This is a genomic window from Scandinavium sp. NPDC088450 (genome assembly GCF_044900545.1).
Classification (GTDB): Bacteria; Pseudomonadota; Gammaproteobacteria; order Enterobacterales; family Enterobacteriaceae; genus Scandinavium.
The window spans coordinates 1-57671 of sequence record NZ_JBJDNI010000032.1 but is presented as its reverse complement, the minus strand read 5'-3'; the positions used below and the strand labels follow the sequence as shown (position 1 = coordinate 57671).

The 57671-nt window shown below is 53.1% G+C and carries 54 protein-coding genes, 3 tRNA genes, 1 rRNA gene and 1 pseudogene (1 of these 59 running past the window's edge); 23 read left to right on the top strand and 36 right to left on the bottom strand.

Annotated features, from left to right (window positions below):
* The 3 genes in view from ACI2I2_RS21800 to ACI2I2_RS21790 are tightly spaced (at most 1 nt apart) and all read left to right on the top strand, a layout consistent with a single transcriptional unit that may run on beyond the window.
* Positions 1–652, top strand: partial view of an ATP-dependent nuclease gene (locus tag ACI2I2_RS21800; protein ID WP_404659860.1) — the final stretch only. The gene continues 953 nt to the left of window position 1, outside the view; only the last 652 of its 1605 coding nucleotides appear in the window; the start codon falls outside the window, past its left edge; its stop codon occupies positions 650–652.
* Positions 642–1712: a UvrD-helicase domain-containing protein gene (locus ACI2I2_RS21795; protein WP_047738122.1), complete on the top strand. Its 1071-nt coding sequence runs from the start codon at positions 642–644 to the stop codon at positions 1710–1712. The genes ACI2I2_RS21800 and ACI2I2_RS21795 overlap by 11 nt, the downstream gene beginning before the upstream one ends.
* Before the next feature lies 1 nt (position 1713).
* Positions 1714–2640 (top strand): hypothetical protein, encoded by a 927-nt coding sequence (locus ACI2I2_RS21790; RefSeq protein WP_404659859.1) that lies wholly within the window; start codon positions 1714–1716, stop codon positions 2638–2640.
* Positions 2641–2713: 73 nt separating this feature from the next.
* Here ACI2I2_RS21790 and ACI2I2_RS21785 read toward each other — a convergent pair whose 3' ends face one another.
* The 6 genes from ACI2I2_RS21785 to proB form a co-directional block, all read right to left on the bottom strand.
* On the bottom strand, positions 2714–3244 hold the full coding sequence (locus tag ACI2I2_RS21785) for a hypothetical protein (RefSeq protein WP_052951379.1): 531 nt from the start codon (positions 3242–3244) through the stop codon (positions 2714–2716).
* 180 nt (positions 3245–3424) lie between these two features.
* On the bottom strand, positions 3425–4441 hold the full coding sequence (locus tag ACI2I2_RS21780; RefSeq protein ID WP_224394541.1) for a glycosaminoglycan attachment site: 1017 nt from the start codon (positions 4439–4441) through the stop codon (positions 3425–3427).
* Between the two features lie 340 nt (positions 4442–4781).
* Positions 4782–5993, bottom strand: a complete 1212-nt coding sequence (locus ACI2I2_RS21775) for a phage integrase central domain-containing protein (RefSeq protein WP_047738129.1) — start codon at positions 5991–5993, stop codon at positions 4782–4784.
* A 163-nt stretch (positions 5994–6156) separates the two neighbouring features.
* Positions 6157–6232 (bottom strand) — tRNA-Thr (locus ACI2I2_RS21770).
* Positions 6233–6335: 103 nt separating this feature from the next.
* Positions 6336–7589, bottom strand: a complete 1254-nt coding sequence (gene proA, locus ACI2I2_RS21765; RefSeq protein WP_404659858.1) for a glutamate-5-semialdehyde dehydrogenase — start codon at positions 7587–7589, stop codon at positions 6336–6338.
* 10 nt (positions 7590–7599) lie between these two features.
* Positions 7600–8703, bottom strand: coding sequence for a glutamate 5-kinase (proB, locus tag ACI2I2_RS21760; RefSeq protein ID WP_330985849.1), 1104 nt, complete (start codon positions 8701–8703; stop codon positions 7600–7602).
* 275 nt (positions 8704–8978) lie between these two features.
* Between proB and ACI2I2_RS21755 the strand changes: the two genes are divergently transcribed.
* On the top strand, positions 8979–10076 hold the full coding sequence (locus tag ACI2I2_RS21755) for a porin (protein ID WP_404659857.1): 1098 nt from the start codon (positions 8979–8981) through the stop codon (positions 10074–10076).
* Between the two features lie 49 nt (positions 10077–10125).
* On the opposite strand, the gene crl is transcribed toward ACI2I2_RS21755, so the two are convergent.
* The 3 genes from crl to gpt form a co-directional block, all read right to left on the bottom strand.
* Positions 10126–10524: a sigma factor-binding protein Crl gene (gene crl / locus ACI2I2_RS21750; protein ID WP_404659856.1), complete on the bottom strand. Its 399-nt coding sequence runs from the start codon at positions 10522–10524 to the stop codon at positions 10126–10128.
* Between the two features lie 57 nt (positions 10525–10581).
* Positions 10582–11826 carry an esterase FrsA gene (gene frsA, locus ACI2I2_RS21745; RefSeq protein WP_404659855.1) on the bottom strand — a complete coding sequence of 415 codons (1245 nt, stop codon included), beginning with the start codon at positions 11824–11826 and terminating at the stop codon, positions 10582–10584.
* Between the two features lie 99 nt (positions 11827–11925).
* On the bottom strand, positions 11926–12384 hold the full coding sequence (gene gpt / locus ACI2I2_RS21740) for a xanthine phosphoribosyltransferase (protein WP_040077024.1): 459 nt from the start codon (positions 12382–12384) through the stop codon (positions 11926–11928).
* A 256-nt stretch (positions 12385–12640) separates the two neighbouring features.
* Between gpt and pepD the strand changes: the two genes are divergently transcribed.
* Positions 12641–14098: a cytosol nonspecific dipeptidase gene (gene pepD, locus ACI2I2_RS21735; protein ID WP_404659854.1), complete on the top strand. Its 1458-nt coding sequence runs from the start codon at positions 12641–12643 to the stop codon at positions 14096–14098.
* A 312-nt stretch (positions 14099–14410) separates the two neighbouring features.
* Here pepD and dinB read toward each other — a convergent pair whose 3' ends face one another.
* The 8 genes from dinB to ACI2I2_RS21695 all read right to left on the bottom strand — a co-directional run bounded on the left by dinB (position 14411) and on the right by ACI2I2_RS21695 (position 21805).
* Entirely contained in the window at positions 14411–15469 is a 1059-nt protein-coding gene (gene dinB / locus ACI2I2_RS21730; protein WP_404659853.1) for a DNA polymerase IV, read from the bottom strand.
* Positions 15470–15745: 276 nt separating this feature from the next.
* On the bottom strand, positions 15746–15961 hold the full coding sequence (gene nqrM, locus ACI2I2_RS21725) for a (Na+)-NQR maturation NqrM (RefSeq protein ID WP_404659867.1): 216 nt from the start codon (positions 15959–15961) through the stop codon (positions 15746–15748).
* A gap of 2 nt (positions 15962–15963) precedes the next feature.
* Positions 15964–17187, bottom strand: a complete 1224-nt coding sequence (nqrF, locus tag ACI2I2_RS21720) for an NADH:ubiquinone reductase (Na(+)-transporting) subunit F (RefSeq protein ID WP_404659866.1) — start codon at positions 17185–17187, stop codon at positions 15964–15966.
* An 11-nt stretch (positions 17188–17198) separates the two neighbouring features.
* Positions 17199–17795 (bottom strand): NADH:ubiquinone reductase (Na(+)-transporting) subunit E, encoded by a 597-nt coding sequence (gene nqrE / locus ACI2I2_RS21715; RefSeq protein ID WP_110511594.1) that lies wholly within the window; start codon positions 17793–17795, stop codon positions 17199–17201.
* Positions 17796–17801: 6 nt separating this feature from the next.
* Positions 17802–18440, bottom strand: coding sequence for an NADH:ubiquinone reductase (Na(+)-transporting) subunit D (locus tag ACI2I2_RS21710; RefSeq protein ID WP_404659852.1), 639 nt, complete (start codon positions 18438–18440; stop codon positions 17802–17804).
* Positions 18433–19227 (bottom strand): Na(+)-translocating NADH-quinone reductase subunit C, encoded by a 795-nt coding sequence (locus tag ACI2I2_RS21705; protein ID WP_330985840.1) that lies wholly within the window; start codon positions 19225–19227, stop codon positions 18433–18435. The genes ACI2I2_RS21710 and ACI2I2_RS21705 overlap by 8 nt, the downstream gene beginning before the upstream one ends.
* Complete coding sequence (locus tag ACI2I2_RS21700) at positions 19220–20458, bottom strand: NADH:ubiquinone reductase (Na(+)-transporting) subunit B (protein ID WP_404659865.1); 1239 nt, start codon at positions 20456–20458, stop codon at positions 19220–19222. The genes ACI2I2_RS21705 and ACI2I2_RS21700 overlap by 8 nt, the downstream gene beginning before the upstream one ends.
* 3 nt (positions 20459–20461) lie before the next feature.
* Positions 20462–21805 (bottom strand): Na(+)-translocating NADH-quinone reductase subunit A, encoded by a 1344-nt coding sequence (locus ACI2I2_RS21695; protein ID WP_404659851.1) that lies wholly within the window; start codon positions 21803–21805, stop codon positions 20462–20464.
* 409 nt (positions 21806–22214) lie between these two features.
* Between ACI2I2_RS21695 and dpaA the strand changes: the two genes are divergently transcribed.
* Positions 22215–22955, top strand: coding sequence for a peptidoglycan meso-diaminopimelic acid protein amidase (dpaA, locus tag ACI2I2_RS21690; RefSeq protein ID WP_330985837.1), 741 nt, complete (start codon positions 22215–22217; stop codon positions 22953–22955).
* Here dpaA and ACI2I2_RS21685 read toward each other — a convergent pair.
* Positions 22926–23693, bottom strand: a complete 768-nt coding sequence (locus tag ACI2I2_RS21685) for a class II glutamine amidotransferase (protein WP_404659850.1) — start codon at positions 23691–23693, stop codon at positions 22926–22928. The genes dpaA and ACI2I2_RS21685 overlap by 30 nt on opposite strands.
* 119 nt (positions 23694–23812) lie before the next feature.
* Positions 23813–24394 carry a D-sedoheptulose 7-phosphate isomerase gene (gene lpcA, locus ACI2I2_RS21680; protein ID WP_330985835.1) on the bottom strand — a complete coding sequence of 194 codons (582 nt, stop codon included), beginning with the start codon at positions 24392–24394 and terminating at the stop codon, positions 23813–23815.
* 237 nt (positions 24395–24631) lie between these two features.
* Between lpcA and fadE the strand changes: the two genes are divergently transcribed.
* The 8 genes from fadE (at position 24632) to ACI2I2_RS21640 (ending at position 35777) form a co-directional block, all read left to right on the top strand.
* The gene (gene fadE, locus ACI2I2_RS21675; RefSeq protein WP_404659849.1) at positions 24632–27076 is read left to right on the top strand and encodes an acyl-CoA dehydrogenase FadE; all 2445 of its coding nucleotides are present in this window, start codon (positions 24632–24634) and stop codon (positions 27074–27076) included.
* Between the two features lie 195 nt (positions 27077–27271).
* Positions 27272–28042 carry an amidohydrolase gene (locus tag ACI2I2_RS21670; protein ID WP_404659848.1) on the top strand — a complete coding sequence of 257 codons (771 nt, stop codon included), beginning with the start codon at positions 27272–27274 and terminating at the stop codon, positions 28040–28042.
* A 181-nt stretch (positions 28043–28223) separates the two neighbouring features.
* Positions 28224–29489, top strand: a complete 1266-nt coding sequence (locus tag ACI2I2_RS21665; RefSeq protein ID WP_404659847.1) for an ABC transporter substrate-binding protein — start codon at positions 28224–28226, stop codon at positions 29487–29489.
* On the top strand, positions 29490–30407 hold the full coding sequence (locus tag ACI2I2_RS21660; protein ID WP_404659846.1) for a carbohydrate ABC transporter permease: 918 nt from the start codon (positions 29490–29492) through the stop codon (positions 30405–30407).
* Positions 30407–31252, top strand: coding sequence for a carbohydrate ABC transporter permease (locus ACI2I2_RS21655; protein WP_404659845.1), 846 nt, complete (start codon positions 30407–30409; stop codon positions 31250–31252). The genes ACI2I2_RS21660 and ACI2I2_RS21655 overlap by 1 nt, the downstream gene beginning before the upstream one ends.
* A gap of 2 nt (positions 31253–31254) precedes the next feature.
* Positions 31255–32352, top strand: a complete 1098-nt coding sequence (locus tag ACI2I2_RS21650; protein ID WP_404659844.1) for an ABC transporter ATP-binding protein — start codon at positions 31255–31257, stop codon at positions 32350–32352.
* A gap of 135 nt (positions 32353–32487) precedes the next feature.
* The gene (locus ACI2I2_RS21645) at positions 32488–34128 is read left to right on the top strand and encodes an alpha,alpha-phosphotrehalase (protein ID WP_404659843.1); all 1641 of its coding nucleotides are present in this window, start codon (positions 32488–32490) and stop codon (positions 34126–34128) included.
* Positions 34129–34130: 2 nt separating this feature from the next.
* Positions 34131–35777, top strand: a complete 1647-nt coding sequence (locus tag ACI2I2_RS21640; protein WP_404659842.1) for an alpha-glucosidase — start codon at positions 34131–34133, stop codon at positions 35775–35777.
* A gap of 85 nt (positions 35778–35862) precedes the next feature.
* Here ACI2I2_RS21640 and uraH read toward each other — a convergent pair whose 3' ends face one another.
* From uraH to ACI2I2_RS21615, 5 genes and pseudogenes are all read right to left on the bottom strand, one after another.
* Complete coding sequence (gene uraH / locus ACI2I2_RS21635; protein WP_404659841.1) at positions 35863–36198, bottom strand: hydroxyisourate hydrolase; 336 nt, start codon at positions 36196–36198, stop codon at positions 35863–35865.
* Positions 36195–36704, bottom strand: coding sequence for a 2-oxo-4-hydroxy-4-carboxy-5-ureidoimidazoline decarboxylase (gene uraD, locus ACI2I2_RS21630; protein WP_404659864.1), 510 nt, complete (start codon positions 36702–36704; stop codon positions 36195–36197). Before uraD ends, uraH begins: the two co-directional genes overlap by 4 nt.
* Positions 36702–37940, bottom strand: a pseudogene (gene hpxK, locus ACI2I2_RS21625) (allantoate amidohydrolase); the annotation flags it as partial. The gene uraD and the pseudogene hpxK, both read right to left, overlap by 3 nt.
* A gap of 4 nt (positions 37941–37944) precedes the next feature.
* Entirely contained in the window at positions 37945–39177 is a 1233-nt protein-coding gene (locus tag ACI2I2_RS21620) for a pyridoxal-phosphate-dependent aminotransferase family protein (RefSeq protein ID WP_404659840.1), read from the bottom strand.
* Positions 39178–39364: 187 nt separating this feature from the next.
* Positions 39365–40204 (bottom strand): MurR/RpiR family transcriptional regulator, encoded by an 840-nt coding sequence (locus ACI2I2_RS21615; RefSeq protein ID WP_404659839.1) that lies wholly within the window; start codon positions 40202–40204, stop codon positions 39365–39367.
* A gap of 110 nt (positions 40205–40314) precedes the next feature.
* Between ACI2I2_RS21615 and ACI2I2_RS21610 the strand changes: the two genes are divergently transcribed.
* The 4 genes from ACI2I2_RS21610 to hpxZ are packed head-to-tail and all read left to right on the top strand — an operon-like array spanning position 40315 to position 43852.
* Positions 40315–41901, top strand: coding sequence for a gamma-glutamyltransferase family protein (locus tag ACI2I2_RS21610; protein ID WP_404659863.1), 1587 nt, complete (start codon positions 40315–40317; stop codon positions 41899–41901).
* Positions 41902–41910: 9 nt separating this feature from the next.
* The gene (gene hpxX / locus ACI2I2_RS21605) at positions 41911–42099 is read left to right on the top strand and encodes an oxalurate catabolism protein HpxX (protein ID WP_404659838.1); all 189 of its coding nucleotides are present in this window, start codon (positions 41911–41913) and stop codon (positions 42097–42099) included.
* Entirely contained in the window at positions 42096–43472 is a 1377-nt protein-coding gene (locus tag ACI2I2_RS21600; protein WP_404659837.1) for an AtzE family amidohydrolase, read from the top strand. Before hpxX ends, ACI2I2_RS21600 begins: the two co-directional genes overlap by 4 nt.
* Entirely contained in the window at positions 43469–43852 is a 384-nt protein-coding gene (gene hpxZ, locus ACI2I2_RS21595; RefSeq protein ID WP_404659836.1) for an oxalurate catabolism protein HpxZ, read from the top strand. Before ACI2I2_RS21600 ends, hpxZ begins: the two co-directional genes overlap by 4 nt.
* Positions 43853–43917: 65 nt before the next feature.
* Here hpxZ and puuE read toward each other — a convergent pair whose 3' ends face one another.
* From puuE to ACI2I2_RS21580, 3 genes are read right to left on the bottom strand one after another with little or no spacing between them, the layout of a single operon-like run.
* Entirely contained in the window at positions 43918–44865 is a 948-nt protein-coding gene (puuE, locus tag ACI2I2_RS21590) for an allantoinase PuuE (protein ID WP_404659835.1), read from the bottom strand.
* A 34-nt stretch (positions 44866–44899) separates the two neighbouring features.
* Positions 44900–45637, bottom strand: a complete 738-nt coding sequence (hpxA, locus tag ACI2I2_RS21585; protein ID WP_404659834.1) for an allantoin racemase — start codon at positions 45635–45637, stop codon at positions 44900–44902.
* Positions 45637–46353, bottom strand: a complete 717-nt coding sequence (locus ACI2I2_RS21580; protein WP_404659833.1) for a GntR family transcriptional regulator — start codon at positions 46351–46353, stop codon at positions 45637–45639. Before ACI2I2_RS21580 ends, hpxA begins: the two co-directional genes overlap by 1 nt.
* A 141-nt stretch (positions 46354–46494) precedes the next feature.
* Between ACI2I2_RS21580 and ACI2I2_RS21575 the strand changes: the two genes are divergently transcribed.
* On the top strand, positions 46495–47964 hold the full coding sequence (locus ACI2I2_RS21575) for an NCS1 family nucleobase:cation symporter-1 (RefSeq protein ID WP_404659832.1): 1470 nt from the start codon (positions 46495–46497) through the stop codon (positions 47962–47964).
* Positions 47965–48009: 45 nt separating this feature from the next.
* Here the strand turns inward: ACI2I2_RS21575 and ACI2I2_RS21570 are convergent.
* Positions 48010–48086, bottom strand: a tRNA-Asp gene (locus tag ACI2I2_RS21570).
* Positions 48087–48213: 127 nt separating this feature from the next.
* On the bottom strand, positions 48214–48942 hold the full coding sequence (gene dnaQ / locus ACI2I2_RS21565) for a DNA polymerase III subunit epsilon (RefSeq protein ID WP_404659831.1): 729 nt from the start codon (positions 48940–48942) through the stop codon (positions 48214–48216).
* A gap of 62 nt (positions 48943–49004) precedes the next feature.
* On the opposite strand from dnaQ, the gene rnhA reads away from it, so the two are divergent.
* Complete coding sequence (gene rnhA / locus ACI2I2_RS21560; RefSeq protein WP_404659830.1) at positions 49005–49472, top strand: ribonuclease HI; 468 nt, start codon at positions 49005–49007, stop codon at positions 49470–49472.
* On the opposite strand, the gene ACI2I2_RS21555 is transcribed toward rnhA, so the two are convergent.
* Positions 49469–50191: a class I SAM-dependent methyltransferase gene (locus ACI2I2_RS21555; protein ID WP_330986168.1), complete on the bottom strand. Its 723-nt coding sequence runs from the start codon at positions 50189–50191 to the stop codon at positions 49469–49471. The two genes, rnhA and ACI2I2_RS21555, sit on opposite strands and share 4 nt — an antisense overlap.
* Before the next feature lie 31 nt (positions 50192–50222).
* Between ACI2I2_RS21555 and gloB the strand changes: the two genes are divergently transcribed.
* The gene (gene gloB, locus ACI2I2_RS21550; RefSeq protein ID WP_404659829.1) at positions 50223–50978 is read left to right on the top strand and encodes a hydroxyacylglutathione hydrolase; all 756 of its coding nucleotides are present in this window, start codon (positions 50223–50225) and stop codon (positions 50976–50978) included.
* A 72-nt stretch (positions 50979–51050) separates the two neighbouring features.
* On the top strand, positions 51051–52415 hold the full coding sequence (mltD, locus tag ACI2I2_RS21545) for a murein transglycosylase D (RefSeq protein ID WP_404659828.1): 1365 nt from the start codon (positions 51051–51053) through the stop codon (positions 52413–52415).
* A 67-nt stretch (positions 52416–52482) separates the two neighbouring features.
* Here mltD and ACI2I2_RS21540 read toward each other — a convergent pair whose 3' ends face one another.
* The 3 genes from ACI2I2_RS21540 to ACI2I2_RS21530 all read right to left on the bottom strand — a co-directional run bounded on the left by ACI2I2_RS21540 (position 52483) and on the right by ACI2I2_RS21530 (position 55456).
* Positions 52483–53253: a class I SAM-dependent methyltransferase gene (locus ACI2I2_RS21540; protein WP_404659827.1), complete on the bottom strand. Its 771-nt coding sequence runs from the start codon at positions 53251–53253 to the stop codon at positions 52483–52485.
* Between the two features lie 83 nt (positions 53254–53336).
* The gene (locus tag ACI2I2_RS21535) at positions 53337–54137 is read right to left on the bottom strand and encodes an endonuclease/exonuclease/phosphatase family protein (protein WP_404659826.1); all 801 of its coding nucleotides are present in this window, start codon (positions 54135–54137) and stop codon (positions 53337–53339) included.
* Between the two features lie 143 nt (positions 54138–54280).
* Positions 54281–55456, bottom strand: coding sequence for an MFS transporter (locus tag ACI2I2_RS21530; protein WP_404659825.1), 1176 nt, complete (start codon positions 55454–55456; stop codon positions 54281–54283).
* Positions 55457–55560: 104 nt separating this feature from the next.
* Between ACI2I2_RS21530 and yafC the strand changes: the two genes are divergently transcribed.
* Complete coding sequence (yafC, locus tag ACI2I2_RS21525) at positions 55561–56457, top strand: DNA-binding transcriptional regulator YafC (RefSeq protein WP_404659824.1); 897 nt, start codon at positions 55561–55563, stop codon at positions 56455–56457.
* A gap of 29 nt (positions 56458–56486) precedes the next feature.
* Here yafC and dkgB read toward each other — a convergent pair whose 3' ends face one another.
* The 3 genes from dkgB to rrf all read right to left on the bottom strand — a co-directional run.
* A complete protein-coding gene (gene dkgB / locus ACI2I2_RS21520; RefSeq protein ID WP_404659823.1) occupies positions 56487–57290 on the bottom strand; it encodes a 2,5-didehydrogluconate reductase DkgB in 804 nt (267 codons plus the stop codon).
* A gap of 165 nt (positions 57291–57455) precedes the next feature.
* Positions 57456–57532: transfer RNA gene (locus tag ACI2I2_RS21515), tRNA-Asp, on the bottom strand.
* Positions 57533–57585: 53 nt separating this feature from the next.
* Positions 57586–57671, bottom strand: a 5S ribosomal RNA gene (gene rrf, locus ACI2I2_RS21510); the annotation flags it as partial.

Sequence of the window (57671 nt, the reverse complement as noted above, 5' to 3'; positions counted from 1 at the left end):
TCAGCAATTGTTCATTACAACGCATAGTACTTTCGTATTGAATAGACTCGGACTAGATTCGTTAATTTTAATTGGCAATGAATCTGTAAGCAGAATCAATGGCCTATCTCCAGATACTGTTTCTTATTTCCAGAAACTGCCTGGTTACGACACACTCAGAATGGTCTTGGCAAAAAAAGTGGTATTGGTCGAAGGCCCATCTGACGAAATAATTTTCGAACGTTTTTTCAAAGATACATACCAGCTGCGCCCTATGGAGGTCGGTATTGATGTTATAAGCATGAGGGGACTATCACTAGCAAAATGTTTGGAGTTATGTGCCGCTCTCGATAGGCCTGTTGCCTCTCTCCGAGATAACGATGGAATTTCACCAGAAGATCTTGCGCTCCCAGTTCAAGGATGGCTGAAAAAAAACAGAAGAGAGCTATTTATTGGAAGTGTAGTTACAGGGACAACATTAGAGCCACAACTAATTCACCACAATGGTGAAAAGTTACTTCGTGAAGTATTAAACATAGAAGATAGAGCAGATCTTTTAACATGGATGAGCAGAGAAAAAACAGAAGGGGCCTTGAGAATTTCGGTCTCAAAAAAGGCACTCACACCACCTAAATACATGAGCGATGCGATAAGGTTTATTTATGAACAATGAGTTAATCTTGGCTGTAGCAGGTTCAAGAAAAACACAAGGAATCATTGATCATTGTGCGAGAATAGATGGTCAAAAAAGAGTATTAGTTTTAACATTTACTCAATTCAACCAAAATGAAATTCGCAATCGGTTATCTCATTGTGCAGGAAACAGCTTACATATTGAAGTGCTTGGGTGGTACACTTTTTTAATCCGACATTTTGCCAAACCGTTCCTCCCCTATAAATTCCCTGGACAAAGAATTTTGGGATTTAACTTTGATGGAAGGCCATACATGATGGCAAAGGGTATCAACAGATTTTTAGATAAAAACAACCATGCTTACGCTTGTGAACTAGCTCGACTAAGTGCAGAACTGATTAATGCAAGCCAAGGTGCATTAATTTTTAGACTTGAGTCTATTTATGATGAAATACTTATTGATGAAGTTCAGGATTTGAGCGGCTACGATTTAGACATATTAGATTCTTTGTTAGCAACAGCTATCAATTTGAAAATGGTTGGAGACATGCGGCAAGCTGTTCTATCAACCAATCCAAGAGGAAGTAAGCATAAAAAATATCAAAATACTAATATGCTTTCTTGGTTTTTGGAAAGAGAAGAGAAAGGAATAATAAAGATAATTGAACGTTTTACAACCTGGAGATGTCATCATTTAATATCTGATTACGCCGATACTATTTTTTCACCTGAATGGGGTTTTCCTAAAACAAAATCTGAAAATCACACTGTTACATGTCATGATGGGGTTTTTCTTGTAATGAAGGAGCATGTTGAAGATTACATCAAAACATTTAAACCACAATGCTTGAGAAACTCAAAAAGCAGCGGTAAGGCCTATAATTTCGATTTTATTAATTTCAAAGCATCTAAAGGTTCAACTTTCGAACGAATCCTAATAATTCCGACCTCAGGAATTGAGACTTTTATTCAGAAAAACGAGTATCTTGAAAGTACTGCCGCCGCAACATTTTATGTTGCAGTTACGAGAGCTCAGCAAAGCGTGGCAATAGTCGTGGGGAAACCTGGGCAATCAAACTTACCAATATGGAAACCATGAAATGGACGTTTACTCATCATTTTCTAATGTTATAAACTTTAAGCGCTCAAACATTTCCATCCAAGGAATATATAAAAGATATGCTATTTTATTTGATAAAATAATATTCAATAGATACGGATGCCCAATAGGAAACAATAACTTATTCGCAAGTCTAACTGAATACACATCAACTTTTGCAAGTGATGAAAAAGATTTAAAAAAGAAACTAAATCTTTCCAAAAATAAAAAATTCCAAGATTTATTTATCGATTTATGGGATTTATTCGAAAACCCAGAAAGCTTAAATAATGAAGCCAGGAACTATGTTTCAGAACATCAAAGTGAGACCATATCTAAATTCTCATGGGGACGAACCCTCATAGACAAAGAGATGGGAATTCATAACCATAATAGTGAATATAAGGCAGCAAGCATAGTTTGGGGAGATATTAGCTCCGATCTTGGATTTAATTTCCTATTGAAAAACAACCATAAAAACCTTCATATTAACTTTGCCCCCGTGGTTGCCTCAGCGGTTAACTCAGCCCAACAAACATCCAACATACAAAACCTTTTCGCAACTGACCTAATCATCCCAAACTTTGAAGAACTAACCTGGGAGCAAGTTTTAGAATTAAGAGAAGATAAATATATTAAAGCATTTAGAAAAAAATATTTCTCCATCGAGAAGAATGACAAAAATATCGATTTAGAACTTAATTCTGATTTAGATGAAGCCTTATGGGATTTAGCTTCACAAATAAGACCTAACATCACAAAATCCATTATGGAAGCAGTATTAAGCAACCTACCATTCCCTTCAATTGCAAATCCATTTGGGATTTATTATGGAGCAAGAGACACATTGAGAAACATTGAAAATAAAAATAACCACTCCTGGGTGTATTTCATTCAATCGGCAAAAAAAACCAATATCATTAAATAATTCAATTCGCTATTGTCAAATATCTTTTAAGCAATAGAGATTTGTACACATTTCCAACCCAAATATGTAAACATTACTCTTTTGGAATCATTTTTAATATATCCATCCTAGTTTCCATTAATACACCACCAAGAAAACTACTTTTTGAGGCAAAATAACCTGTTGCACCGCCTATATTGTCAATCTGTTTTAATAGCCGCTGCCTTGTAGCATATGCGGGTTTCACTCTATTATAAACATCTTCCCACCAAACAACCCCATACTTAGCAATTATCTTTCTTTTTATTCGTTTAAAATACTCTCGACTATCCTGACCATTATAAGATGCTAGTTGACTAGCCCAGATCATTTTTTTATGTAGAGACAGTGGTTCAAAATCTCTTCTAATTAATTCTTCTTGTATGTCTGGATGTAAAAGCAAAGTGCCATCGCCTATTTTGCGCTTAATCCATAATTTGATGGCTAGTTTATAAATAATTTTTTTATATTCCTTATCAACTATTGATAGCTCTGAACACTTTGACCAATCCTCAAGGTTATCTTGCAAACTTAATTCTTCAATCATATAGTTATATTGGTGAACATCTTCATTCCTAATAGTCATATCTTTATCCTGATTTCAGACAAACCATAATTATCAAATATTAACATTCCATGAACCTTAACCTATAAAAGCATCATACCAAAATTAAACCCGATGCCAAACTATTGAACAGGAGAATGAAAACCAACTGACGACATTATTTTTGTAAACCTCATGCACACCAGATTAGCTGTAGATGTACTATTTGGTGTACTTAAGTGAAATTAAGTATCTAAGCAACAAAAAATCATCTGGCGCTTCAAAATCTAAATATCCGTCTTCTCTCATATAGCACTGAGCAATTCTAGGGTGTCCAAACGCCTCGGGGGGTAATGGGTTCTTTGCAAAAGGATTATGAAGCACATACAAACCATCCAAAAGGTGTTCTTTATAGTCACATTTTTGTGCTGTATGGACATTTGGATAAATAGAGTCTGGATTAGGGGTGAATATCTGAAAAACAGTTGGAGCGGATGGGTTATCAGCCAGCGCTCTTAATTTACCCCAAGTTGCCAAGCTACTATAAATGACTGCACTGACATCTGAAAAATCAGGAGTGCAAAATAGTCCCATATCAATCTCAGTACGTCCATTCTTTAGAGCAGTATCAACATTATAAGAAATAACCTGTTCTGCGTTTGATGCCATCGTTGCTTCTTCATCATGATACAGGCCATACATCGCTGCAAGAATCGGTCTGCTAGCAGAAAAATGAGAGAAAGGTCTGTCGAATGAAGCAATTGCTATAACGAATGGTTTATTCCTGCATTGCTCAAGTTTTGAGTAGCGCTCTCTTAGCTTATTTACTTTCCCCATGAAACTATTGGTTATACGGATCGCTGCTTGAGAGTTGAATTCATTAAACTCCCCCAATTTTGTATTATTATCAAAGCTGTGAGCAGGTGGTTGTCCTATAGCAGGTAATGCAATTGTAGCTTCAATGCAAAACTCGTGCTCTCTAACTATTACAAAATCAGGAGCATCAAATGAGAAGTCACAAATATGCCCAATTTCTTTCATATACGCATGTATATATAGTTCCCATAGGCATGGTTCGAAGGTCGTCTGAAATTCTTTAACGAATTTACCATCTCTGTCCTTTAACCCTTGGGCCCATTCATTTAAAACATCACGCTCAGCCCAGTATTCATCTTCTTTAATAATTTTATATATTGGGTGTTGTTTATCTAATGAAACCACATCGGTAAATAAGTCCATTTTTAATTCCTCAGATGGTAAGCCGTAAGTATTCTACAGGAGTTACCCTAGGAAAAGAGCTTTTCAAATCAAAAATTTTCTATATTGCAGGAATAAATTCATTACCCAAAAAACATCCGGATTCATGTAAATCGGAATCCGAATGAGTGGATAAAATAGATAGACTGTGTTACACCATCCTCACTACATCAAGCCTGTTTTAGTACTACACGGAACTTCACGTATTGCAATAAAGAAGATAATCTCTCCAAAAGCTTAACGCGAGCTAATATCAAAAAAACACTGTCAGTACCTCCATTTTGAAGGTACCAAACTTAAGATTGTGATCCTTTCTTTCCGCTTAAACAGTTGTATTGAAAGAAGCAATTATGAGTCCAGATAATCCAATACTACCAATGTAATCCGCATACCACTGCATCATCTCCCTTCGCCCTTCCAGATACAACGCATGGTTATACGTCCCACGAATCGCATTCTTATCAACATGCGCAAGCTGGGTTTCAATCCATGCGGTATTGAACCCTTCCTCGTGCAAAATCGTACTCATCGTGTGACGGAAACCATGCCCCGTTACCTTCCCCGTATACCCAATCCGTTTGAATACCTGATTAATACTCGCTTCACTCATCGTTTTACGTGGATCATTGCGCCCTGGGAACACCAACGGATATTGCCCGGACATTACTTTGAGCTGCTGTACGATTTCCAGCGCTTGGATAGAGAGGGGGACAAGGTGAGGCCGTTTCATCTTCATACGCTCTGCAGGGATTTCCCACACCGCTTTCTCAAGTTCAAATTCACTCCAGAAAGCACCTCGGAGCTCGCCAGTACGAACTCCCGTAAGGATCAGCAGACGAGCGGCAAGAACAACTAACGGGCTTCCTGTGTAGCCTGCGAGAGCTTTAAAGAAGTCTGGTAACTCCTCAACAGTAAGGAAGGGATAATGCTTCGATTCATGCCCTGACATTGCGCTGGTTAGATCCGCTGCAGGATTGTATTCCGCACGACCGGTAACGATGGCGTAACGAAAGACTTCACTGCAACGCTGGCGAACCTTCTTGGCCTTCTCTGTCGCGCCACGGCTTTCCATTCGACGCAGCACATTCAGCAGAACCAGCGGTTTGATTTCATTCACCGGCTGCTGGCCGATATAGGGGAAAATATCTTTATTGAAAGCTTCGATAATGTCGGAGGCATAGCCTTCTGACCACCGACTCACCTTCGTTCCGTGCCATTCAAGTGCCACAGCCTGAAACGTGTTGTTGAGCTGCACATCGCGAACCAGCTTTTCTTCTTTCTTGGCGAAAGACGGATCGATGCCCTCGGCCAGCTTTTTCTTGGCTTCATCACGTAGTGCCCTCGCTTGTGCAAGGGACACTGCTGGATAGACACCAAAAGCCATACGCTTCTCTTTTCCATTGAAGCGATACTTCATCCGCCAGTATCTGGAACCAGAGGGAACAACCTCAAGATACAAACCAGCACCATCTGCCAGCTTATAGGCTTTCTCTCTGGGTTTAGCAGCGTCTACCTGTCTCGCATTAAGTTTCATTGGGGGCATCTCCCTGGACCGAACACAGAATGCCCCCACTTATGCCCCCAACTGCGACTTGATTTAGGTTGAGTCCAGTTGATAACAGGAGATAAGATACGGGCCAGAAACCGCAGTATACGGGCTTTTAGTTGATTTCGGTAGACTTGGGAAGAGTTTGAAATGGTGCCGATAATAGGAGTCGAACCTACGACCTTCGCATTACGAATGCGCTGCTCTACCAACTGAGCTATATCGGCTTTTCTGCGGAATAGTGTGGACGGGAAAAAGCTTAAAACTCTGCGGGTGATGCGTCAATGGCCTTATGAATCAATCGGCTATTTTTGCATCACCCGTTTTCAGTTACGCACGAATCGTATCATCGCCGAAGCCGATCCACTTGTAGGTGGTCAGCGCTTCGAGGCCCATTGGGCCACGGGCGTGCAGTTTTTGGGTGCTGACCGCCACTTCAGCACCGAGACCAAACTGTGCACCGTCGGTGAAACGGGTTGAAGCGTTGACGTAGACCGCTGATGAATCCACTTCGTTGATAAAACGATTGGCGTTGCGCAGCGTACGGGTCAGGATCGCATCGGAATGCTGGGTGCCATGCTCGCGAATGTGAGCGATAGCCTCATCGAGGTCGTCCACCAGCTTCACGCTCAAATCCAACGACAGGTATTCGTCGTCATACTCTTCCGCTTTCACCGCCTCCACCTTCGCCGGGCCATTTTGCAGCAAGGCCAAAGCATTCGCATCGGCATGCAGCGTCACACCGCTTTCTGCCATTTGTTTGCTTAGCGCTGGCAGGAAAGTTTCAGCAATCGCTTTGTTCACCAGCAGCGTTTCGACTGTATTACAGGTGCTTGGACGCTGGGTTTTCGCGTTGACGATAATCTTCAGGGCTGGGTCAAACTCAGCAGAATCATCAACATAGATATGGCACACGCCAATCCCACCGGTGATCACCGGGATGGTGGATTGCTCGCGGCACAGCTTGTGCAGCCCAGCGCCGCCGCGTGGGATCAGCATGTCGATGTATTTGTCCATGCGCAGCATTTCACTTACCAGCGCGCGGTCCGGGCTTTCAATGGCCTGTACTGCTCCCGCTGGCAATCCGCATTCTTCCAGCGCCTGCTGAATCACTTTCACCGTAGCGGCATTGGTGCGCCAGGTTTCTTTGCCGCCGCGCAGGATAGCCGCATTGCCGGTTTTCAGGCATAAAGAGGCGACATCCACGGTGACATTCGGGCGGGCTTCATAGATAACACCGACCACGCCGAGCGGCACGCGGCGACGTTCGATGCGCAGGCCGCTGTCCAGCATGCCGCCATCCATCACCTTCCCTACCGGGTCGGCGAGGTTACACACCTGTCGAACATCGTCGGCAATGCTTTTCAGGCGTGCAGGTGTTAACGCCAGACGATCCAGCAGCGCTTCGCTCAGGCCGTTGCTACGGGCTTCTGCAAGATCCTGCTCATTCGCGGAGAGGATATCGGCGGTCTGTGCTTCCAGATAATCAGCAATCTTTTCCAGAACCTGATTTTTTTCGCGAGCGGAAAGCTGCGCCAGTTTGTACGAGGCCGCTTTGGCAGCTATGCCCATTTGTTCCAGCATTGAAAGCTCCTTAACGGGTGATCATATCGTCGCGATGGACGGCAACCGGGCCATATTCGTAGCCAAGAATGGCATCGATTTGCTGTGAGTGGTGTCCGGCAATGCGGCGCAAGGCGTCGCTGTTATAGCGGGAGACGCCGTGCGCGATGTCGCGACCCTCAAGGTTGCGGATACGGATTACTTCACCACGGGAGAAGTTACCTGTCACGCTTTTAATTCCTTTAGGAAGCAATGAGCTCCCTCTTTCCAGAATTGCCGACACAGCGCCTTCATCCACCGTGATTTCACCGGCAGGCGGTGCGCCGAAGATCCAGCGCTTGCGGGTCTCCAACGGTGACGTTTGAGCATGGAAGCGCGTGCCGACGGCAATGCCTTCCATCACATCGCCAATCACGCCTGGACGGCTGCCAGCAGCAATAATGGTGTCGATGCCTGCGCGGCAAGCCACGTCAGCGGCCTGAAGTTTGGTGCCCATGCCGCCCGTGCCTAACCCTGAAACGCTGTCTCCGGCGATGGCACGCAGTGCATCATCAATGCCGTGAACATCCTGAATCAGCTCAGCTTGTGGGTTATTGCGCGGGTCCGCTGTGAACAGGCCTTGCTGATCGGTCAGCAGCAGCAATTTATCCGCACCGGCAAGGATTGCCGCCAGCGCAGACAGATTGTCGTTATCGCCGACTTTAATTTCGGCCGTCGCCACCGCGTCGTTTTCGTTAATAACGGGAACGATATGGTTATCCAGCAGCGCTCGCAGGGTGTCTCGCGCATTAAGGAAGCGCTCTCTGTCTTCCATGTCGGCGCGTGTCAGCAGCATTTGCCCGACGTGAATGCCATAGATAGAGAACAGCTGTTCCCAGAGCTGAATCAGACGGCTCTGGCCGACGGCGGCCAGCAGTTGCTTAGAAGCGATGGTGGCAGGAAGTTCCGGGTAGCCAAGGTGCTCACGTCCGGCGGCTATCGCCCCGGAGGTCACAATCACAATGCGATGCCCTGCGGCATGCAACTGGGCGCACTGACGCACCAGCTCGACAATATGGGCGCGATTAAGGCGGCGCGAACCCCCGGTTAAAACACTGGTTCCCAGTTTGATAACCAGCGTCTGACTGTCACTCATGTTTCTCTGCCATTCAATAAGGAGGAAAAGGACGTTTTAGCAGGACTCAAGGCGCTTGCCAACTCCCACAACGGGTTGCGGCTTACTTTGTTGCGCGGGATCAGGAAGCGTAGCGGCAGAAAATGACTTTTTTATGACAGAAATAGCTAATCACAGTTTTTTAAAATTATTCTTACTTTGTCATAAAACTTTCATTTCTGAAGGTTACAACCCTTCCTGTTTTTTACATCGGGCGAGTTCCCAAATAACAGCGCGTTTATAAATCAGGGTTGAAAATGAAAAAGAGCACACTGGCATTAATGGTACTGGGCGTAATGTCTTCCACCGTCGCACAGGCCGCCGAAATTTATAATAAAGATGGCAACAAGCTGGATCTGTACGGTCGCGTTAAAGCTGAACACTATATGAGCGACAACGATGCAGTGGATGGCGATCAGTCCTATATTCGTCTGGGCTTTAAAGGTCAGACCCAAATTAATGACCAACTGACTGGTTTTGGTCAGTGGGAATATCAGGTTGCGGCCAACAAAATTGAAGGTGACCCGGCAACCACCAAAACCCGTCTGGCTTTTGCGGGCCTGAAAGCCGGGGATTTCGGTTCTTTCGACTACGGTCGTAACTACGGCGTTCTGTACAACGTGGCGGCTTACACCGATATGATCCCAGAGTTTGGTGATGACTCCTTCGTCAAAACCGACAACTTCATGACTGGCCGTGGTAATGGCCTGGCCACCTACCGCAACAACAACTTCTTTGGCCTGGTTGACGGCCTGAAGCTGGCGTTGCAGTACCAGGGCAAGAACGAAAACGACGGTCGTGCCGCCTCTAAAGCAAACGGCGACGGCTTCGGTACTTCCCTGAGTTATGATTTCGGTGACTCTGGTTTCACCCTGGGCGCCGCTTACGCGAACTCTAACCGTACGCTGACCCAGCAGGACAGCAGCTTCGGTAAAGGGACTGACGCAGAAGCCTGGACCACCGGTTTCAAATACGATGCTAACAACGTTTACGTTGCTGCCATTTATGCTGAAACCCGCAATATGACCCCAATTTCCGGTACGGCTTCTATTAGCGGTGTGGATACTAAAGTCAGTGGCTTCGCGAATAAAAACCAGGCCTTCGAAGTGGTTGCACAATATCAGTTCGATTTTGGTCTGCGTCCGTCCATCGGTTATATCCAGTCTAAAGGCAAGGATATTGAAGGTGTTGGCGATGCAGATCTGGTGAAATACATCGACGTAGCCGCGACTTACTATTTCAACAAAAATATGTCAGCCTTTGTTGATTATAAAATCAACCAGCTGAGCGATGACAATAAACTCGCCCTGAATAACGACGACGTGGTTGCTCTGGGTCTGGTTTATCAGTTCTGATTCTCTTAGGTTGAAAAAAAACCCTCGCTGGCGAGGGTTTTTTATTTATTCAGGCAGACAATCTTACCGGCTGGTCAACGTCATCCGCTGGCTCTAACGCCAGGTCGAACGTTTTCAGCAGGTCACGAGCGCGTTCGTGGAATCCACGCAGGGTCTGTTCGAGACGATCGGCCACTTCAGTGTCTTTGATGACCGTCGGCTGCCAGACGCCGTCTTTGTCGAATAAGCCAAACTGATAGCTGTAGGTGAAACGCTTTTCTTGCGCTTCCATTTCCAGCCACCATCCCCAAAACTCACGCTTTTCCGGTGCCGGTTTGACATTGACGCACACTGCCAGGCAATCGAAAAAGAAGCGATTGTCTTCACACTGCTCTTCCCGGATGTACGGGCCAAGGGCTGTGAATTTTTTGATCAGTTTACTCTTCGGGTGTCCACTCGGTAACGTCATTGCAGTCTCCTTTAGTGATGCAACTGTTTTACCAAATCAATAGAATTTAGCAAACCATTAACCTAATCTATGGTTGATCCACGCAGCAATTTCCTTCAAAGCCTTGTCAAAATTACGATATACCGGCTTAAACGGGATCTCCATCAACTTGCCATCCGCAGATGACGAAGTGATTAAACGGGATTCCTCTTCTGGACTAAACGGATCGTTCTGCCAGTAACCCGAGAGCATCGGCGTTGGGCAACGACGGCCCAGCAACCCTTGCGTTTTCAGCGAGTAGCGGTTGAGTTCAACCCGCAGCGCCTCGTCGGAAGCATCATGCATGCCCAGCCGTGAAGCCAGCACGTCAAGGTACATCTCCGGCACATTGCCTTGACGAGTTGGGTCACACAGCAAGCCGTGAACGACCGGGCCAAGACAGGCGACGGCCTTCAGGCGTGGTGATTCCAGATACGCCAGGCGCACAGCGACATTCGCACCAAAACGGAAACCAAACGCCGCCACACGCGTGTGATCCACCCACGGGATGTTGGGCAAAGATTTGAGCACCTGCTGGTGCAGGAAGCTGGAATCCTGCGTCAGTTTCCATTTTGAAGAGAAACCAATCGAAGGCATGTCCAGCGTCAGCATCGCGATGCCAAGCGGGGCAAGATAGCGCTCAAACAGGGAGTAGTTGTCGCTTTGCAGGGCATCCAGGCCACCGCACATCAGGACGGTCGGGAAAGGGCCTTCACCGGGTGGCATATGTAAAAAGCCGCTCACCGACGCGCCACCAGGAATGGTGAATTCCAGTTCACGCATTGAGCCAGGCAGGCGGTTGGCGGCTTCTTCAAAGGCACGATTGGCCAGCGCCTGCGCCTGTTCAGCCAGCTCGTCACCTTTAAGATGCGGGTACGCCGCGATGCTGTAGAGATTCGAGGCATGCAGCCAATGGCGACCGCTCAAGGTGTCATCTTGCTCCTGCCCGGCTTTTTGCTGCCAGAGCATCGCCTGCTTCGACCATTCATAGATCCAATTGCCGCCACGATAACCCACAACCGTGTCGTAGAGATCGTCATCGGTCCGTTCTGCCTGGCTCATGACAATGCGCGCCTGCACGTCGAGGATTTCTTGCGGCGACACGCCACGCCAAATCCACATCAGACGGTTCACCATCCGATACCAGTGCGGCACATTTTTACCATCCAGCGCGGATTGCACCGACGGCTGTGGGCCACGGTTGAAACGACGCACCAGCGTCGAAGTTTCCGGGTGCTTAAAGCGGGGTTTGAAAAGGACTTCGCTCAGGTTGGCTTCTGGCATCGCATAGACTCCATTAATACGACATGGCTTCTATTGTAACCCGCCTGAGGCTAAAAAGGACAACGCCCGCGAATGCGGGCGTTGAAAGCGTGCTTTTGATTAACGACCGCTGATAGGCGGCACAAACACCACGCCCATATCCCACGGCTGTTCAATCCAGGTATCCTGCGGGATATCAATCACGTAATCGTCAACCAGCGGCTTACCAGCAGGTTTAGCGAAGATAGTGACGAAATGTGCTTTCGGGTACATTTCACGAATCGCAACAGCGGTGCCACCGGTATCAACCAGATCGTCGATAACGATAAAGCCTTCACCATCGCCTTCAGCACGCTTGAGGACGGTCAGCTCGCGCTGGTTGTCGTGGTCGTAGCTGGAAATGCAGACGGTGTCCACATGACGAATACCCAGTTCGCGTGCCAGCAGAGCGCCCGGTACCAGGCCTCCACGGCTGACGGCAATAATGCCTTTCCACTGTTCGGACGGCATCAGGCGCGCGGCCAGTTTGCGTGCATGAATCTGCAACATGTCCCAGGTAACGACGTATTTTTCGCTCATGTGATTGTATCCCAGCCTGTAAAACGGCTTAAAAAATGTTCGGGGTGATTCCAGGTTGCGCGAGATTATAGAGATCTGACGCACTAAAAACCAGTGTTTCACGGCCTGGCCGGGAGTTTTTGCGCGCGATGTACTACCAGAGCAGGCAGAAAGTGGTATTCTCAACGGCATCTCGCAAGTCAGGCAGTACGCCTGTTTGCCCTCGCTAACCCATTACCTGCAAGCCACTTTTGCAGGAGCCGTAAGGAGACTTACCGTGTCTGAACTGTCTCAACTGTCCCCGCAGCCGCTGTGGGACATTTTTGCAAAAATTTGCTCCATTCCTCACCCGTCCTACCACGAAGAACAGCTTGCCGAACACATCATGGGCTGGGCAAAGGAAAAAGGCCTGCACGCTGAGCGCGACCAGGTCGGCAATATTTTGATTCGTAAAGGGGCTACTGCGGGGATGGAAAACCGCAAACCTGTGGTGATGCAGGCGCACCTGGACATGGTTCCGCAGAAAAACAACGATACCGTTCATGACTTCACCAAAGACCCGATTCAGCCGTACATCGATGGCGAGTGGGTAAAAGCACGCGGTACCACGCTGGGCGCAGATAACGGTATCGGCATGGCTTCTGCCTTGGCCGTTCTGGCTGACGACAGCGTTGAGCACGGTCCGCTGGAAGTGCTGCTGACCATGACCGAAGAAGCCGGCATGGACGGCGCATTTGGTCTGCAAGCAAACTGGCTGCAGGCCGATATCCTGATCAACACCGACTCCGAAGAAGAAGGTGAGATCTACATGGGTTGTGCGGGCGGTATCGATTTCATCACCACCCTGCCGCTGAGCCGTGAAGCTGTACCTGCGGGCTTCGAAAGCTTCAAGCTGACCCTGAAAGGCCTGAAAGGCGGTCACTCCGGTGGCGACATTCACTTAGGCCTGGGCAACGCCAACAAACTGCTGGCGCGCTTCCTGGCAGGCCACGCTGCCGAACTGGACCTGCGTCTGGTTGATTTCAACGGCGGTACTCTGCGTAACGCAATCCCTCGTGAAGCGTTCACCACCGTTGCGGTGCCTGCTGCTAAAGCAGAAACCCTGAAAGCGCTGGCGGAAAAATATCAGGCTATCCTGAAAAACGAGCTGGAAGCGAAAGAGAAGAACCTGATCGTGGTGCTTGAATCCGTGACCGCCGATAAAGCGGCGTTGACGGCACAATCTCGCGACAGCTTCATCCAGTTGCTGAATGCCACCCCGAATGGCGTGATCCGCAATTCCGACGTGGCGAAAGGCGTAGTGGAAACTTCCCTGAACGTCGGTGTGGTCACCATGCACGACGACAACGTGGAAATCATCTGCCTGATCCGTAGCCTTATCGACAGCGGTAAAGACTACGTGGTGAGCATGCTCGAATCACTGGGTAAACTGGCTGGCGCTCAGACCGCACCGAAAGGCGGCTACCCGGGCTGGCAGCCAGACGCCAACTCCCCGGTCATGCACCTGGTTCGCGAAACCTATCAGCGTCTGTTCGACAAAACCCCGAACATCCAGATTATCCACGCCGGTCTGGAATGTGGCCTGTTCAAGAAGCCGTATCCGAACATGGACATGGTTTCCATCGGCCCAACCATCACTGGCCCGCACTCTCCGGATGAGCAGGTTCATATCGAAAGCGTTGGCCAGTACTGGACGCTGCTGACTGAACTGCTGAAAGCGATTCCTGCGAAGTAAATTTGCTGATTGCAGAATGACGAAGCCTCCGAAAGGAGGCTTTTTTATTGGTTGCGGGCCGGGTATTGCCGGGCGGCACTGCGTTTGCCCGGCCTACAAAGGCAAGCCATTTGTTGTTAATGTTGGCCGCCAGGCACGTCTTGTTTATTGGTCGCACGATCCAAAAGGGCAAGCTATTTGTTGTTAACGTAGGCCTGTGCCAGCGAAGCGCCGCCAGGCTCTTCTTATTTATTCATTGGTCGCACGATCCAAAAGGGCAAGCCATTTGTTGTTAACATAGGCCTGTGCCAGCGAAGCGCCGCCAGGCATTTCTTACAACCCCAACACCAACTGCCGTTCAAGCTGCGGATCAAGCAGCGTGACGTGAACGCCTACTAACCTGACACCACGCCCACCTCGCCGCTCCTGCCAGGTTTTATACGCCGTGGCAATCAGGTCATCCTGGCTGAGTTTCGGCCAGACATGCTCTTGCGTGGTCTGCTGAAAATCATTGAATTTGAGCTTTACGCCCTGACGCGCAATCAGCAAATCAGGCTTCACTTTTGCCAGCCTTCGTTCGAGTTCGGGATAAAGCTGATTCACTATAATGGCTTCGCAGTCTTCCCACTCGTGGATATCCTCTGCCAGCGTGCGTTCCACGCCTATCGACTTACGCAGACGTTCGTTATTCACATCACGCTCGTCGATACCGTTACTGCGTTCCCACAACACACGGCCAAACTTACCGAAGCGCTTGAGCAACATCGCCAGGTCTGCGTGCTGCACATCCTCACAGGTTCGTAGCCCCATGCTTTCAAGTTTGGCCGCTGACACTTTCCCTACGCCGGGGATTTTCGCGAGCGCCAACGTTTTCAGGAAAACAGGCACTTCATCAGGCGTAATGACATATTGCCCGTTGGGCTTATTGAGATCTGAGGCGATTTTGGCGAGAAACTTCACCGGGGCGACCCCAGCAGACGCAGTGAGGTTTAGCTCTTTGTGAATAGTCTGGCGAATCTCTTCCGCCATTAGCGTTGCAGAGCCGTGGCAGTGCAGACTGTCGGTCACATCCAGATAGGCTTCATCCAGCGAGAGCGGTTCGATCAGCGAAGTGTAGCGCGAGAAAATTTCGCGGATATGGTTAGACGCTTCTTTGTAAGCCTCGAATCGGCCTGGTAATAATGTTAAATGAGGGCAAAGTTTGAGGGCCATCGCGGTTGGCATGGCGCTGCGAACGCCAAACTTACGAGCCGGATAGTTGGCGGTGCTGATAACCCCGCGTCGCTCACGGCTGCCACCAATGGCGATAGGAATGTCGCGCAGGGCTGGATTATCCCGCATTTCAACCGCGGCAAAAAAGCAGTCCATATCAACATGGATAATTTTGCGCATACTCAGCCCTCAATAATTACTGGTTAAGTATACAGTAAAATAATGAGCAATGAGAAGTGTGGGAGGATTTAGTGCGGTCTGATGCCCTCTCCCCCGCCCCTCTCCCACAGGGCGAGGGGAGAAAAAACTAAAAACCTTCTCCAATGAGAAGGTTTTGCAGTTTACCTCGTGCGGCCTGATGCCCTCTCCCCCAACCCCTCTCCCACAGGGCGAGGGGAGAAGAATGAGCACCGAACGGTCCCCTTTCCCATTGGGAGAGGGTTAGGGAGAGGGAAACTACAGGATGCGATTTTGCTGGCGCTGTGCTTCGCGGGCCATGCGCTTTTTGCGCGCATCGCACGGCTCCGGGCAATCGCACACTTTCTCCAGCCCCAGTGACGAAATCCCGCCGCAGCTGCCCTGAATGCTTTTACGCTTCACCAGATAGCCGAGCGACATCCCTAAAATCACCAGTACAAACACGGCAAAGGTCGCCAGAAAAACCGTTAACATCATCAGCCTCCGAAGTCATCGAGCATGATGTTTTCATCCTCAACGCCCAGGTCTTTCAGCATCTTGATGACCGCGGCGTTCATCACTGGCGGCCCACACATATAGAACTCGCAGTCTTCCGGTGCCGCATGATTTTTCAGGTAATTTTCATACAACACGTTATGGATGAAGCCAGTATGCCCTGTCCAGTTATCTTCCGGCTGCGGATCAGAGAGTGCCACATGGAAGGTAAAGTTCGGGTTTTCACGTGCGAGCTGTTCGAACTCATCGTCATAGAACATTTCACGCAGTGAGCGTGCGCCGTACCAGAAGCTGATTTTACGCTTGCTGCCCAGACGCTTGAGCTGATCGAAGATGTGCGAACGCATCGGTGCCATGCCCGCACCGCCGCCGATAAACACCATTTCCGCGTCCGTCTCTTTGGCAAAGAATTCACCAAACGGCCCGGAAATCGTCACTTTATCGCCCGCCTTCAGCGACCAAATGTAGGACGACATAATGCCCGGCGGCACCTCTGGCGCAGACGGTGGCGGCGTGGCGATACGGACGTTGAGCATGATAATGCCCTTTTCATCCGGATAGTTTGCCATTGAGTAAGCACGCAGCGTCGGCTCGTTCACTTCCGATACGTAACGGAACAGGTTGAATTTATCCCAGTCGCCACGGTATTCGTCCGGCACGTCAAAATCGGCATACGCCACTTTGTGTGACGGACACTCAATCTGAATATAGCCGCCTGCGCGGAACGGCACGCTTTCGCCTTCCGGAATGGCGAGCTTCAGCTCTTTGATGAAGGTCGCTTTGTTATCGTTGGAGATAACCTCGCACTCCCACTTCTTCACGCCGAAGATCTCTTCCGGCAGCTCGATTTTCATGTTCTGACGAACCGCCACCTGGCAAGCCAGACGACAGCCTTCTTTCGCTTCACGCTTGGTGATGTGGGAAAGCTCGGTCGGCAGGATGTCGCCACCGCCCTCTTTCACCGTCACACGGCACTGGCCACAGGAGCCACCGCCGCCGCATGCGGAAGAGACAAAAATCCCGTTGCTGGAGAGCGTATTCAGTAACTTGTCGCCCGCCGGAGTGTGAATTTGCTTGTCGGCTTCGTTATTGATTTCAATAACCACATCGCCGGAGTTCACCAGCTTCGCGCGCGCCGCGAGGATAAGCAGCGACAGCGCCAGTACAATCAGCGTGAACATCACCACGCCAAGAATAATTTCCATCATTTACGCCCTTATAGCTGCACGCCGGAGAATGACATAAAGCCGAGTGCCATCAGTCCGGTGGTGATAAAGGTGATCCCTAAGCCGCGCAGTCCTGCGGGCACGTTGGCGTATTTCATCTTCTCGCGTATCCCTGCCATGGCGACAATCGCCAGCATCCAGCCAATGCCGGAACCAAAGCCGTAAACAATGGACTCAGGGAAGTTGTAATCACGCTGAACCATGAACGATACCCCGCCAAAGATGGCGCAGTTCACGGCAATCAACGGCAGGAAGATCCCCAGCGCGTTATAGAGCGACGGGAAATACTTATCGAGGATCATTTCAAGAATTTGCACCAGCGCCGCAATCACCCCAATGAAGGTGATGAAGTTGAGGAAACTGAGATCGACCCCTTCAACCAGCGCGCCGTCGCGCAGCACCAGATTGTAGATAAGGTTGTTGACCGGCACGGAAATCCCCAGCACCACCGTGACCGCCACGCCCAGACCAAAGGCCGTGGACACTTTCTTCGACACTGCAAGGAACGTACACATGCCGAGGAAGAAGGCCAGCGCCATGTTTTCAACAAACACCGCACGGACAAAAAGACTGATGTAATGAGCCATAATCGGTTACTCCTTCTCCTGCTGCTCAGGCTTCCAGCTACGCAGCGCCCAAATCAACAGACCGATGATGAAAAACGCACTCGGCGCGAGCAGGAACAGACCGTTCGGCTGATACCAGCCACCGTTCTGTACCGTTTGCAGCACGGTGATGCCAAACAGTTTGCCGCTGCCGATAAGCTCACGCAGGAAGCCAACAATCATAAGGATAGCGCCGTAGCCCAATCCGTTGCCGATGCCGTCCATAAAGCTCGCCAGCGGCGGCGATTTCATGGCGTAGGCTTCTGCACGGCCCATCACGATACAGTTGGTGATGATCAGGCCGACGAAGACCGACAGCTGTTTTGAGGTTTCATAAGCGAAGGCACGTAACAGCTGATCGACCACGATAACCAATGAGGCGATGATCGCCATCTGCACGATAATGCGCACGCTGTTAGGAATGTGGTGGCGAATCATTGAGATGAACATGCTGGAGAACGCGGTTACCAGCGTCACAGCAAGGGTCATCACAAACGCGGTTTCCAGTTTGGTGGTCACCGCCAGCGCCGAACACACGCCCAATACCTGTAAGGCAATCGGGTTGTTGGCAATGAGCGGCCCCGTCAGGACGCGTTTTACTTCTTTCATATCACCGAGTTCAGCCATTGTTCAGGCCTCCTTCACGAATCTGCTTCAGGAAGGGACCAAAACCTTGCTCCCCCATCCAGAAATCAAAGCTGTGCTGCACGCCGTTTGATGTCAGTGTCGCACCAGACAGGCCATCCACTGCATACTCGTCACCCTGACGCGCACCGCCCTTCACAACTTTCAGCGCTGGCATGCCGTTATCATCGAGAATTTTTTTACCGATGAACTGTTTACGCCATGACGGGTTTTCAACTTCGCCACCCAGCCCCGGGGTTTCGCCCTGATCGTAATAGGTGATGCCTTTCAGGGTTCGGCCATCGACATCGAGTGCCACAAAGGCATACATCATCGACCACAGGCCATTGCCGTAAATCGGCAGCACCACTTCCTGGATTTTCTGCTGTTGATCTTTGACGAGGTAGATTTCCACCACGTTGCTGCGACGCTTGATACCCGCCGGGTCCTGATTTGCCTCAAGCACGGTGCTCTGCGCCGGATCTTTCAGCGCCAGCCCCTGGTTAAAGGATTCAGGGTCTTTATCCAGCAGATCACCACTTTTTAAATCCAGCAAACGTGGCGTGATGCGCTCAGCGAAAACAGAGGCAACCTCTTCTTGCTTCATCTCTGGCTGCATCAGCCCGGCAACCGACAGAATGTTTCGTTGCTTATCGAGTGCTTTCTGCTCTTGCTGGCGTGATTTCAGGCCAACCGCTGAGCCTGCCACGACTATCGAGCAGACCAGACAAAGCACCAGCACCACCAGCAGCGTTTTGCCGATGCTATCGTTACTTTTTACTTCAGCCACGCGACTTCCTCCGCTTGATATTGGCCTGCACCACCAGGTAATCGAACAGCGGTGCGAACAGGTTGGCGAACAGAATCGCCAGCATCATCCCTTCCGGGTATGCCGGGTTCACCACGCGGATCAGCACGCACATTGCGCCGATCAACACGCCATAGGCCCATTTCCCTTTATCGGTAAACGACGCCGACACCGGGTCGGTCGCCATAAAGAACATGCCGAAAGCAAACCCACCCAGAACCAGATGCCAGTACCACGGCATGGCGAACATCGGGTTGGTGGCTGAACCAATCAGGTTAAACAGCGTAGAGAGGGCAATCATGCCGATCATCACGCCCGCCACAATGCGCCAGGACGCCACACGACCGAAGATAATGATCGCCCCGCCAATCAGCAGCATCAGCGTGGACACTTCACCGATGGAGCCAGGAATGTTACCGAGGAACGCATCCATCCAGGTCACAGGCTGCCCCGTCGCCACGTTCATCAGCGCTTCGCCGCCATTGTGCGCCCACTGAGAAAGCGGAGTTGCGCCAGAGAAACCGTCTGCGGCTGTCCACACTAAATCACCGGAGATTTGAGCCGGATAAGCAAAGAACAGGAACGCACGCCCGGCCAGTGCGGGGTTGAGGAAGTTACGCCCAGTGCCGCCAAAAATCTCTTTGCCGATCACCACGCCAAAACTGATGCCCAGCGCCGCCTGCCACAGAGGCAGGGTCGGAGGCACAATCAGCGCGAACAGGATCGAGGTAACAAAGAAGCCTTCGTTGATTTCATGTTTGCGAACGATGGCAAACAGCACTTCCCAGAAACCGCCGACGACAAACACAGTGATGTAGATAGGCAGGAAGAACACTGCGCCTAATCCCATCATGCTCAGCCAGCCCGCATCCGGGCCAAAGTTAACCCCGAGCCATTGCGCCACGCTGTAGTGCCAGTGGCTGGCAATCACCTGTTGTAATTGCTCCGCGCCATAGAGTTTGTGCAAGGCAGGAATGGTTTGCAGACCGACGTTATACATGCCCCAGAACATGGCCGGGAACACCGCCAGCCACACCAGAATCATCATACGCTTGAGATCGATGGCATCACGGACGTGAGAAGCGCCCTTTGTTACCAGACCCGGCGTATAAAAAATGGTGGCTGCCGCTTCATACAACGGATAGTACTTTTCAAGTTTGCCGCCGTGAGTGAAGTGCGGCTCTATTTTTTCCAGCAGATTTTTCAAGCCCATCACTTATCCTTCCTGCTCAATGCGGGTTAATACTTCACGCAGCACCGGTCCATATTCGTATTTCGCCGGGCAAACGTAGGTGCAGAGCGCCAAATCTTCTTCGTCCAGTTCCAGACAGCCCAGCGCCTGTGCACTGTCGGTGTCACCCGCCAGCAGGTCACGCAGCAGCATGGTAGGCAGGATATCGAGCGGCATGACGCGTTCGTAGTTGCCAATCGGCACCATCGCACGCTCGCCGCCGTTGGTGTCCGTCGAGAAGCTGAACAGCTTAGCTTTAAGGAAGTGACCCAACGTTGTGCGCGTGATGGAAAACTTCTCTTTGCCTGGCATCACCCAGCCAAAAAGCTCTTTTTCGCGCCCTTCTTTCACCACGCTCACCTGCAGGTGATAACGCCCCAGGAAAGCATGTGGCCCCTGAGCGTGCGTGCCGCTGAGCACTGAGCCGGAAATCACGCGGTTCTCGCCTTCCGCCAGCTCGCCCGTTGTAAGTTGCTCAAGGCTTGCGCCCAGCAGGGTTTTCACCAGACGAGGGGTTTTCACCTGTGGCCCGGCGAGGGAAATAATGCGTTCAGCCCACAGTTCACCTTCAGTAAACAGTTTGCCGATGGCAATCACGTCCTGATAATTCAGATGCCAGACCTGCTTGTGCAAGCTGACCGGCTCAAGAAAGTGAATGTGCGTGCCCGGTAAACCCGCAGGATGCGGACCGGCGAATTCATTAAACGTCACCTGGCCGGCTGCATGGCCGCCAAGCTTGCCGCCGCTGGCCTGACAAACGTGAACTTTGCCGTCCGTCAGTTGCGCCAACACCGTTAACCCGGCGTTAAACGCCTCGCGATATTGAAAGATGATGGGCTGCGGATCGGCAGCTAAAGGATTGGTATCAATGGCGGTGACGAAAATCGCCGCGGGCACGCTTTCGGGTGCCGGAATTTTACTGAACGGACGAGTGCGCAGGCTGGTCCATAACCCGGATTCCAGTAGCTGCTGCTGCACTTCTTCGCGCTTTAGCGTCGCCAGTTCAGCGGCTTCTCTGCGTGCAAAACGGATGGCGTCGTCGCCCTCGACTTCAATCACCACAGACTGCAACACGCGACGTTCACCGCGATGTATCGCGCTGATGACGCCACTTGCAGGCGCAGTGAAGCGCACGCCAGGGTTCTTTTTGTCTTCAAACAGCAGTTGCCCTTTGGCGACACGGTCGCCTTCCTGGACCGCCATGGAGGGGCGCATGCCAATGTATTCTTCGCCCAGCACCGCCACGCGCGTGACTTGCGCGCCTTCGGCGATGTGCTGAGACGGTGCGCCAGCGATGGGCAGATTCAGCCCTTTTGTGATTTTAATCATGTCGTTAGCAGATATCCGTAAACGTTAGTCACTAAACCCAGCGTATTCATTAAGAAAAAAAGAAAGGAAAAACCGGTGCCAGAGAGCGCTGCTGGCGGCAGTACGATGAGAGTAAAGCATCCTTTCTTAACCTGGTCGTGAGACGCGGGAAGTTTACAGGATCACCGGCAAGAACGCAGCATTTGCGCGGTTTGCAGGTCGGTATTTGCGAGCAATTACGCAAAGTTCTGACTGTTTCAGGAAAAAAAATGCTTTATAACGTAAAACTAATCTGTAAACACGGTAGCCCGGACTTGCGAAAAACTTTGGTGATGCTAATGTGAGCGCACCTAATCGAGACAATTCTGATTTCGGTACCCGTTTTGGCCTCCCCGGCCTTTTATCACCGTTTTATCAAGGAACATGTAGTATGCGCAAAATCGCATTGTTACTTGCGATGCTGTTGATCCCGTGCGTTTCGTTTGCCGGTTTGCTTAGCAGTAATAGCTCGACCACCCCGGTCAGCAAAGAATATAAGCAGCAGCTTATGGGGTCACCGGTTTATATCCAGATCTTTAAAGAAGAGCGCACCCTTGATCTGTACGTGAAAATGGGTGAAACGTACCAATTGCTCGACAGCTACAAAATTTGTAACTACTCCGGGGGTCTTGGCCCGAAACAGCGCCAGGGCGATTTCAAATCTCCGGAAGGGTTCTACAACGTCTCCCGCAGCCAGCTCAAACCTGACAGCCGTTTCTATAAAGCCATTAATATCGGCTTCCCGAATGCTTATGATCAGGCCCACGGCTATGAAGGGAAATACCTGATGATCCACGGTGCCTGCGTGTCCATTGGCTGCTATGCCATGACCGACACGGGCATTGATGAGATTTTCCAGTTCGTGACCGGCGCACTGGTGTTTGGCCAGTCAAGCGTGCAGGTGAGCATTTATCCGTTCCGCATGACCGATGCCAATATGGAACGTCATAAATTCTCTTACTACAAAGATTTCTGGTCGCAGCTGAAACCGGGTTATGACTACTTTGAGCAGACTCACAAGCCGCCGATGGTGTCGGTACAGAACGGGCGCTACGTGGTCAGCAAACCGCTGAGCCACGAAGTTCAGCGTTCCCAGCTGGCGTCAAACTATACGCTCCCCGAGGCAAAATAACGCCCATTCGCCTGGCTCAATCTTGTGCCAGGTTTCGTTGCCCGTCAGCGGCTGCGTCGCAATCACAGTGACCACATCGTTCGGTGTGGTCTCTCGCTGAAAATCTATCTCCACGTCCTGGTCCAACAACGTTGCCACGCCAAACGGCGCACGTCGCGTTATCCAATAGAGATTCGTTGAGCAGTACGCCATCACATAGCGTCCGTCGGACAGCAGCATGTTGAACACGCCTTTTTCCCGCAGTTCACCCGCAAGCGTCGCGATGTATTTGAATACGCCAGTCATGTTGCCAGGCGTGCGCGGGTAACGAGCGGTGAGTTTGTGCAGCAGCCAGCAGAACGCTTTTTCGCTGTCGGTTTCACCCACAGGCCGGAATTGCCCGGTCTCCAGGGATTTGTAACCTGTTAGTTGCCCGTTATGCGCGTAGGTCCAGTTGCGGCCCCACAGCTCACGGGTAAAAGGATGGGTATTTTCCAGCGCGACTTCACCACGATTGGCCTGGCGAATATGCGCGATGACCGAGCAGGATTTGATCGGATAGTCCTGCACCAGTCTGGCAATCGGTGACTGATAGCTGGGTTGTGGATCTTTAAATGTGCGACAGCCTTTGCCTTCGTAGAAGGTGATCCCCCAGCCGTCTTTATGCGGCCCGGTTCCGCCGCCGCGCTGAACCAGCCCGGTGAAACTGAAGCAGATATCGGTTGGGACGTTGGCGCTCATCCCGAGCAGTTCGCACATAATTCACCTCTTGCACTTTCAGGCAGTGCCGGGTGGCGCGTCGCTTACCCGGCCTACAACGTCATCGCGAGCAAATTCACGTAGGCCGGGTTAGCACAGCGCCACCCGGCATTGCATCATCAGGCCTTAACCATCTCTTTTTCGATCAGCATAATCAGGATATGGATCACTTTGATGTGAATTTCCTGAATGCGGTCGGCGAAGCCAAAGTGCGGCACACGGATTTCCACATCTGCGGAACCGGCCATTTTGCCGCCGTCTTTGCCGGTCAGGGTGATGACTTTCATCCCCTGCGCGCGCGCGGCTTCAATCGCTTTGATCACGTTACCGGAGTTACCGGAAGTGGAAATGCCCAGCAGAACGTCACCCGCGCGGCCCACAGACTCAACGTAACGAGAGAAGACGTAGTCATAACCGAAGTCATTGCTGACGCAAGACAGATGGCTAACGTCAGAAATAGCAATCGCCGGGTAGCCTGGACGGTTTTCACGGTAGCGACCGGTCAGCTCTTCTGCGAAGTGCATGGCGTCGCAATGGGAACCGCCGTTACCACAAGAAAGCACTTTGCCACCGGCTTTGAAGCTATCGGCCAGCAGCACTGCAGCGCGCTGAATGGCGTGAATGTTCGCTTCGTCAGCCAGAAAATTAGTCAGTGTTTCTGCTGCTTCGTTCAGTTCGTTACGAATCAGATCCTGGTACATGAGGAATGTCCTTCCGCTTTGATTATTAACCCCAGCAGTGTAACGGATAGCGGGTAAAGCGAGAAGTGGTCGACCCCGTTATCCCGCGCTGTTTTGATTTTCCGTGCCCCGTTAAGCGGCAACAGTGTGAGCCAGGTTGTAATTATTTTGTAAACACATTGATAAAAGAAATAACATCCACTACAACCATATCATCACAAGTGGTCAGACCTCCTACAAGCAAGGGAGCATTTCTTTATGATGATTTTGAGTATTGTTGCAACCATCGTGTTACTCGGTGTGCTGTTCTATCACCGGGTTAACCTGCTGCTCAGTAGCCTCATCCTGCTGGTCTGGACGGGCGCTCTGGGCGCGGCCGGGCTGTGGAATATGTGGTTACTGCTGCCGTTGGCGATTATTCTGCTGCCCTTCAACCTCACCCCGATGCGCAAAGCGATGATTTCCGCACCGGTGTTCCGCACCTTCAGTAAAGTGATGCCGCCGATGTCGCGTACCGAAAAAGAAGCGATTGATGCGGGTACCACCTGGTGGGAAGGCGATCTGTTCCAGGGCAATCCTGACTGGAAAAAGCTGCATAACTATCCGCAGCCGCGCCTGACGGCGGAAGAACAAGCCTTTATCGACGGCCCGGTGGAAGAAGCTTGCCGTATGGCAAATGATTTCCAGATTACCCACGAAATGGCTGACCTGCCGCCAGAACTGTGGGCTTATCTGAAAGAACATCGCTTCTTCGCGATGATCATTAAGAAAGAGTACGGCGGCCTGGAATTCTCCGCTTACGCTCAGTCTCGCGTGCTGCAAAAACTCTCTGGCGTGTCGGGCATTCTGGCGATCACCGTCGGCGTACCGAACTCTTTAGGCCCAGGCGAACTGCTGCAACACTACGGCACCGACGAGCAGAAAGATCACTACCTGCCACGTCTGGCACGCGGTCAGGAAATTCCTTGCTTCGCGCTGACCAGCCCGGAAGCAGGCTCCGATGCCGGCGCCATCCCGGATACCGGTGTCGTCTGCATGGGTGAATGGCAGGGTGAGCAGGTGCTCGGTATGCGCCTGACCTGGAACAAACGCTATATCACGCTGGCCCCTATCGCCACCGTGCTGGGCCTGGCGTTCAAACTCTCTGACCCGGACAAACTGCTGGGCGGCGAGGAAGATCTGGGCATTACCTGTGCGCTGATCCCAACCAGCACCCCAGGCGTTGAAATTGGTCGTCGTCATTTCCCGCTGAACGTGCCGTTCCAGAACGGTCCAACCCGCGGTCAGGACATCTTCGTCCCAATCGATTTCATCATCGGTGGCCCGAAAATGGCCGGTCAGGGCTGGCGTATGCTGGTTGAATGCCTCTCTGTCGGACGCGGGATTACCCTGCCGTCGAACTCCACAGGTGGCCTGAAATCTGTCGCGATGGCGACCGGAGCTTATGCTCACATCCGCCGTCAGTTCAAAATCTCTATCGGCAAAATGGAAGGGATTGAAGAGCCACTGGCACGCATCGCCGGTAACGCGTATGTGATGGATGCTGCGGCATCGCTCATTACCTACGGCATTATGCTGGGCGAAAAACCTGCGGTGCTGTCGGCGATTGTGAAATATCACTGCACCCACCGTGGTCAGCAGTCAATCATCGATGCGATGGATATTGCTGGCGGTAAAGGCATTATGCTCGGCGAAGGTAACTTCCTGGCCCGTGCTTATCAGGGCGCACCGATTGCCATCACCGTAGAAGGCGCGAACATTCTGACCCGCAGCATGATGATCTTCGGCCAGGGCGCTATCCGCTGCCATCCGTACGTGCTGGAAGAGATGGCGGCGGCGCAGAACAAAGACTTGAACGCGTTCGACCAGTTGCTGTTCAAGCACATCGGTCACGTGGGCAGCAACAAAATGCGCAGCTTCTGGCTGGGCCTGACTCGCGGCCTGACCAGCAGCACGCCAACACACGATGCGACCCGTCGCTACTATCAGCACCTGAACCGTCTGAGTGCCAACCTCGCGCTGCTGTCTGACGTGTCGATGGCGGTTCTTGGCGGCAGCCTGAAGCGTCGCGAACGTATCTCCGCGCGTCTCGGTGATGTGCTGAGCCAGCTGTATCTCGCCTCTGCGGTGCTGAAACGCTATGACGATGAAGGCCGTAACGAAGCGGATCTGCCGCTGGTCCATTGGGGCGTGCAGGATGCGCTGTATCAGGCAGAACAGGCGATTGACGACCTGCTGCGTAACTTCCCGAACGGGTTTGTCGCAGGCGTGATGCGCGTCGTTATCTTCCCAACTGGCCGTCACTATGCCGCACCGTCGGACAAACTGGATCACGTTGTGGCGAAAATCCTGCAAACGCCAAGCGCCACCCGCTCTCGTATCGGTCGCGGTCAGTACCTGACGCCAAGCGAGCACAACGCTGTTGGCCTGTTGGAAGAAGCGCTGACCGATGTGATGGCTGCCGATCCGATTCATCAGCGTATCTGCAAAGAGCTTGGTAAAAACCTGCCGTTCACCCGTCTGGACGAACTGGCCCGCAACGCGCTGGCGAAAGGGCTGATTAACCAGGACGAAGCGGCAATCCTGACCAAAGCAGAAGAAAGCCGTCTGCGCAGCATCAACGTCGATGACTTTGAGCCTGACGCATTGGCGACTAAACCGGTAAAGCTGCCGGAGAAAGTTCGCAAGATTGAGGCGGCGTAACCAATACCGCCCGGTGGCGCAAGCTTACCGGGCCTACCTTTCCTTGTAGGCCTGTGCAAGCGAAGCGCCGCCAGGCAAACAGCATCAAAGCGGAGATCTTCTCCGCTTTTTTTTATCGATTTGTTACAAAGCCGCTTCATGGCCTGATAAGGTAGTAGAGTACTCTGACCGCCGATGACTCAGGAGCTTCTGACTGTGCCTAACCTGAAAGTAACGTTGTTGCAACAACCGCTGGTGTGGATGGATGGTCCTGCCAATTTGCGCCATTTTGATCGCCAGCTGGAAGGTATCCAGGGGCGCGATGTGATTGTCCTGCCGGAAATGTTCACCACCGGTTTTGCGATGGAAGCGGCCACGCAATCTTTGCCGGAAGAGGACGTTGTGGCATGGATGCACGAGAAAGCCAAACAGGCCGACGCACTGATTGCCGGAAGTGCAGCTCTGCAAACCGAGCGCGGCCCGGTGAACCGTTTCCTGCTGGTGGAGCCGGAAGGCAAAGTCCATCGCTATGACAAGCGTCATCTGTTCCGCATGGCGGATGAACATCACCATTATGAAGCAGGCAATGAGCGCGTGGTCTTCGAGTGGCGCGGCTGGCGAATTTTGCCGCTGGTGTGCTATGACCTGCGCTTCCCTGTATGGTCACGCAATCGTGATGATTACGATCTGGCGCTGTACGTGGCCAACTGGCCTGCCCCACGCTCGCTGCACTGGCAGGCGCTGCTGACCGCAAGGGCAATTGAAAATCAGGCTTATGTTGTGGGCTGCAACCGCGTAGGCACCGATGGCAACGGTCATCACTACCGCGGCGACAGCCGGGTGATTAACCCGCAAGGCGATATCATTGGCACGGCGGAAGCCCACCAGGCGACCAGAATCGATGCCGAACTGTCGCTCTCTGCGCTGAAAGAGTACCGCGAAAAATTCCCTGCCTGGCAGGATGCGGATGCCTTTACCCTCGACTAACCCTCCCCTTTAGCGCTTCTCTCAACGAAGCGCTAAAAAAAAACCATATCCGTGCAGTAGATCCTGATTTGACACAAAGATTAGGCTGCTAACTTGCTGACCGGCCTCGTTGTTCTAGCTTTGAAGATGGCGTGTTCATTATATCGCCACCTCTGGTTACGTCTGAACAGTCGAGGACAGAATGAAAAAACTGACGTTAAGTCTTATTACCTTAGCGCTGGCGGGTGTTGCTAACACTGCGCTTGCCGATACCCTGCGCATGGAATGCCCGATTTCGCCTGGCGGTAAGGAATACTGCAATTACGTCAAAGATCGTTTCGAGAAGCAGACGAATAACAAGCTGGAATTTATCGAATTCCCTGCGGCTTCTGATGAGAAGCTGGCTCTGCTTCAGCAGCTGTTTGCCGCTAAAGATGAAAAAGCGGTCGATCTTTTCCAGTCCGACACCATTTGGGTCGGGCTGCTGGATAAGCAAACGCTCGACCTGACCGATGCGGTCAGCTCAATGAAAGGCGATTTCTTCCCTGGCCCTTGGGCGAACGACACCGTGAATGGCAAAGTCAAAGCTATTCCTGCTTATCTGGACACTGGCGTACTCTACTACCGCAAAGATCTGCTGGAGAAATACAACGAGCAGCCGCCGAAAACCTGGGAAGACCTGACGCGTATCGCCACCAAAATTCAGGCAGAAGAACGCAAAGCCGGGCATAACAATTTCTGGGGGATGATCTTCCAGGGTAAATCCTATGAAGGCCTGACCTGTAACGCGCTGGAGTGGATTGATTCCTACGGTGGCGGCACCTTTATCGACGAAAATGGGAACGTGACCGTTAACAATCCTAAAGCCGCTGCCGCACTCGATATGGTTGCGGGCTGGATTGGCAAAATCACACCGAAAGGCGCGCTGGGCTACAAAGAAGAAGAGTCTCGCGCGGTATTCCAGAACGGCGATGCGTTATTTATGCGTAACTGGCCGTACGCTTATCTTCTTTCACAAGGCGCGGATAGCCCGCTGAAAGGCAAAGTGGGCGTCGCGCCGCTGCCTGCTGGCCCGGATGGCAAATCTGCCAACGCGCTGGGCGGCTGGCAGTGGTCGGTGAATGCCAATACCAAAAACAAGGATGCCGCTATTGCGCTGCTGAAAATCCTTACCGATGCCGACTCGCAGAAAATGCAGCTGAAATATCTTGGCTTCGCCCCTACGCGTTCGGCGCTGTATGAGGACAAAGCGGTGATGGAGAGCGCGCCTCATCTGACGATGTTTAAAGAAATCTTCGCCAATGCGGTGCCCCGCCCAGCGACAGCCACCAAGAGCCAGTATCCACGAGTCTCTAACGCCATTTTTAACGTCACCTTTAAAGTGCTCAACGGCGGCAGCGATGGCAAAACAGCGGTGGCCGGCTTGCAAAAACGCCTGGAGCGCATCAAAGGCAAGGACTGGCATTAATTGGCGCACTTAGGCTATCAGAAACGGCGGCGTCGTCTGGCATGGTTGCTGGTGACGCCAGCCCTCTTTTTGCTGGTGCTGGCGGCAGGCTGGCCGCTGGCGAGAACCTTCTTTTTCAGCTTAACCAACGCGATGCTCGATAACCCGAGCGAGTATCAGATGGTGGGCCTGGCCAACTATTACCTCAATCATGACGGGGAAATCAGCGGCGTGCTGGCCGACCCGCTGTGGTGGCAGGCGGTGGGAAATACGCTGTGGTTTACGGTGGTGTCCGTCTGCCTTGAGCTGGTTTTTGGCATGCTGTTGGCACTGCTGATGAATGAGAAGTTTCGCGGTCAGGGACTCGTTCGCACCGCCATTCTGGTGCCCTGGGCGATCCCGACCATCGTGAGCGCCAAAATGTGGGGCTGGATGTTCCACGATCAGTACGGCGTGGTGAACGATCTGCTGGCGAAAATCTTTGGCTATCAGGCACATCTGGCGTGGATAGCAGAACCGTCACTTTCGATGTGGGCGGTGGTCATCGCCGATGTCTGGAAAACCACGCCGTTTATGGCGCTGATGCTGCTGGCCGCCTTGCAGCTGATCCCCGGCGATCTGTATGAGGCTGCGCGAATCGACGGCGCAAGCGCCTGGCAGCGTTTCAAACGGATAACGTTACCGCTGATCCTCCCTGCGATGGTCGTGGCGCTGATCTTCCGGGTGATGGATGCGATGCGTATCTTCGATCTGATTTTCGTGCTGACCTCCAACAGCGAAGCCACGATGTCCGTTTCCGGTTACGCCCGCGAGCAGATCATTTCCTATCAGGATATGGGCGCAGGCTCTGCGGCCTCGGTGCTGGTATTTATGATGGTGGCGGGCATTGCCGCTTGCTTTATCCGAGTCGCAAAACTGAATGACAAGGAGAAGCGCTGATGAAGACAACGCGTGCTCAGCGGCGCTTCGGCAGAAATCTGGTGGTCTACGCCGGAGCCACTTTCGCCGTGCTGTTTTGCGTCTTTCCGTTTTACTACGCCATTCTGACCTCGCTGCGCACCGGGCAGGAGCTGTTTCTCCCGGCGTATCTGCCGAGCGGCTGGCACTGGCATAACTATGTGGTGGCGCTGGTAGATAACGGCATTGCGCGGAGCCTGCTCAATTCCGTGCTAGTGGCGACAATTACTGTCGGCATTTGCCTGCTGGTTTCCGTCACCGCGTCTTTCGCGTTAGCGCGTGTGCCATTTCGCGGCAGGCGATTTCTGCTGTTCACCATTCTGTGCGTGTCGATGTTCCCGCAGGTCGCGGTGCTGACCGGGATGTTTGAGCTGGTGCGTTTTCTGGGCTTGTACGATTCGCTCGGCGCGCTGGTGCTGTCCTACACCACCTTTTCGCTGCCTTTTACCGTCTGGGTGCTGACGACGTTTATGAAGTCGATTCCGGTCGAACTGGAAGAAGCGGCAATTGTTGATGGCGCAAGTACGTGGACCATTATCCGCCGCGTCTTTGCGCCCATTCTGGCTCCGGCGCTGGTCACCACTGGGCTGCTGGCCTTTATCGGTGCGTGGAACGAATTTATGTTCGCCCTCACCTTCATCATTTCCGGCGACAAACGCACGGTACCGGTGGCTATCAGCATGTTCAGCGGCGCGTCCACCTTCGAACTGCCGTGGGGCAGCATTATGGCAGCGTCGGTGGTCGTCACTCTGCCGATTATCGTGTTGGTGCTCATCTTCCAGAAACGCATTGTCAGCGGGCTGACCAGCGGAGCAATTAAGGGATAACTATGGGGCAACTGGTACTCGACAAAATCAGCAAGCGTTACGGCAGCTCGTCCGAAGTGATTAAACCCCTGGATTTGACCGTGGATAACGGTGAGTTTGTGGTGGTGGTCGGCCCTTCCGGCTGCGGTAAATCAACGCTACTGCGCATGGTGGCGGGGCTGGAGGAGATAAGCGATGGCGAGATGCGCATTGATGGCGTCTGCGTCAACGACGATTCGCCCGCCGAACGCGGCATCGGCATGGTGTTTCAGTCCTATGCGCTCTATCCGCACATGACGGTGTATCAAAACATGGCCTTCGCGCTGGAAATGGCAAAGCTTCCACCTGCTGAAATCGACAAAAAAGTGCAGGCCAGCGCGCGCATTTTGCAGCTTGAAAAGCTGCTCGACAGACGCCCAAAAGACCTTTCCGGTGGACAACGACAGCGCGTGGCGATTGGCCGCGCCATCGTACGAGAACCGAGCTTGTTCCTGTTTGATGAACCGCTGTCTAACCTCGACGCCTCGCTGCGCGTGCAGATGCGTATGGAAATCGCCGCCCTGCATAAGCGCATCAACGCCACGATTTTGTATGTCACCCATGATCAGGTGGAAGCCATGACCCTGGCAGACAGGATTGTGGTGCTTAATCAGGGGCAAATTGAGCAAGTCGGTTCCCCGCTGGAGCTGTACGACCACCCGGCAAACCTGTTTGTCGCCCAGTTTATTGGCTCGCCGAAAATGAACCTGATTGCCGGCACGCTGGCGGAAACTAATGAGCATGAAAGCGTGGTCGATCTCGAAAACCGTCAGCGCATTGTGTTACCTGTTGATACGCATCGAGGAAAAACAGGCGACCGCGTGTGGCTGGGCATTCGCCCGGAGCATGTCGAGCTGTTTGATTTGGCCACGGCTGACGTAGAAGGTGAAGTGCTGTTCGTTGAGCAAATGGGCAACGAAACCCTGCTGTACGTGAACAGTGGTTACGGCAGCGAACCGCTGGTCATTCGCCTGACATCACGGCTGGAGATTAACCCGGACCAGCGCATCGGTCTGCGCCTGCCGCCCGCGAGCTGCTATTTGTTTGATGACGCGGGGCGGGCTTTTCGGCGTTTGGTTTGACCCTAAGATTTAGTCCCCTCTCCCTTGAGGGAGAGGGTTAGGGAGAGGGGGAAAAACTATCCACCGAAAGCCCGGCGCGCACCCTCTCCCCGGCCCTCTCCCCAGGGAGAGGGAGAAAACACTCAGGAGCATCCCATGAAAACAAAATGGTGGCACAACGCGGTGGTGTACCAAATCTACCCGCGCAGCTTTATGGACAGCAACGGCGATGGCATTGGCGATATTGGGGGGATCATCAGCAAGCTCGATTATCTCCACCAGCTCGGCATTAACCTGATTTGGCTTTCTCCCGTTTACCGCTCGCCGATGGACGACAACGGCTACGACATTTCCGATTACGAAGACATTGCCGCCGAGTTTGGTACCCTGGCGCAAATGGACACTTTGATTGCGCAGGCCAAAGCTCGTGACATCCACATCCTGATGGATTTAGTGGTCAACCACACCTCCGACGAACACCCGTGGTTTCTTGAAGCGCTGAAAGGCAAAGATAACCCGTACCGTGATTTCTACATCTGGCGTAAAGCGGCAGCTGACGGCGGCCCACCCAATGATTTCCACTCTTATTTCGGCGGCAGCGGCTGGGCGCTGGATGAAGCCAGCGGCGACTATTATCTGCACCAGTTTTCTAAGCGCCAGCCGGATCTCAATTGGGATAACCCACGTGTTCATGCGGAAGTCCATGCCATGATGAACCGCTGGCTTGCCAAAGGGATCGGCGGCTTTCGGATGGACGTTATCGACTTGATCGGCAAAGAAGTCGATAGGCAAATCATGGCCAACGGCAAAAACCTGCATGCGTTGATTCGCCAGATGAACCGCGCCACCTTTGGCAAAGGTGATTACGTGACGGTGGGCGAAGCCTGGAGCGCCTCGCCGGAAGACGCCTTGCTCTACAGCGCCGATGACCGCGAAGAGCTGTCGATGGTGTTTCAGTTCGACCACATCAAACAGTTCTGGGATGAGACAGAAGGCAAATGGCGCAGCAAGCCGTTTGATTTAGCGGGATTCAAAACGGTGATCGACAAATGGCAGACCGCGCTGTCGCATCAGGGCTGGAACTCACTGTTCTGGAGCAATCATGACTTGCCTCGCGCGGTGTCGAAATTTGGTGATGAAGGCGAGTTTCGTGAAGCCTCCGCCAAAATGCTCGCCACCGCCCTGCACTGCCTGAAAGGCACGCCTTATATCTATCAGGGCGAAGAGATTGGCATGACCAACGTCCGTTTCGACACGGTCGATGAATATCGCGATATCGAAAGCCTGAATCTTTATCAAGAACGGTTGCAGCAAGGCGTGAGTCATGAAGACATGATGAGCGGGATCTACGCCAACGGGCGCGACAACGCGAGAACACCGATGCAGTGGGATTCAAGCGAAAACGCAGGTTTCACCACCGGCACGCCCTGGATTGGGGTGAACCCAAACTACCGTGATATCAACGTGGCTGCTGCCCTTGCGCAGCCAGACTCCATTTTCTGGCACTACCAAAAACTGGTGGCACTGCGTAAGCAGCATCCCATTCTGGTGTACGGCGATTTTCAGCAGGTCCTGACGGAGCATCCTCAGGTTTTCGCCTGGTTAAGAACGCTGGGCGACGACACGCTGCTGGTGGTGAACAATTTCAGCCGCGAGCCAGTCACACTCCATCTGCCCGAATCATTGCAAAACTGGCACGGCGAATGCCTGATCAGCCACTACACACCACGGCATACGCTGGCTGCCAGCCTTGAACTGCAACCTTATGAATCTTTTGCCTTATTGAAAGGGAGATAACGATGGCAAGCTGGTGGAAAGAGGCCGTGGCCTACCAGATTTACCCGCGAAGCTTTAAAGACAGCAACGGTGACGGCATTGGCGATCTCAACGGCATCACCGAAAAGCTCGACTACCTGAAAGCACTCGGCATCGATCTCATCTGGATCTGCCCGATGTACAAATCCCCGAACGACGATAATGGTTATGACATCAGCGATTATCATCAGATCATGGCTGAGTTCGGCACGATGGAAGATTTTGACCACCTGCTTGCCGAAGTTCACGCCCAAGGCATGCGGCTGATCATTGATTTAGTGGTCAATCATACTTCCGATGAACACCCGTGGTTCCTCGAATCACGCACTTCACGCACTAACCCGAAGCGCGACTGGTATATCTGGCGAGACGGTAAAAACGGCGCGGAGCCGAACAACTGGGAAGGTATTTTTAAAGGATCAGCCTGGGAATACGACCCGCTGACAGAGCAATACTTTTTGCACCTGTTTACCCGCCGTCAGCCAGATTTGAACTGGGAAAATCCTCAAGTCCGTACGGCGGTGTACGACATGATGCACTGGTGGCTGGAGAAAGGCATCGACGGTTTCCGTATCGATGCCATCTGCCATATGAAAAAAGAGCCGCTGTTAGCCGATGTGCCAAACCCGGAAAACCTGCGCTACGTGCCGTCGATGAAGAGCCATTTGAATTACGACGGGCTGCTGGATTACGTCGACGACATGAGCCAAAAGGTGTTCCAGCATTACGATATCGTCACGGTTGGTGAGGTGAATGGGCTGGATTCTGCTCATGCCGAAGAGTGGGTCGGCGAGCACCGAGGACGGCTCAATATGGTTTTCCAGTTCGAGCATGTACGGTTATGGGAACCCGAAGCAGGCTTGCGCCCCGATCCTGCCGTGCTGAAGAAAATCTTCAGCGCCTGGCAGGAAACGCTGGAGGGCAAAGGCTGGAACGCGCTGTATGTCGAGAACCACGATTTAACCCGCATCACTTCACGCTGGGGCGACACGCAGCATTACTGGCGAGAAAGCGCCACCTGCCTGGCGGCCCTCTATTTTCTGATGCAGGGCACGCCGTTTATCTATCAAGGGCAGGAAATTGGCATGACGAATACCCGTTTCCAAAGCCTTGCCGATTTTGATGATGTCTCGGCGAAAAATACGTGGCGTGAAATGGCGGCGGCAGGAAAAAGTGAAGACGAGATTGTCGCGTTCCTGACAAACACTGGGCGCGATAACTCCCGTACACCCATGCAGTGGAGCCATGCACCGAACGCCGGTTTCAGCGAGGCGAAGCCCTGGTTCCAGGTCAATCCTAACTACGAAATCATCAACGTTGCCAGCCAGCAGCAGGACCCAGATTCAGTGTTCAATTTCTACCGCGCGTTGATCGCCCTGCGTAAAAAAGAGCGCACGCTGATCTACGGTCGCTACCAACTGGCGCTGGCGGATCATCCGCAGATCTACGCTTACTCTCGTGAACTGGCGGGAGAGAAATTTTTAGTGCTGTGCAACATGTCATCCAAAGCCGCCGAGTGGGCGGAAAGCGAGCTTAAGCTTGAGGGGGCTGAGTGCGTGCTGGGGAATTATGCGCAGGTGGAGGAGCCTTATCGTCTGCATCGGTGGGAGACTCGGGTTTATAAGATGTGAGTAATGAGGTTCCCCCTCTCCCTAACCCTCTCCCCCAGGAGAGGGGACTACGGATGTCTCCCTCTCCTGGGGGAGAGGGGAATGTTCACGATCCCCGATAAGTCGACCAGCCCCAGGGCGCAATCAAAAAAGGCAGATGGTAATGGTCACCGCTGCGCGGCAACACCACGTCGAGTTGCGCTAGCGGATACAGCGTTTCCCGTTCTGTGTGCGCAAACCACTGCCCAATGGCAGCGGTAAGACGGTAGCGTCCCGGCGGCAGTTCATCTTTCGCCATGGATGCCACGCGACCATCCGCATTGGTTACCTCTTCCTGCACCAGCGCCCATCCATTCTCCGTTTGGCGTTCCAGACGAATGGCGACTCCGGCGGCCGGTTTGCCCAGTGACGTGTCCAGAATATGGGTAGAAATATGGCTCATCGGGCGAACACTCCTTCCAGTCGCAATAACGTGATTTGGCGTAGCTGATTCAGTGCCTCGCCCGTTTCTTCTGCTTCGCTGAGATTCAGTCTTTGACGCAACAGTGTCAGGATCTCTTCGCCGCTGCGGCCTTTAGCGCGGATGAGGAAGACTCTGCCGAATTTGGCTTCATAGTCCGCATTCCCCAGCGCCAGCGCTTGTGCCAGTGCAGTGTCATGACTGTTGACGGCGGCCTGCTCCTGGCGTGATAGCGCTGATTCAGACGATGCGTCTTTGGGTTTATCGCCAATCCTTGGATGTGCTTGCAAGGCCGCATCCAGATCGGTCGGTTTCCAGTGCTCACTGATGGCTGCGGCTTTTGACAGCAACGTTTCCACGCTGGCGTAAGGCCGCCCCGAAACGAGTTCAGTTTGCCAGTCAGGTAAAGCTACGCAGGCGGCGATCATCGCGATGGCTTGTTCTCTGTTGGCTGTGTTGAATTGCTGTAACGCTGAAGGTTCGAGCAGTTCGCGGACCGCCGCGCTCCAGGCTTCCAGCGCTGTTGCCACATCCTCCACCAGCACAGATTCCGCAGGATGGTGGCTGACTCCGCCTTTGCAGCGCACAAACAACATCCCGACCGGCCAGCGTTCCGCTAACGCCATCGAATCGTGCCCTGCGCCACTTGGCAGCGCCAGCGCCCTTCCCTGAACGGCTTCGCAGGCTCGCATCAACGTCGCCTGCAATTGCGGATCGCACGGTGTGGCTGGCGTGGTGTAGAAAATATCATGGGAGAACGTCAGCCCGCGCTGGCTGGCAATGGCCTGCGCCTTTGTCAAAAGGGTAGCCAGCAGGGCTTCACGGGTCTCATCAGAAGGACTGCGGATATCCAGCGACAGCGTGACGCTGCCGGGGATCACGTTAACAGCGCCCGGCACACAGTGAAGTGTACCGACTGTTGCGACCAGAGTGGGATCGCTCGCTTTGGTCAGCGTTTCAATCGCGCTTATCCATTCTGCGGCACCTGCCAGAGCATCACGCCGATGCGCCATCGGCACTGTTCCGGCGTGACCCGCCTCTCCGTCAAACCGGCAATGCAAACGTCGTGCGCCATTGATAGCCGTCACCACACCAAGTGCCAAATCAGCCTCTTCCAGCACCGGGCCCTGTTCGATATGCAGTTCAAGACAGGCGCTGAAATCATCGGCAGATCGGGATGCACTGGCGATACGTGAGGGATCGAACCCCGCATTCACTAACGCCTGTTCCACGCGAATGCCCTGCGCATCCTCACAGGCCAGCCATTCCGGCGGCCAGGTTCCTGTTAGCCCCCGGCTTCCCAGCAACGTGATACCAAAGCGCGTGCCTTCTTCATCGGCAAAACCGACAATTTCGATGGCTTGTTCAGCCCGGATTTGCTGGCGGTTCAGCCAGTCGACAATCTCTATCGCGGTGAGCACACCCAGCATGCCGTCATAGCGCCCAGCATTGCGGACGGTGTCCAGATGTGAACTCAGCAACAGCGCGGGAGCCCCTTCCTCCGCTGCTTCATAACGGCCACAAATATTGCCCACCGCATCCTGCCAGGTGGTCATGCCCGCAGCTTCCATCCATTGCACCACCTGCACATTCGCCCGCAAATGCTCTGGCGAGAGATAAACCCGGGTCAGTTCGCCAGGCGTTTCACTGATTTCCGCTAAGCTGTCACTTCGCACCATCACGCGTTCAGCGGCAAGACGGGCCTCTTCGGATGTCATCTGCATGAGCTTACCCCTCGTAGGTGTCCCAGGCGGCCTGCATCGCAGCGCCCTGCGTGGTCTTGTAGCCAAGACGGTTAAGCACGGCTTCCAGCGCGGTTAAGGTTTGCAGCACGCAGTCTTTACGAGCGTTATACCCCATCGTGCCGATACGCCAGATTTTGCCAGCCAGCGGCCCAAACGAGGTGCCAATTTCGATATGGAAATCGTCGAGCAGACGCTTACGCACTTCTTCGCCGTGTACGCCAGCCGGGATCACCACGCCGAGGACGTTATTCATTTTGTTGGCGATGTCGCCGAACACCTCCAGCCCCATTCCCTGAATGCCGTTTAGCATTGCGCGACCATGCAGTTCGTGGCGGGCGATCAGCAGATCCATGCCCTCTTCCAGCATGATCCGCGCACATTCGCGGGCGGCGAACAACATGCTGGTGGCTTCGGTGTGGTGGTTTAGACGTTCTGGCCCCCAGTAGTCCATCACCATGCCAAGGTCGAAATAGTTCGACCAGATCATCTCATCTTCGCCATTCTCATGCGCCTCGGTACGAATGCCTTGTTCCACGCATTTACGCGCGCGGATAACGGCTTCCATTTCAGCGCTGATCGTGACCGGAGAACTACCTGAAGGACCGCCGAGGCATTTTTGCAATCCAGCTGACACCGCATCCAGGCCCCAGGCATCAGTCTCAAGCACATTCCCGCCCAGAGAAGCCGTGGCATCGGTGTAGAACAGCACGCCATGGCGACGGCAAATCTCGCCCAAATCCTGCAACGGCTGCAGCATGGTGGTCGACGTGTCGCCCTGAACGGTCAGCAGCAAACGCGGCTTCACGCGCTTGATGGCATCTTCAATCTGATCGGCGGTGAAAACTTCCCCCCACGGGACTTCGAGGGTATGAACTTCGGCGCGACAGCGGCGAGCGATTTCGCACAGCAGGTGGCCGAAGCGGCCAAAGACCGGCACCAGCACTTTGTCACCGGGGCGAATAGCGGACAGCAGAATGGCTTCAATCCCCGCGCGCGAGGTGCCATCGATAAGCATCGTCCAGCGGTTTTCTGTGCGGAACACGCCGCGATAAAGCGCCATCACTTCGTTCATGTAGCCCGTCATCACCGGATCGTATTGCCCGACAAGCTGGCTGGCCATCGCCCGAAGCACGCGCGGATCGGCGTTGATCGGCCCTGGCCCCATCAGTAAACGGTGCGGCGGATTGATCTGAGAAAACGACTGAACATCGAGCATAGACACATCCTTTGAGCAGGAAATTGAGATGGTGAAACGAATGATTCCTTAATAGCGTTTTTGCAACGAATGTGCCAGCGCATTTTTTTCCCGGCCCCTGCGGTTTACCGCGAAAGACCGAGGTTATCTCAGCATCGTTGTATCAAAACGGCACACTGCGGGAGTGCAGTTGCACCATGATGGGTCATTAACGCTGCTCCAGCTCATCCAAAGACTGATAAAGATCGGCAATGCGATGGATGCGCTGGCGGCCTTCGCTCAGGGTGTTATGCAGCAAGGCGTTAGCCAGTAAGTTCACCAGACTCATGGCGCTGCTGTAGCTGTCGAACGCAGAGACGCTGTCCAGCGGGGCGGCAATGTGCCAGCGACAGCGCGTTTTCAGGCCTGTGGCCTGCGGCTCGCTTAGCACCACAACCGGCACCTGTTGGTTTTGCAGGGCTTCCAGCAGCGGGCGAATCACCCGAGGACGACGCCGGAAAGCCACGACAATCACCAGATCCTGCTCGCCGAGATCAACCAACTCTTCCGCCAGCGTCTGCCCTGGCTGCGGCATCAGCGATACATTACCCCGGCTTTGCAGCAGTTGCTGACGCAGATGAAGCGCGACCGGCGCACTGTTGCGCAGGCCCACAATAACGATGCGTTTCGCCGTCTGCATCGCGGTAATGACTTCAGCAAACTGGTCTGCATTCAACGCGTTGACCCATTGCGTGAGGTTCGCCATCTCTTGCTTATAATGCCGCGCCAGCAGCGTGTTGCCCTGCACCGCATCACGGTCGCCGGTCAGTGGCATTCCGCTTTGGCGCAGGGTTCGCAGCTCATCGCGCATATCTTTGAAACGTTCATAACCAAGGTGACGAAACAAACGGCTAACCGTGGCCTTCGAAACCCCGCTAAGCCGCGCCAGCTCGGCACTGTTGTAACTCACCAAATCATCGAAGTGATCCATGATAAAGGAGGCAACTCGTTGTTCCTGTGGTGATAATTCGGTGTAACACGCCCTCAGGCGCTCATCCAGCTGCTGCATACCCTCTCCTGCAACTTTTGTTTCATCTCAGGCTGACACAGCCCGACGCGACTCGTCAATCTGGAACAGTTTTTGCCTGACTCCTTGCACGACGGAAGGAAGGAGCAAAAATCATGCAAAGTAATATGGCCCCGGGCGCGATGGCGGTGACCCCTCATCATCTTGCCAGTGAATCGGCGTTATCCGTGCTGCGCCATGGGGGTGATGCCATTGAAGCGATGGTCGCTGCTGCGGCTACCATCGCGGTGGTTTACCCGCATATGAATGGGATCGGCGGGGACGGTTTCTGGCTGATTGTTCCGCCACAAGGTGAGCCCATCGCCATTGATGCCAGCGGTGCGGCAGGGGCTCTGGCGACGCTTGAGTATTACTCGGGTTACTCTGCCATTCCGCATCGTGGGGCCAAAGCCGCGTTAACGGTGCCCGGCACGCTGAGCGGCTGGGATGAAGCACTGAAAATCTCAGCCAGTTTGGGCGGAGGGCAACTCCCACTTTCTCGTCTGCTGGCCGATGCGATTCGCTACGCGGCGAACGGCATTCCCGTGACGCATTCACAGGCCACTGCGACCCAGAGCAAATACCATGAACTCTCTGGGGTGCCTGGGTTTGCCGGAACGTTTCTACAGCGTGGCGAAGTGCCTGGCGCAGGCAGTCGTTTTTGTCAGCCACGGTTAGCAAGAACCCTGACGCGCTTAGCGACTGAAGGACTGGACAGCTTTTATCGCGGCCCGCTGGCGCAACTTATTGCCGAAGAGTTTCAGGCCACAGGTTGCCCGTTAACCGCTCAGGATCTTGCCAGCCATCACGCTCGCCGTCGGGTGCCGCTGAAACTCAGCCACCAGCAGGGCGAGATTTTCAATATGACGCCGCCGACGCAAGGACTGGTGTCCCTTGCCATTCTCGGCATTACTGACCACCTCGATATGGCGAATGCCGACGAGGTGCAAACCATCCATCGCATTGTTGAAGCGACGAAACAGGCCTTTCGTCTGCGCGATCGGTACATCACCGATCCGCGTCATGTCACGCTTCCCGTCCAGACGTTACTGGAACGCGCACCGCTCCAGGCGCTGGCAGAAAGCATCGACGACCATCGCGCCGCGCCCTGGGGAAACGGCAAAGGCCCCGGCGATACCGTCTGGCTCGGCGTGATCGACGGCAATGGGCTGGCGGTGTCGTTTATTCAGAGCATTTATCACGAGTTTGGCAGCGGCGTGGTGTTACCGGAAAGCGGCATCCTGCTGCAAAACCGTGGGGCAGCATTCAGCCTGAAGCCCGATCACCTGCTGGCGCTTGCGCCCGGCAAACAGCCTTTCCATACCTTAAATCCGGCAGCGGCTCGTCTGAAAGATGGCCGCACCATGGTGTACGGCACGATGGGTGGCGATGGACAGCCACAAACGCAGGCCGCCATTTTTACTCGTCATGTCATTCAGGGCATGCCGCTACAGGACGCTGTCTGTGCGCCGCGCTGGCTGCTCGGGCGCACCTGGGGGCAATCGACAGATTCATTGAAGCTGGAAGGGCGTTTCAGCGAAGCCACCTATACGGCGCTGCGAGAGAAAGGACACGACGTTGAGTGGCTGCCTGGCATGAGTGAAGCGATGGGGCATGCGGGGGCGATTGTGCGTCACCCGAACGGCATGCTTGAAGGCGCGTTTGATCCGCGCAGCAACGGTAGCGCAGCTGGATATTAAGGAGCGACGATGAACACAGACGATTTTAACTGGCCGGAATACATCCACCTGATGGAACAGCTGCTCGACGTGCCGCTCGACGATCAACGCCGTGAAGAGCTGGCATTACAGCTGAGTCGCATCGCCACCATAGCCGCACCATTAATGGCTTTTCCGCTGCCGCACCGCCAGGAAGGTGCAGGAGTGTATTCACTATGACATTGAGTATTCGGGATATTCAGCAAGGATTGCGCTACAAACAATTCAGCGCCGTTGAACTGGCGCAGCAAACGCTGGCGCGCATCGAGCGGGATAACCCGCAGGTCAATGCCTTCACGGAAGTGACCACGACACGGATGCTTGCCGAAGCCGCAGAAGTCGACGCAAAGATTGCCAGCGGTGAAGCTCTGCCGCCGCTGGCTGGCGTGCCTTACGCGGTCAAAAACCTCTTTGATATCGAAGGAATAACCACGCTGGCTGGAGCGAAATTATTCAGCGACGCGCCGCCAGCTTTGGGGGATGCGTTTGCAATACGACAACTTCAGCAAGCCGGGGCTACGCTGGCGGGTGCGCTGAATATGGACGCTTATGCTTACGGTTTTACGACTGAGAACAGCCACTACGGCGCGACACGCAATCCGCGCGATCTAAAACGTATTGCCGGAGGGTCATCCGGTGGCTCCGCCGCAGCGGTCGCAGCAAAGCTGGTCAACTTCACACTGGGCACGGATACCAACGGATCGATTCGCGTTCCGGCATCGCTTTGCGGCGTGTTGGGTTTGAAACCTACGTTTGGTCGCCTTTCCCGTTCCGGCAGCCATCCGTTCGTCGCAAGCCTCGATCATATCGGCCCGCTGGCGCGATTTGTGGACGACCTGGCGCATGTCTATGACATTTTACAGGGACGCGATAGTAGCGATAAGTGGCAATCTGAGAGACCTGCCTCCCTGACAGTCGACACGCTTTCTTCCTCGAAAACGCTTCGCTGCGCGGTACTGGGCGGTTGGTTTGAGCAATGGAGCGATGGCGATGCGCATAACGCAGTGGCTCGCGTCGCACGTGCGTTGCAGGCCAGCGAAAGTCTGGATCTTCCCGAAGTCGCGCTGGCCCGCTCTGCGGCTTTCCTGCTTTCTGCCGCCGAAGGGGGAAATCACTATTTGCCTGCCCTGCGTAGCGATGCCGATCGTTTTGAACCGAATTCACGGGAAAGACTGCTAGCCGGAGCGATGACCCCTTCAGCCTGGTACACGCAAGCCCAGCGTTTCCGCGCCTGGTTTCGTGACCGGACGTTGCCCTTATTCAACGATGTCGACCTGCTGATTGCTCCCGCCACGCCCTGTTGCGCCACGCTGATTGGTGAACCGACGATAAAGATTAACGGCGTTGAACTCCCGACCAAAGCCAGCATGGGAATGCTGACTCAGCCCCTTTCTTTTCTCGGATTCCCGGTTGTGACCGTGCCATTAAAAGCGCAAAGTGGCTTGCCGATTGGCGTACAACTTATCGCGGCACCGTGGCAAGAAGCACGCTGTCTGCAAGCCGCCTGGCAACTGGAGCAGGCGGGAGTCCTTTATCAACAGGAAGACGTATGAACCGGGAAAATATTGACCGTCCGGCGGTGCTGAATGACGTGACCGCCGCGTTTTATCGTTATGAAGAGGCCTTGATCAGCAATGATGTCGTGGTACTGGATGAACTGTTCTGGGACGATGCCAGAACCGTTCGCTATGGCGCGACGGAGAATTTATACGGGATAGCGGAGATCCGGGACTTTCGCAATGCGCGCCCTTCGCAAGGCCTGGATCGCCTGCTACGGCATACCGTCATCACCAGTTTTGGCGATGATATGGCGGTGGCGAGCACGGAATTTACGCGTGAAAATAGCGAACGTGTGGGCAGGCAAATGCAGACATGGGTGAAGTTTCCCTGTGGCTGGCGGATTGTGGCAGCGCATGTGAGTTTGATGGGGTGAGGGTAGTGCGGCCTGATCCCCTCTCCCCTGCCCTCTCCCAAAGGGAGAGGGAGAAAGCCAGTACATTACTCGCCAGGCTTATACGGATGATGTTCAACCCAGTGGCGGGCTATATCTTCCCGGCGGCAAACCCACACCGCATCATGGCTTTGCACGTAATCGAGAAAACGTTGCAGCGCCCTGAAACGCCCCGGACGGCCTAACAGACGGCAGTGCATGCCGATGGACATCATCTTCGGCGACGTTTCCCCTTCTTCATACAGCACGTCAAAACTGTCTTTCAGATAGGTATAGAACTGTTCTGCGGTGTTAAAGCCCTGCGCGGTGGCGAAGCGCATGTCATTGGCGTCGAGTGTGTACGGCACTATCAGATGCGGCTTGCCCTCAACGGTTGACCAGAACGGCAGGTCATCACCGTAATAGTCGCTGTCATACAGGAAATCGCCCTGCTCGACCACCAGCTGACGGGTGTTTGGGCTGTCGCGCCCTGTGTACCAGCCAAGCGGTTTCTCGCCAAACAGCCTTTGCAGGATTTCAACCGCCTGCTGCATGTGCTGACGTTCGGTTTGACTATCTAAGTTCTGATAGTGGATCCAGCGCCAGCCGTGGCTGACCACGTCGTAATTCGCGGCTTTTATTGCCTCGACAATCGCTGGGTTACGCGCCAGCGCCATCGCGACGCCAAACACCGTCAGCGGCAGGCCGCGCTTTTGAAATTCCTGATGAATACGCCAGAAGCCTGCGCGAGAACCGTATTCATACAGCGAGTCCATCGACATATGCCGGTCCGGGAAACTCGCTGCGCCGATGATGTCGGAAAGAAACTGCTCGGAGCCGCTGTCACCATGGAGGACATGATTTTCGCCGCCCTCTTCGAAATTAAGCACAAACTGGACGGCGATACGCGCTCCGCCCGGCCATTTCGCATGTGGCGGTTGGCCGGCATAACCCGCCATATCGCGAGGGTAGTTTTCGGTAAAGGGCCAAACGGGCTTGTCCGTTGCTGATTGCATGTGATCCCACCTCTTTATCAGATGGCCGCTGGCCTCAGCTCAGAGACCCGAAGCTTCCACTCAGCGGCTTTTTATTAGGGTACGCAAGGTCGCCGTATTTGCTGGTGCCAAAGCCCAGCGCCAGCAGCGATTCCACCATTTTCACCGCAGCGGTGACGCCATCGATCACCGGGATCTCCAGTTCCTGAGTTAATTCCCGGGCCAGGTTCGCCATCCCACCGCAGCCCAGCACAATCGCGCCGCTGCCGTCTTCGAGTTTGGCCTGAATACAACGCTCACGTACTTTTTCCTGAGCAAGACCCGTGCCATCTTCTAACGCGAGGACCGGTAAATCGATGGCGTGCAGCGCGGCGCAGTGATGTTCGAAGCCATACTGACGCAGCAAATGGCGAGCAATAATCACCGTTCGAGGCAGCGTGGTGACGATAGAAAAACGCGTCGCCACAAGCGTGGCCATATGCATTGCCGCTTCTGCAATTCCCACCACCGGCCCGCTTGCCAGTTCGCGTGCCGCCAGCAATCCCGGATCGCCAAAACAGGCAATCACATGGCCCTGAGCGCCCTGCGCCTGCCCTTGCTTGATTTGTTCCAGCACGCCAATGGCAGCAATGGCTTCATCGAAATGCCCTTCAATAGACTCCACACCCTGTGTCGGACAAGTCGCGAGGATAGTCGTGCCGGGTGCAACGACACTGCGCGCTGCTTCAGCAATAGTGTGCGTCATGGCAACGCTGGTATTCGGGTTGATCACTTGTATACAGAGTGCTGACATCAGTTCTCTCCCATCCCGCCAAACAGCCGGGCAAAATCAGGTAATGTCTCTCCGCCGCGTTCAAAACGCAGGCTTGAGACGATATCGTCAAAGTGGTGTTCCATTGCGTGGGTCATGGCTGCAAGATCTTTCCTGCGTAAAAGATCGACAAGCGTTGCGTGATCGTGGCAACGACAACCGCGCTGCCACGGCGCGCCCCACGTGGCTATCACTAACGAAGAACGTTGCGTCAGCCGGGTGAGCATCTCAGTCAGCACCGCGTTGCCGGAAATCGCCTGAAGCTGAATATGAAAGGCGGCGGAACAGCGTAACGCCGATGCCCCATCGTGTGTGCTGTGCGCTTCATCTTCTTCATTGATGATGTTTTCAAGCCCTGCAAGATGTGGCGGCTGCAAGTGCTCCAGCACAAACGGCAGGTTGGCGCATTCGATAATCTTCCGTGTGGCAAAGATAGCTTTGGATTCTTCCACATCCGGCGTGGCGACAAATGCACCGCGTCTGGGCGTCATGGTGATCATTTGCACTGTTGCGAGGCGAGTCAGCACTTTGCGGATCCCGGTTCGGCTGACGCCAAAGACCTCCGCCAGGGCTTCTTCCGGTAATTTACTGCCCGGTGGCAACTGATGTTCCACTATCGCCGTCATCAACGATTGCCAGATAAAGTGCTCTTTGTCTTCCGCCTCCGGCGAGGCGTGCAGCCCCGTTTCACGTTTCATTTCGCGCTCCCGATATCGCATCCAAAAATCAGTCTTGTATACAGTACAAGAAGTCTTCGTATACAAGAAAGTAAAAACTGGCCTGGTTCCTGCAACACCTGTCACAGAGACAACACATCTGTTTTCAGAGGAGCAGATCCCATGCCAAACCAGGAACCAAACTACAAAGCGGGCTACAGCCCAAGACTGACCAATAACGATTTGGCCCCGACCCGCAAACAAAGCTGGTCGTGGTACAACATCTTTTCGTTCTGGATGTCCGATGTGCACAGTATGGGTGGCTATGTGGTGGCCGCCAGCTTCTTTACGCTTGGGCTCGCCAGCTGGCAGGTGCTGCTTTGCCTGTTAGTCGGGATCTGTATTGTGCAGCTTTGCGCCAATCTGGTGGCAAAACCCAGCCAGATGGCTGGCGTGCCCTATGCCGTCATTAGCCGCCAGGCTTTTGGCGTGTTTGGCGCGAATATTCCCGCCGTCATTCGTGGGCTTATCGCCTTCGCCTGGTACGGCATCCAGACCTATCTGGCCGCCAATGCGCTGATGCTGGTTGGCCTCAAGTTTTGGCCTTCGCTCTCTTCACTCACCGTCGGCCATTTTTTAGGGCTGTCGCATTTAGGCTGGATTTGCTTCGGCATTATGTGGGTGTTGCAGGCACTGGTGTTCTGGCATGGCATGGGCGCAATCAAACGCTTTATCGACATCGCCGGGCCTGCCGTTTACGTGGTGATGATGGCGCTGGCTGGTTGGATCCTTTGGCAAACCGGGCTGGATGGCATCTCCTTCACGCTCGCCAGCAAAGAGCTCACCGCCGGACAGCAAACCTGGCAGATGATCACCGCGACAGCCCTTGTGGTGTCTTACTTCTCCGGCCCGTTGCTGAACTTCGGCGATTTCTCTCGCTATGGGAAAAATATGCAGGAAATCCGTCGCGGCAACCGCTGGGGGCTGCCGTTTAACTTCCTGCTGTTCTCTGTGGTGACCGTGATTATTGTCTCAGGTTCGCAGTCGCTGTTTGGCCGCATGATAACCGACCCTATCGAGACCGTGAGCCATGTCGGCAACAGCGTGGCGATGGCTATCGGCCTGCTGACGATGATCACCGCCACTATCGGGATCAACATTGTGGCAAACTTTGTTTCCCCGGCATTCGACTTCTCAAACTGCTCACCGCAAAAGATTAGTTTCCGCACCGGTGGGATGATTGCGGCAGTAGGTTCTGTACTGCTCACACCGTGGAATCTGTTCCAGTCACCTGAGCTGATTCACTATACGCTCGATGTACTGGGCTCATTCATCGGGCCGTTGTTCGGTATTTTACTGGCAGATTTTTACCTGATTAAGCGAGGCAAAGTGGTGGTCGACGACCTGTTTACGGTCTCAGAACAAGGACGCTATTGGTACAAAAAAGGGTTTAACCCAAAAGCCATCGCCGCGCTGCTGCCGTCGGTCGGCGTTTGCCTGATTCTCAGCTTTATTCCTGCGCTGCATGAAGTCGCGAACTTTAGCTGGTTTATTGGGGCGTTTCTCGGTGCAGGCAGTTATCGCTGGCTGGCTCGCCATGAGCGCGAAGGTGTGAGTGAAGGATTTGGTGATGTGGATGTGGTGAAAGACTAAAACGACGAAGGCCTGAATCATTGCTGATTCAGGCCTTCTGAATAGTGGCGGAACGGACGGGACTCGAACCCGCGACCCCCTGCGTGACAGGCAGGTATTCTAACCGACTGAACTACCGCTCCACTGTTCCCTTGGGAACGCAGCGAATATTACGGATTCCCTTCAGAGGCGTCAACGCTTTTTCTCTGCTTTTGAATCGTTTGCTGCAAAATTATCCGTTCGATTCGTTAAAACACAGAGAACCCATTATCAGGCACGCCACAGGCAGCTTCCGCCTTTCTTCTGCACCAGATCGAGACGGGATTCGTGGGCTGCCAGCTCTTCATCCGTCGCTGAAATCACCCGCAACTGACTGGCTGCACGCACAACACGCTGAATGCCCATGTCTTGCTGCTGTTGGCTCTCGCCTTCCATCGAAAATTTCATCGACGTCTGGCCGCCGGTCATCAGCAAATAGACGTCCGCCAGAATCTGGCTATCGAGCAATGCGCCGTGGAGCGTACGTTTGCTGTTGTCTATTTCGTAGCGAGAGCAGAGCGCATCAAGGCTGTTACGCTTGCCGGGGAACATTTTACGCGCCAGCGCCAGGCTATCGGTCACCTTACAGAAGGTGTTGGTTTTGGCGATGCCGCGATTGAGTTTGGCAAACTCGTAGTCCATAAAGCCGATATCGAACGAGGCGTTATGGATGACGAGCTCTGCGCCCTGAATGTAATCGATGAACTCATCGGCGATATCCGCAAACGTCGGCTTGTCGAGCAGGAACTCGTCGGCAATACCGTGAACGGTAAAAGCCTCTGGGTCCACCAGCCGGTCTGGTTTCAGATAGACATGGAAGTTGTTACCCGTCAGACGGCGGTTGATCACTTCGACCGCACCGATCTCGATGATCTTGTGCCCTTCGTAGTGCGCGCCAATCTGGTTCATCCCCGTGGTTTCGGTATCGAGGACGATCTGTCGGGTAATTGCAGTGCTCATATCGCTCATTTATGTCAGACTTACCGTTTACGTCGATTTCAATTACAGGAAGTCTACCAGAGATGCTTAAACAGGTAGAAATTTTCACCGATGGTTCTTGCCTCGGTAATCCAGGGCCGGGTGGCTATGGCGCGATTTTACGCTACGGCAAGCATGAAAAAACCTTTAACGAAGGCTACCACCTGACCACCAATAACCGAATGGAGCTGATGGCCGCCATCGTGGCGCTTGAAGCGCTGAAAGAACATTGCGAAGTGGTGCTGAGTACCGACAGCCAGTACGTTCGTCAGGGAATTACCCAGTGGATCCACAACTGGAAGAAGCGTGGCTGGAAAACGGCTGACAAAAAACCGGTGAAGAATGTCGACCTGTGGCAGCGTCTGGATGCCGCGCTGAGCGAGCACAAAATTCGTTGGGAGTGGGTAAAAGGACACGCCGGTCATCCTGAGAACGAACGCTGCGATGAACTTGCTCGCGCAGCGGCGATGAATCCCACTCAGGACGACACAGGCTATAAGCCAGAAAGTTAATCCTGCGGCTTGCGATACTGACGGGTGGCACCCACAGCCGGGCGCAGTTGAGTTCTTGATTTACTCTGCCGCATCGGATTGAGCGTTAATGGAACAGTCCGTTTACGAGCCACGATTATCTGCAAACACCCCAGCGCGGGTAAATGCGCACTCAGTATGCGCCCGCCCTGCCGGGTCCACGGAAGGACCTGGAAACGACTTTGGTGCAAGACTTCAAAATTGAGCAGCCCAAGCCAATCGAGCTGTCTCATCAGGGTGAACATTCGGCTGTTGTACGGCATGCGGTTACGCAGCACTGGCACCATTTTGCGTAACCCCATCAGGCTGACCGGGTTGAATGCGGTCAGAATTAACCAGCCGTCATCAATCAGCACACGATCCGCTTCGCGCAATAAAAGGTGTGGATCCTGGCACCAGGGCAAAGTATGCGCCAGCAGGCAAGCATCAACAGACTTTTCGGCAAACGGCAGATGCAGCGGATCGGCTTTGACCTGCATCGGCTCGCCACCGAGTGAAACATTCACCTGGTGGGAGATAGCGCACGCCTCGGTATTGATTTCCGCGCTTAAATTGCCAATCTTAAGCAGATGAAAGCCATAGAGTTTCGCCATCCAGGGTTTGAGTTGCAGCTCTAACGCTTCGCGATAATATTCGCCCCAGGGCATTTCAGCCCAGTGGCCAGGTGCCGTCACTGCCAGAGGTATCCTTGCCGGTTTCATCACAACACCCGCTACGTTTAAGAGGTAATCCATGAATCTTAACAGTATTCCCGCCTTTCAGGACAACTACATCTGGGTATTGAGCGAGGACGACGGGCGTTGCCTGATAGTTGACCCAGGCGAAGCTGCGCCAATACTTGCTGCTCTGACAGAAAACAAGTGGCATCCAGAAGCGATTTTACTGACACACCATCACAATGATCACGTTGGTGGCGTGAAAGAACTGACGCAGAAATACCCGGGACTAGTGGTGTATGGCCCTGAAGAGACACAAGATAAAGGGGCAACGCAGATAGTCAAAGAAGGGGATGTGGTCGATGTTTTGGGGTGCGAATTTTCTGTAATTTTTACCCCTGGCCATACGGCAGGTCACATCTGTTACTTTAGCGATCCTTATCTTTTCTCGGGCGATACGCTCTTTTCTGGCGGGTGTGGACGTTTGTTTGAAGGCACAGCTTCGCATATGTATCAATCACTTAAAAAACTTAGCGCATTACCCGATCACACCCTGGTGTGTTGCGCACACGAGTACACTTTAGCCAATATGAAGTTTTCCGTCAGCATCCTCCCAGACGATTCTGACCTAAATGATTACTTCATGGAAGTTAAGGAGTTACGCGCTAAAAATCAAAAAACACTCCCCGCAATTCTGAAAAATGAGCGCAAAATAAATTTATTTCTTCGCACAGATGACGCTGATTTTATTGATAAATTATCCAAAGAAACAAATTTGCAACAACCTGAGCAGCGATTTGCATGGTTACGGTCAAAGAAAGATAACTTCTAGCACGCTAGGGTTGCCTTTTAAAATTATCGCCGTTATGATTGCTCGTCTTTTAAGCAACTATTGACCACACACATGAAGGCACGAGCGATATTACTCGCCTCTGTCTTGCTCGTAGGTTGCCAGGCCAATCGTGATGGTAACGTTCAGCAGCATGCACAGAGCCTTTCTGCGGCTAGTCAAGGGGAAGCAGGAAAGTTTGCAAGTCAAGCGCGATGGATGGACGATGGGACGTTTTACGCGCAGGATCAGGACTTGTGGGCTTTCATCGGCGACGAGCTAAAGATGGGAATTCCGGAAAATGGCCGGATTCGCGAACAAAAGCAGAAATATTTACGTAATAAGAGCTATCTCCACGATGTAACTTTACGGGCAGAGCCGTATATGTACTGGATAGCCGGGCAAGTTAAGAAACGTAACATGCCTATGGAACTGGTACTACTACCCATAGTGGAGAGCGCTTTTGACCCCCATGCAACGTCTGGCGCCAATGCCGCAGGCATTTGGCAGATCATTCCGAGCACAGGGCGCAATTATGGTTTGAAACAGACCCGAGCTTACGACGCACGTCGTGACGTAGTGGCTTCTACGACAGCAGCCCTCGACATGATGCAACGTCTGAACAAGATGTTTGACGGCGACTGGTTACTCACTGTCGCGGCATACAACAGTGGTGAAGGTCGTGTGATGAAGGCAGTGAAAGCGAACAAATCGCGCGGGAAACCGACCGATTTCTGGTCACTTTCGTTGCCGCAGGAAACAAAGATCTACGTACCTAAGATGCTGGCTTTGAGTGATATTCTCAAAAACAGCAAGCGTTACGGTGTGAAACTGCCAACAGCAGATGAAAGCCGAGCGCTGGCGCGTGTCCGTCTGGATAATCCAGTCGACATGAAGCAGGTTGCGGATATGGCAGGAATTTCTGTCACCAAGCTGAAGGCATTCAATGCCGGCGTAAAAGGGTCTACCCTTGGCGCCAGCGGGCCGAAGTATGTGATGGTGCCGCAGAAGCATGCCGATCAGCTGCGTGAGTCTCTGGCGTCTGGCGATATCGCCGCCGTTCAGCCGACTTTGGTAGCGGATAACACGCCGATGACCAGCCGTAGCTATAAGGTGCGTTCAGGTGACACCCTTTCAGGCATCGCCGCACGTTTAGGCGTGACGTCGAAAGACCTACAGCAGTGGAATTCACTGCGTGGTTCGCATCTGAAAGTCGGGCAAAACCTGACGGTCGGCGCAGGTAGCAGTGCGAGTCGTCTTGCGAACAATAGCGATAGCATTACCTATCGCGTGCGCAAAGGGGATTCGTTGTCGAGCATCGCTAAGCGTCACGGCGTGAACATCAAAGATGTGATGCGCTGGAACAGCGATACAGACAATCTGAAACCGGGCGACCAGCTGACGCTGTACGTAAAAAACAGCGACAGACCCGATTCCTGATCACTTTGTTTGACCAGTCTGTTTAACGAAAAAGGCACCGACTCCGGTGCCTTTTTTATTGGCTTTCTTACGATGCCTTAAAGGCTTCCGCCATGATAGTATCGCTGGTAAAGGACCCCTCTTCCTGCAGTTCGAAGTAATTCTTCACTTCCTGAGAAGCACTGTCCTGATAGAGACGTATGGCTTCACACAAAGCCGCAGGCGTGCGCATGCGCGCAACCCATGAGCTAAACTCCAGCGGTAAACGGTCGGTAATCAGATTACGGGTAATTAATCCGGCTTCGTTAATCAACGACAACCACTCGCCACTTGAATAATTACGGACATGCGAGGTATCACGCAGCGCTTCAACGGTCTGCAACCAGATATCCCGTAAAGGATGCCCCGGGGACATGACATCCATCATAATGAACACCCCACCCGGCTTCAGCACACGCTTTACTTCCCGCAACGCCTGACCGACATCATGCCAGTGATGGGCTGAATAACGACTGATCACCACGTCATAACTGGCATCTTCAAAGGGTAAGATTTCAGCATAGCCCTGACAGGTGGAAATATTCGTCAGGCCCTTATCGGCAGCGGCCTGATTTACCACGTCCAGCATTTGCGCAGACAGATCATAAGCTGTCACTTTCGCCACTTTTCCGGCAGCAATGAAACTGGCGTGACCGGCACCACATCCCATATCCAGAACATGCGCCTGAGGAAAGGCACTCAGCCTTTCTGACAGCCGTTGCAAATCACGCCCTGAGGCATGAACGGCACTGGTTAAGTACGCGCTGGCCTGAGAACCGAACTGTTTATCTACGTTATTGTGGTGCGTGTTGGTTGTCATTGTGTTGTCCTTCGGTTGGTTGAATGAATAAAGGGCAGCACCTTATGTGCACAGGCCTGCCCCACGGCAGACCTGACTTACCTTTATCGCTCAGGTTTGCCGGGACTGAATTCCACTAGTAGCGGGTTGTGATCGGATGCACGAGTCACCAGAACGGAGGCCTCATGGACATTCAAACCACGGTAGAACACGAAATCCAGGGGGCGACCAAACGCGCGTCGGCGCTGATCGTCGGTAAAGCGGACTTCACGCAGCGACATTTCGCGCGCAAAGCGGTAAAGCGCATTCATGCGCGGACGGCTCCATGCGTTGAAGTCTCCCGCCATGATGATTGGGCCATTGTGATGGGCAATCTGATCGCCAATCGGCAGCAACTGTTTGCTGTAGACATCGACGCCAAGACTGAAGTTGACGGCGTGGATATTCACCACCATCAACAAACGCGAATCCGGTAATGGGTAAACCGTGACCAGGGCTGATTTGGCTAAACGCAGGATTGGTTCGCGTTCACGCAAAGGGCAGCAATAGACGGGATGCGCGGATGATAACGTCATCACCCCTGATGGATTCTGTGGTAAGACGAAAGCAGGCACCTGATCGGCCGCCAGATAGTTACTGGTGGCAAACCTGACCAGTTCTGGCGTCGTTTGCGCTTCTTGTAACAACACCAGATGAGCATCTTTGCCAAAGTTTGTCAGCACCGATAACCACTCTTCCCGTTTCTGCTTGAAAATGTTCCAGACCAGAATACGGATTTTTTCATCGCTGCTCAGAGGCGCGCCAGCGGGTAACGCTTTGCCAATAGCCGCAAACGAACCGGGAGGTAAGATCCTCTCGGCCGGTTGTCCGGCAACATAACGCATGGCATAGGTATTTTTTCGCACGCTGGGTTTCTGACCTCAATAACAGAAAAACCACGCCGCCATCACGGTGTGGTTCTTCTGTTATAGGGACTTTAGCTCACACTTTCAACGCTATTTTCCAGAAAGTTGCCTGCCGGTGTGTAAGCAAATACGCAGGCTACACCTCAACTCAGCGCCACTTTCGTCGTTTTATCCAGACGGCCACTCACACCAATCAACAGGAAGGCCAACATCACAATGACGGCGCCAATCCACGGAGTCTGGGCCAGGCCATAGTGTTCCACCGTCTGCCCACCGATGATGGAACCCAAAGCGATACCGACGTTAAATGCAGCAATGTTTAACCCTGAAGCCACATCCACTGCTGAAGGGGTATACAGCTCAGCTTTCTGCACCACATACACCTGAAGCCCTGGAACGTTGCCAAAGGCAAAGATACCCATGACCAATACCGTGCCCAGTGCGGCATATTGCAGCGATGCGGTGAACTGGAAGACCAGCAGCAAAACAACCAGGGCTGCGAAGATAATCTTCAACGCAGGTACCGCACCGTGTTTGTCGGCAAGTTTACCGCCCCAGATATTACCAATCGCCACTGAAACACCGTAACCAAGCAGGATCCAGCTCACGGCACTCGGCGTAAAACCAGCCAGATTTTGCATCATTGGCGCCAGGAACGTAAAAGCCGTGAATACGCCGCCGTAACCTAAGGCTGTAATCGCATAGATCATCAGTAAGCGCGGATGAGTCAGCACCTGTAATTGTTCGCGAAGGGTCGCGGTCGCACGCTGTGGGATGTTGTTCGGCACGAGTATCCAGCTGCTAATCAGCGCTATCACGCCAAGCAAAGAAACAGCGAGGAAAGTTTCACGCCAGCCAAAATGCTGGCCAATGAACGTGCCCAAAGGTACGCCAGTGACCAGAGCCACCGTCAGGCCACCAAACATAATGGCAATGGCAGAGGCCGCTTTTTCTTTTGGCACCAGACTTGTCGCGATGGTTGAACCAATGGAGAAGAACACCCCATGGGCCAGCCCAGTCAGCAAGCGCGCTAACACCAGAGTGCCATAACCCGGTGCCTGCCAGGCAAGCAGATTCCCTGCGGTAAAGAGTACCATTAGCCCCAATAGCAACTGTTTACGCGGCATACGGCCTGTTAAGGCGGTCAATACAGGCGCGCCAATAGCGACGCCCAGCGCGTAAATGGAAACCAGCAGTCCGGCGGACGGCAAAGAAACAGAAAGTTGATCGGCAATCGTCGGTACGAGGACAACAATCACAAACTCGGTCGTGCCAATTGCAAAGGCACTGATCGTCAGGGCAAGAAGCGCCAGTGGCATAATTTACTCCGTATCATCAGGATTAAGATGACACGCAGTATGCGCGGATGCTTAAATAACAAAAACCGTCAAAATCTCAATAAAATTTTGCTTCAGGAGCAATAATGCGAGCAACCTCCGAAGAGATCGCCATCTTTGTCGCCGTGGTGGAAAGCGGCAGCTTCAGCCGTGCGGCAGAGCAGCTGAATCAGGCGAATTCAGCCGTCAGCCGTGCCGTCAAAAAGCTGGAATCAAAGTTAGGTGTAAGCCTGCTTAATCGGACGACTCGCCAGCTCAGCCTGACGGAAGAAGGAGAGCGCTACTTCCGCCGCATGCAGGGTGTTTTGCAGGAAATGGCAGCGGCGGAAAATGAGCTTATGGAGGCCCGTCACACCCCACGAGGCTTACTGCGAATTGACGCTGCAACGCCAGTCGTTCTGCATTACCTGATGCCTTTGATTAAGCCCTTTCGCGAGCGCTACCCTGAAATTACCCTCTCACTGGTCTCATCTGAAACCTTCATTAATCTTATCGAGCGTAAGGTCGATGTGGCGATCCGCGCCGGAACATTGACAGACTCAAGCCTGCGCGCGCGCCCATTATTCAGCAGCTACCGGAAGATAATCGCATCCCCGGATTACATTGCCCGTTACGGTAAGCCTGAAACAGTTGAAGAGCTTAAACAGCATCTGTGCCTGGGCTTTACGGAGCCCACGTCACTCAATATGTGGCCAATTTCCTGCTGTGATGGGCAGCTGCATGAGATTGTCAGCGGCATTTCATCCAACAGTGGAGAAACCCTAAAACAACTCTGCCTGAGCGGGAACGGGATCGCCTGTCTGTCGGACTATATGGTCGATAACGAGATTGCCAGAGGGGAATTTGTTGAACTGTTGGCAGACAAAAGATTGCCGGTGGAGATGCCGTTCAGCGCCGTGTATTACAGCGATCGGGCAGTGAGTACACGCATTCGGGCATTTATAGATTTTTTGAGTGAGCATGAAGCTCAGCGTAAAAAATAAAGGGGCAATATGCCCCTGTATTCAATAAGTTAATCCCACTCAGGTGCCAGACCTTCCGGGCTAACCAGACGATCATTACACTCCAGAGCGGCAATTGCTGCCTTGTCCGCCTCATCCAGTTTCAGCTGCTGAGCCAGCAGGTTGCTCGCCAGATTCTCGCGCTTCGTTGAAGAAGGAATAACCGCATAACCTTCTGCCATTGCCCAGGCCAGGATCACCTGCGCCGGAGTCGCCTGATGCTTATCGGCAATCTTCTGGATAGTGGCATCTTTCAGCGCTTTGCCATAAGCCAGCGTCATGTAAGAAGTGATATGGATGCCGTGCTGCTGGGCCCAGTCCACCACTTTGCGGTTTTGCAGATACGGTGAAAGCTCAATCTGATTGGTGGCAATATTTTCAGCGCCGACCGCGGCAATCGCTTTCTCCATAAGCGGAATAGTGAAGTTGGAAATACCAATCTTACGGGTCAGTCCGCTTTCTTTCGCTTCCAGCAGCGCCTGCATAAACTCCTCCACCGACACAGCATCATTCGGTGACGGCCAATGGATCAGGGTCAGATCCACATAATCGGTACGCAGCTTCTTCAGGCTCTCTTTCAGGCTTGGGATCAGCGCTTCTTTGCTGAGGTTTTCTGTCCAGATTTTGGTGGTGATAAACAGTTCGCTGCGCGGTATTCCGCTCTCAGCTAGAGCCTGCCCGACAGCCGCTTCGTTATCATAAATCTGTGCAGTATCAATCGCACGGTACCCCAGTTCAAGGGCAGTTTTTACGGAAGCAATAACTACGTCGTCTTTAAGACGGAATGTGCCTAAACCAAATGCAGGGATTGTCATGTATTCCTCTTTAATCACTTTGTGTGTGTTATCAGAGGATTATCGGTCGAGCAGGCAGGGAGAAAAAGAGTTAAAAATGCAGAGGATTTTTGCGATTCTGGCAATAATCCCTAAATTCTGGACAAAAGAAAAAGCCCTGAGCAAATGCTCAGGGCTCTTAATAAGTGGCGGAACGGACGGGACTCGAACCCGCGACCCCCTGCGTGACAGGCAGGTATTCTAACCGACTGAACTACCGCTCCACCGAATTTCTTTACCACAACCGGTTTATACCCCGGTTTACTGCTAATTTGATGCCTGGCAGTTCCCTACTCTCACATGGGGAGACCCCACACTACCATCGGCGCTACGGCGTTTCACTTCTGAGTTCGGCATGGGGTC

Excerpts from the sequence above, each read along its gene's own strand:
- hpxA (WP_404659834.1), bottom strand. The coding sequence starts at position 45,637 with ATGTCAGCACTCTGTATACAAGTGATCAACCCGAATACCAGCGTTGCC.
- ACI2I2_RS21695 (WP_404659851.1), bottom strand. The coding sequence starts at position 21,805 with ATGATTAAAATCACAAAAGGGCTGAATCTGCCCATCGCTGGCGCACCG.
- ACI2I2_RS21530 (WP_404659825.1), bottom strand. The coding sequence starts at position 55,456 with ATGCCACTGGCGCTTCTTGCCCTGACGATCAGTGCCTTTGCAATTGGC.
- ACI2I2_RS21665 (WP_404659847.1), top strand. The coding sequence starts at position 28,224 with ATGAAAAAACTGACGTTAAGTCTTATTACCTTAGCGCTGGCGGGTGTT.
- ACI2I2_RS21575 (WP_404659832.1), top strand. The coding sequence starts at position 46,495 with ATGCCAAACCAGGAACCAAACTACAAAGCGGGCTACAGCCCAAGACTG.
- ACI2I2_RS21755 (WP_404659857.1), top strand. The coding sequence starts at position 8,979 with ATGAAAAAGAGCACACTGGCATTAATGGTACTGGGCGTAATGTCTTCC.
- proB (WP_330985849.1), bottom strand. The coding sequence starts at position 8,703 with ATGAGTGACAGTCAGACGCTGGTTATCAAACTGGGAACCAGTGTTTTA.
- dinB (WP_404659853.1), bottom strand. The coding sequence starts at position 15,469 with ATGCGCAAAATTATCCATGTTGATATGGACTGCTTTTTTGCCGCGGTT.
- ACI2I2_RS21785 (WP_052951379.1), bottom strand. The coding sequence starts at position 3,244 with ATGACTATTAGGAATGAAGATGTTCACCAATATAACTATATGATTGAA.
- lpcA (WP_330985835.1), bottom strand. The coding sequence starts at position 24,394 with ATGTACCAGGATCTGATTCGTAACGAACTGAACGAAGCAGCAGAAACA.
- rnhA (WP_404659830.1), top strand. The coding sequence starts at position 49,005 with ATGCTTAAACAGGTAGAAATTTTCACCGATGGTTCTTGCCTCGGTAAT.
- ACI2I2_RS21640 (WP_404659842.1), top strand. The coding sequence starts at position 34,131 with ATGGCAAGCTGGTGGAAAGAGGCCGTGGCCTACCAGATTTACCCGCGA.
- proA (WP_404659858.1), bottom strand. The coding sequence starts at position 7,589 with ATGCTGGAACAAATGGGCATAGCTGCCAAAGCGGCCTCGTACAAACTG.
- dkgB (WP_404659823.1), bottom strand. The coding sequence starts at position 57,290 with ATGACAATCCCTGCATTTGGTTTAGGCACATTCCGTCTTAAAGACGAC.
- ACI2I2_RS21775 (WP_047738129.1), bottom strand. The coding sequence starts at position 5,993 with ATGAAACTTAATGCGAGACAGGTAGACGCTGCTAAACCCAGAGAGAAA.
- ACI2I2_RS21580 (WP_404659833.1), bottom strand. The coding sequence starts at position 46,353 with ATGAAACGTGAAACGGGGCTGCACGCCTCGCCGGAGGCGGAAGACAAA.
- crl (WP_404659856.1), bottom strand. The coding sequence starts at position 10,524 with ATGACGTTACCGAGTGGACACCCGAAGAGTAAACTGATCAAAAAATTC.
- frsA (WP_404659855.1), bottom strand. The coding sequence starts at position 11,826 with ATGCCAGAAGCCAACCTGAGCGAAGTCCTTTTCAAACCCCGCTTTAAG.
- dpaA (WP_330985837.1), top strand. The coding sequence starts at position 22,215 with ATGCGCAAAATCGCATTGTTACTTGCGATGCTGTTGATCCCGTGCGTT.
- dnaQ (WP_404659831.1), bottom strand. The coding sequence starts at position 48,942 with ATGAGCACTGCAATTACCCGACAGATCGTCCTCGATACCGAAACCACG.
- uraH (WP_404659841.1), bottom strand. The coding sequence starts at position 36,198 with ATGAGCCATATTTCTACCCATATTCTGGACACGTCACTGGGCAAACCG.
- ACI2I2_RS21700 (WP_404659865.1), bottom strand. The coding sequence starts at position 20,458 with ATGGGCTTGAAAAATCTGCTGGAAAAAATAGAGCCGCACTTCACTCAC.
- ACI2I2_RS21685 (WP_404659850.1), bottom strand. The coding sequence starts at position 23,693 with ATGTGCGAACTGCTCGGGATGAGCGCCAACGTCCCAACCGATATCTGC.
- ACI2I2_RS21600 (WP_404659837.1), top strand. The coding sequence starts at position 42,096 with ATGACATTGAGTATTCGGGATATTCAGCAAGGATTGCGCTACAAACAA.
- gpt (WP_040077024.1), bottom strand. The coding sequence starts at position 12,384 with ATGAGCGAAAAATACGTCGTTACCTGGGACATGTTGCAGATTCATGCA.
- ACI2I2_RS21645 (WP_404659843.1), top strand. The coding sequence starts at position 32,488 with ATGAAAACAAAATGGTGGCACAACGCGGTGGTGTACCAAATCTACCCG.
- ACI2I2_RS21655 (WP_404659845.1), top strand. The coding sequence starts at position 30,407 with ATGAAGACAACGCGTGCTCAGCGGCGCTTCGGCAGAAATCTGGTGGTC.
- gloB (WP_404659829.1), top strand. The coding sequence starts at position 50,223 with ATGAATCTTAACAGTATTCCCGCCTTTCAGGACAACTACATCTGGGTA.
- mltD (WP_404659828.1), top strand. The coding sequence starts at position 51,051 with ATGAAGGCACGAGCGATATTACTCGCCTCTGTCTTGCTCGTAGGTTGC.
- yafC (WP_404659824.1), top strand. The coding sequence starts at position 55,561 with ATGCGAGCAACCTCCGAAGAGATCGCCATCTTTGTCGCCGTGGTGGAA.
- ACI2I2_RS21795 (WP_047738122.1), top strand. The coding sequence starts at position 642 with ATGAACAATGAGTTAATCTTGGCTGTAGCAGGTTCAAGAAAAACACAA.
- ACI2I2_RS21615 (WP_404659839.1), bottom strand. The coding sequence starts at position 40,204 with ATGCAGCAGCTGGATGAGCGCCTGAGGGCGTGTTACACCGAATTATCA.
- ACI2I2_RS21555 (WP_330986168.1), bottom strand. The coding sequence starts at position 50,191 with ATGAAACCGGCAAGGATACCTCTGGCAGTGACGGCACCTGGCCACTGG.
- hpxX (WP_404659838.1), top strand. The coding sequence starts at position 41,911 with ATGAACACAGACGATTTTAACTGGCCGGAATACATCCACCTGATGGAA.
- nqrF (WP_404659866.1), bottom strand. The coding sequence starts at position 17,187 with ATGGAAATTATTCTTGGCGTGGTGATGTTCACGCTGATTGTACTGGCG.
- fadE (WP_404659849.1), top strand. The coding sequence starts at position 24,632 with ATGATGATTTTGAGTATTGTTGCAACCATCGTGTTACTCGGTGTGCTG.
- ACI2I2_RS21790 (WP_404659859.1), top strand. The coding sequence starts at position 1,714 with ATGGACGTTTACTCATCATTTTCTAATGTTATAAACTTTAAGCGCTCA.
- ACI2I2_RS21780 (WP_224394541.1), bottom strand. The coding sequence starts at position 4,441 with ATGGACTTATTTACCGATGTGGTTTCATTAGATAAACAACACCCAATA.
- nqrE (WP_110511594.1), bottom strand. The coding sequence starts at position 17,795 with ATGGCTCATTACATCAGTCTTTTTGTCCGTGCGGTGTTTGTTGAAAAC.
- ACI2I2_RS21650 (WP_404659844.1), top strand. The coding sequence starts at position 31,255 with ATGGGGCAACTGGTACTCGACAAAATCAGCAAGCGTTACGGCAGCTCG.
- nqrM (WP_404659867.1), bottom strand. The coding sequence starts at position 15,961 with ATGTTAACGGTTTTTCTGGCGACCTTTGCCGTGTTTGTACTGGTGATT.
- ACI2I2_RS21710 (WP_404659852.1), bottom strand. The coding sequence starts at position 18,440 with ATGGCTGAACTCGGTGATATGAAAGAAGTAAAACGCGTCCTGACGGGG.
- ACI2I2_RS21540 (WP_404659827.1), bottom strand. The coding sequence starts at position 53,253 with ATGACAACCAACACGCACCACAATAACGTAGATAAACAGTTCGGTTCT.
- hpxZ (WP_404659836.1), top strand. The coding sequence starts at position 43,469 with ATGAACCGGGAAAATATTGACCGTCCGGCGGTGCTGAATGACGTGACC.
- ACI2I2_RS21620 (WP_404659840.1), bottom strand. The coding sequence starts at position 39,177 with ATGCTCGATGTTCAGTCGTTTTCTCAGATCAATCCGCCGCACCGTTTA.
- puuE (WP_404659835.1), bottom strand. The coding sequence starts at position 44,865 with ATGCAATCAGCAACGGACAAGCCCGTTTGGCCCTTTACCGAAAACTAC.